Here is a 57,671-nt window from a genome sequence, read left to right as displayed (position 1 = left end):
TTATGCTGCACCTCAGGGTGCTTATAAAGAGAACCTGTTACGCTTTGTGAAAGAAGCCCGGGCAAAAGGTGCCAACCCGGTGCTCATCACGCCGGTGATGCGACGTAAGTTCGACGACAAAGGCGTCTTTGTAGACCAGCATGGCGATTATCCCGGTGTGGTAAGAGCGCTTGCCGCCCAATACAAAGTTCCCCTCATCGACCTGCACAAAAGCAGCGAAGCACTCCTCCTGCAACAGGGGGTGCAGGGATCCGTGAAACTCTTTAAAACTACTCCCGCAGGTCACTACACGACACTCCCTAACGGCGTGACAGACAATACCCACTTCAATACCTACGGCGCAACACTCGTAGCAGGCCTGGTGGCAAAAGAAATACATGAGAAGCATATCGGCCTGGACCAATATCTCCGTAGAACGGTATTTGACGGCAAATACCGCTTTGATCTGCCAGAGATCTACGAACCACACTTCAGGAGAGACACGCTGAATATCCTCGCCTTTGGTGCCAAAGCGGATGGTGTTACGCTCAATAGCCAAAGTATCAACGCTGCCATCGATACCTGTAGCAACAGGGGAGGAGGAGTCGTGATGATCCCTTCGGGCTTATGGCTTACCGGTCCGATCGTATTGAAGAGTAATGTGAATCTTTATCTGGCACCCAATGCGATTTTGCAGTTTACAACGGATTTCTCTCAATACCCACTGATAGAAACAACGTACGAGGGGTTGAAGGCTATGCGCTGCCAGGCTCCTTTATCTGCCGTGGGGGCAGAAAATATTGCGATCACCGGTAAGGGCATACTCGACGGCGGTGGCGATGCATGGCGCATTGTCAAGAAAGATAAGCTGACAGAAAGCCAATGGAAAAAACTGACTACCTCCGGTGGTATTATAGGTGCAGACCAGAGAACATGGTATCCTTCCGAAAAGTCACAAAAAGGTGCCAGCGCACAGCAGCCCGGTGTGATTGCTCCGGGTAAAACGGCCGCTGACTACAACGATATCAAGGATTTCCTGCGTCCCAATATGATTAGTATCACTTCCTGCAAATACGTATTGCTGGAAGGCGTAACTTTCCAGAACTCACCCGCATGGTGCCTGCATCCATTACTGTGTGAACATATTACTTTGAGAAATGTATATGCTAAGAACCCCTGGTATGCGCAGAACGGAGATGGGCTTGACCTGGAATCCTGCCGCTTTGCAAGAATCGAAGGGTGTACATTCGATGTGGGTGACGATGGCATCTGTATCAAATCAGGCAGAGATGAACAGGGTAGAAAAAGAGGTGTACCGACTGCTGATGTGATCGTGAATAACTGTACTGTATACCATGCACATGGTGGTTTTGTAATCGGTAGTGAAATGTCTGGCGGAGCGAACAATCTGTATGTATCCGATTGTTCTTTCTTAGGCACTGATATCGGCCTTCGTTTCAAAACAACCAGGGGGCGCGGCGGTATTGTTGAAAAGATCTACGTGAATAATATCAATATGGAAAACATCCCTGCAGAAGCAATCCTTTTTGATATGTACTATATGGCAAAAGATCCGGTAGTCCTGTTAGGAGAAAAGAGAGAAGCGCCAAAAGTAGAAACAATCCCTGTTACTGAAGCAACACCACGCTTCAGGGATTTTCATATCAACAATGTGGTTTGTAATGGTGCTGCAAAGGCGATCTTCATCCGGGGTTTACCAGAAATGCCGATCAGTGACATTTACCTGAATAATATCACCATCAAGGCAGATAAAGCAGGTGATTGCATAGCGGGTAAAAATATCCAACTGACTAACGTAAAACTGCTCACTACCGACAATGGTAAAATGAATGTGCAGGATAGCAAAGCAATTAAAATGGCAGATTAACATGAAAAGAACAGGTTTAATTTTTCTCTTCTTATTGGCAGCCACCATTCAGAGCCATGCACAATCTGCTAAGATGGCTGCGACCGTTATGCGATTATGGAAAGATTCATTGCAGGAAACTGGTAAAAGAGCACACTGGACTTACGATCAGGGTGTAGTACTGGAAGGCTTTGCAGGTCTCTGGAAGAATACCGGCGATGGAAAGTACTTCCGGTTTATCCAACAGGGAATTGATGCTTACCTGGACAAAGAAGGTAACATCCGTACATACAAACAGGATGATTATAATATAGATAACATTAAAAATGGCCGTGCTTTATTGTTGCTTTATAAAGTAACCAATGAAGAAAAGTACAAACTGGCGGCTGAAAAATTAAGGGAGCAGTTGCGCAAACAGCCTCGCACAAATGCGGGTGGTTTCTGGCACAAGAAGCGCTATCCTTATCAGATGTGGTTAGACGGTTTATATATGGGAGAACCGTTTTATGCAGAATATGCTGCCTTATTTCATGAAGACGAGGCCTTTCAGGATATCACCAGGCAGTTTGTACTCATGGAGACAAACAGCCGGGATGCAAAGACAGGGTTGCTCTACCATGGATATGACGAATCCCGGCAACAGCGGTGGGCCGATAAGACCACAGGACGTTCTCCTAATTTCTGGGGAAGAGCCATGGGGTGGTATGGTATGGCTCTCGTAGATGTGCTGGAATATTATCCGGCAGGTCACCAGGGCAGAGACAGTCTGCTCCGGATCCTGCAACGTTATGCAGCAGCCGTGAAGCGCTACCAGGACCCTGCCAGCGGTGTTTGGTGGCAGATTTTAGATAAGTCAGGTAAAAAAGGTAATTACCTCGAAGCTTCTGCAAGCAGCATGTTTGTATACACACTGGCCAAAGGTATCCGCCTGGGCTACCTGCCCGCCAGTTATTTGCCAACAGCTAAAAAAGGTATGACTGGTATCAATAAGCAATTCATTCGCCCGGCAGCCGAAGGCGGTGTGAACCTCGAAGGTACCGTCATGGTAGGAGGCCTTGGCGGCGATCCTTACAGGGATGGCAGCTATGAATACTACCTCAGTGAAAAAGTCATTCAGAACGATCCCAAAGGTGTTGGCGCCTATATGCAGGCTGCCAATGAAATGGACCAGCTGGCTATTCCCAAAACAGGGAAGGGACTCACCATCACGATTGATAACTTCTTCAATCATGAACTAAAAAGTGATGGTACTATCTGGCACTATGTATGGGATGAAATGGATAATGGCGGTTATTCGCTCTGGGGCGAGATCTTTCGCAACAAAGGTGTACATACTGCTATGCTGCCGGAAGCGCCGACAGCTGCAAATCTTGCAAAGACCAATATCTTCCTGATCGTAGATCCTGATACAGATAAGGAAACGGCCAAACCCAATTATATGACCCCTGCTTATGCAGAAGTAATTTATGATTGGGTAAAAAAAGGAGGCGTATTAGTTATTCTGCAGAATGATAAAGGCAACTCAGAGATAGAAAAGTTTAATACCCTCACAGAGCGGTTTGGTATCCATTTTAACGAAGATAGCCGCAACCATGTGGAAGGCAAACAATTTGAACAGGGAGCATTATACCTGCCTGCGGGAAATCCTGTATTTGCTAACACCAGGAAGATCTATATCAAAGAAATCTCTACCCTCAAACTATCGCCACCTGCTACCTCCATATTCACTGATAAGGGAGATGTGATCATGGCTGTATCCCGGGTAGGAAAGGGTGCTGTATTTGCAGTCGGTGATCCCTGGTTCTACAACGAATACCTGGATGGACGAAGACTTACGCCCGATTTCGAAAACTATCAGGCGGCATCCGATTTGGCAGATTGGTTAATCCGGGAAGCAAAGAAGTAAGTGACAGCCTGCCCGGAAATCTAAAATATCAAACTCATTATATGCAATTGTCTAAAAATCACCTAGCTATTCCGGATCTTCCTGAAAAAGTCCTGCAATTTGGTACCGGCGTGCTTCTCCGTGGTCTCCCTGATTATTTCATAGACAAAGCCAACAAAGCCGGTATTTTCAACGGCCGCATTGTCGTGATCAAATCTACAGATAAAGGCGGTACAGACGCTTTTGCCGCACAGGATAACCTTTATACACAATGCGTACAGGGTATCCATCACGGACAGCGTGTTTCAGATCATATCATCAATAGCTCCATCAGTCGTGTATTGTCTGCCGCTTCACAATGGGAACAGATCCTTGCCTGCGCAGCAAATCCGGAGATGGAAATCATCATATCCAATACAACTGAAGTAGGTATCAGCCTGACTGATGATGATATTCTTGCAATTCCACCCGCTTCCTTTCCCGGAAAACTATTAGCCTTCTTACTGAAACGCTACCAGGTAAACCAGAAAGGAATGGTGATTATTCCAACGGAACTCATTCCTGACAATGGTACAAAACTGAAGACCATCGTTCTTGAACAGGCAAAACGTCATCAGCTACCGCAGCCATTTATTCATTGGCTGGAAACAGAGAACCACTTCTGTAATTCACTGGTAGACCGCATTGTACCAGGTGCCCCTTCAAAAGAAGACCAGGCAGCTACCGAAAAACAACTTGGTTACAGGGACCAGCTCATGATCATGTCTGAAGTCTACCGCCTCTGGGCGATAGAAACCGGCAGTGAAGAAGTGAGAAAAATCCTCTCCTTTGCAAAAGCAGATGAAGGTGTCGTCATTGCAGCAAATATCAACGTATTCCGTGAATTGAAGCTGCGTCTGCTGAACGGCACACACACGCTTACCTGCGGTTTAGCACATCTGGCAGGTTTTGAAACAGTACGAGAAGCAATGGAGGATGGTGCTTTTGAGGCGGTGATCTCTGCCCTCATGCAACATGAAATTGTACCCGCAATTACTGATATCCATATTCGCGAAGATGCAGCACACCGTTTTGCGTTAAGTGTATTGGATCGTTTTCGCAATCCATTCATTCAGCATCGCTGGCTTAGTATTACCATGCAGTATACAAGCAAAATGAAGATGAGAGTAATTCCCATTCTAAGGAAATACTATCAGCATGTGCATGAAGTACCCGCCTTGCTGGCAATGGGGTTTGCCGCGTATTTACTAACAATGAAACAGGATATACAGGATGATCATGCGGCCTATTTCAAAGAAAAATGGCAGCAATTATCTCCTGATGGGCTGGTACAGGAAGTCTTGAAGAATGAAGCCTTATGGGGCGAAGACCTGACAAAATACAAAGGCTTCGCACAGGCAGTTACTGTCATGTTGAATCATTTAATTATAGAAGGTGCAGCTACATTGATCAAAAGAGTATCTGCCGAAACAACCGTGCAATGAAAAGAAGTATCTTAAAAGTCCACCCGCACGATAACGTCGTGGTGGCGCTGACCGACCTGAAGAAAGGTGAATCCGTACAGGAAAACGGCATATTTTACACGCTGTATGACGACATACCAGCCAAACATAAATTCACCGAAGTGGCGCTCCGGGAAGGGGAACCTATTACGATGTATGGCGTACTTGTAGGGCGCGCAAAACAGGACCTGCCCGCCGGTGCAAGGATAGGTACTAATAATGTGCAACATGCAGCCAGTGATTTTCAGCTGGCGCCGCAACGTAAGACTGCCTGGCATCAACCCGATATCACACATTGGAAAGATCGCACCTTCCTCGGATACCATCGTGCAGATGGAAGTGTGGGAACAGGCAATTACTGGCTGGTGATTCCCATGGTCTTCTGTGAAAATAGGAATGTGGAAGTATTGAAGGAAGCCCTCACAGATGCCTTAGGATATGGTCGCCCTAAGAAATATGCGGCCTTCGCAAAACAACTCGCCGCGCAATTTCAGCAGGGTGCAGGCAAAGAGCAGATTATCGAAACTATCTATACCGAAGACGAAACCGCTTATCAGCAACAAAAAGTTTTCCCTAATGTAGATGGTATCAAGTTCCTCACGCATGAAGGTGGTTGCGGCGGCATTCGTCAGGATGCACAAACCCTCTGTGGACTGCTGGCAGGGTATATTACGCATGCAAATGTAGCAGGTGCTACTGTTTTAAGTCTGGGATGCCAGAATGCCCAAATCACCATGTTACAGGAGGAGATCAGCAAACGTTCACCTAATTTCAGTAAACCCTTATACATCCTCGACCAGCAAACAATTGGTACCGAGCAGGAGATGGTGTCGACCGCTATTAAACAAACCTTTGCCGGACTGATAGCAGCCAATACGATCGAAAGAAAACCCGCCCCTTTAAGTAAGCTGACGATAGGTCTTGAATGTGGTGGATCAGATGGCTTCTCCGGCATTTCTGCGAATCCGGCTATAGGTTATACATCTGACCTGCTTGTAGCATTAGGGGGTAGTGTCATCTTATCTGAATTTCCTGAACTGTGTGGTGTTGAACAGGAGATGAGTGACCGTTGTGTACAGGAAGCAGATGCACTGCGTTTTATAGACCTGATGCGTACTTATGAGCGCAGGGCAGAAGATGCCGGCTCTGGTTTTGACATGAACCCTAGTCCTGGCAACATTAAGGATGGCCTCATCACGGATGCCATCAAGAGTGCAGGGGCTGCAAAGAAAGGCGGCACTTCCCCGGTCGTGGAAGTGCTGGATTACCCACAGCAGGTAAAGAAACCGGGTCTTAATCTCTTATGCACCCCGGGTAACGACGTGGAGTCTACCACAGCCGAAGTAGGTGCGGGAGCTACCATCGTTTTGTTCACTACCGGACTGGGTACTCCTACAGGGAATCCCGTAACACCCGTGATCAAGCTGTCGAGCAATACAAAGTTATTTGAAAAAATGCCGGACATTATAGACATCAATACCGGTACGATCATAGATGGGGACGAGACAATTCAACAGGCAGGGGAGCGGATACTGGAACACGTGATCCAGGTAGCCAGTGGAACATTGCCCGCAAAATCAGTCCTGAACGGACAGGATGATTTCATTCCCTGGAAGAGAGGAGTCTCATTGTAAAAACAATTAATCAGCAATAATGAAGCAGTTTTTAGATGAACATTTCCTGTTGAGTACTGCGACATCCAGGAAACTGTATCACGACTATGCAAAGGAGATGCCTGTGATTGATTATCATTGTCACCTGCCGCCGGCGCAGATTGCCGCCGATACCGCGTTTGAAAATATTACCCAGGCATGGCTGTATGGAGATCACTATAAGTGGAGAGCCATGCGTACGAATGGAGTACATGAGAGCTATTGTACCGGCAATCGTTCGGATTGGGAGAAGTTTGAAAAGTGGGCGTCGACAGTTCCTTATACCTTACGCAATCCGCTATACCACTGGACTCATCTCGAATTACAACGTTATTTTGGTATCAATGATATATTAAATGCTTCTTCGGCTGCAGCTATCTACGCGAGCTGTAATGAGCAGTTGCATACGAAGGAATATACCACCCGTAACCTGCTACGCAAAATGAATGTAGCACTTGTGTGTACCACAGATGATCCGGCAGATACATTGGAGTATCATCAGCAATTGAAGAATGAAGGATTCGAAATTCCTATCCTGCCGGCGTTTCGTCCCGATCTGGCCATGAATGTGGATGATCCGGTTAAATATAATGCTTATCTCCGGAAGCTGGAGCAGGCGGCGAATACAAGTATTTCAACTTATCAGGATTTATTGACTGCGCTGAAGAGCAGACATGATTTCTTCGCAGCTATGGGGTGTTCCGTGTCAGATCATGGTATAGAGGAGATTTATGCAGATGATTACACAGATGCAGAGGTGAATAATATTTTTGTGAAAGTGAGAGGGGGAAAGCAATTGACAATTTCCGAAATCCGGCAGATCAAGTCTGCACTGTTATTGCAACTGGCTATCTGGGACTGGGAGAAAGGCTGGGTGCAGCAATATCACCTGGGTGCTTTGCGTAACAACAATTCCCGGATGATGCGGCAGTTAGGGCCAGATACCGGGTGGGACTCAATTGGAGATTTCTCCCAGGCAAGAGCGTTGGCGAAGTTCCTGGACAGGTTGGATAGTCAGGACCAGTTGGCGAAAACGATTCTGTATAATCTGAACCCAGCGGATAATGAGTTGCTGGCGACGATGATCGGGAATTTTAACGATGGATCAGTAGCGGGCAAGGTGCAGTTTGGATCAGCGTGGTGGTTTCTGGATCAGAAAGATGGGATGATTAAGCAGATCAATGCGTTGTCTAATATGGGATTGCTGAGCCGTTTTGTGGGGATGCTGACAGATTCCAGAAGTTTCCTTTCCTATCCGAGACATGAATATTTCCGACGTATTGTATGTGAATTATTTGGTCAGGAGATTGAGAATGGAGAAGTGCCGAATGATGTGGAGTGGGTCGGGAAGGTGATTCAGGATATCTGTTTTTACAATGCACAGCAGTATTTCGGCTGGCAACAGGTTCAATAAAAAACACATCCCGGTGACGACAGGGCGTCACCGGGATTCTCCTCCGCTGCAAGCAATCTCATTTTATGATAAACAATCCGCGTGCTCATATCCGCGGATCGGATAAGTCGCTCCCGCCGCTAACGGCGGGCCAATCAACCCCGCTGCGAATTCATTCTTTCACTGAACCATTTCACGATTTTCTTCCTGATTCGTATTTCATTCTTCCTTCCCGAACTACTGTACAATTACACGCTCTAATTCGCAAGCCATTCTACCGAAATAAACCTGACCAATGATTCTCTCTTTACTTTGTACTTCATTCTTTTCAACTCATGCCATAATCACAATTCCTCTTTCCGGTTCCAATTCCATTCTTCCAAACTAAGCCTAAGCAGCATTTCCGTTCTCTCAACCTAATCCTTCAAACACAAATCCCGTCTTTGCCTTGTAATTCCATTCTCTCAACCTAATCCTTCAAACACAAATCCCGTCTTTACCTTGTAATTCCATTCTCTCAAACTAATCCATCAAACACAAATCCCGTCTTTACCTTGTAATTCCGTTCTCTCAAACTAACCCTTCAAACACAAATCCCGTCTTTACTTTGTAATTCCATTCTCTCAAACTAATCCATCAAACACAAATCCGGTCTTTACTTTGTAATCCCATTCTCTCAAACTAATCCATCAAACACAAATCCCGTCTTTACCTTGTAATTCCATTCTCTCAAACTAATCCTTTAAACACAAATCCCGTCTTTACCTTGTAATTCCATTCTTTCAAACTAATCCTTCAAACACAAATCCCGTCTTTACTTTGTACACTCCACTCTCTCAAACTAATCCTAACCCACAATTCCCCATTCCACATAACTAAACCACTTACTAACCCAATTCACATAAACGCCAACCTATTTATGATAAACAATCCGCAGTCATCCGCGGACCGGACAATTTCACCCCGCTGTTACAAGGCTGTTCAAATGCTACAAAATCTGCCAATCCACTCCGCAAAGTATCCTCTGCTTTCAGTGCATCGAAATTTCCATTTAGTATCAGCGGGCCATTAAACCTTGCTCTGATCCCTGCCAGCAGGATCGCTGGTATCTCCGGTTCTCCCAGACTGTGTCCATCTACAAGGTGTATATAGGAAAGTGAAAACGTATCCAACGCATCCACTAAGTATTCATAAGTCGCATTGATCTGCCCGTGATGCTGCAAGTCATTTACCTTACTATAAGGAGAAAGTCTGATCCCCGTCCTGTCTTTGCCAATCGCTGCACTTACTGCCGCCACTGTCTCCAGTATGAAACGCACCCTGTTCGGAATACTCCCGCCATATTTATCCGTACGCTGATTCGTGTCCGGATGCAGGAACTGCTCCATCAGGTATCCGTTGGCAGCATGCAGCTCTACGCCATCAAAACCCGCTTCAATCGCCTGTTTAGCTGCCTTTACGTGCAACTGTACCATCTCCTGTACTTCTGAGGTAGTCATTGCTTTTGGCATACCATATGGCTGATAGCCGTGTGCCGCCGTCCATATTTGTCCGTTGGCAGCAATTGCCGATGGCGCCACTATCCTTGTTTTTGCCGGCATATTAGCAGGATGGGAGATCCTGCCCGTATGCATAATCTGTAAGAAGATCTTACCTCCGTTTGCATGTACTGCTTCCGTTACTTTTTTCCATCCGGCTACCTGTGCCCTGCTATAAATTCCGGGCATGTGTGCGTGCCCCATACCGCTCTCCACAGGGCTGGTGCCCTCGGCTATAATCAGCCCGGCACCTGCCCGACGGCTGTAATACTCCACCATCAGATCATTCGGAACCCCATCATTGACACGGCGTTTTGTTACAGTCGGTGTCATCACGACTTTGTTGGGAAGGGCATATTTGCCTATGGTTGCTTGTGATAATAATGCTGGATACATATTAGAATGATCGTTCTGAAAATGGTCAAAAAATTTTTATTTCCTGATACTGCTTAAAATATGATCAGTCAACTGATCAATTAACTGTTTATCATTGAATAACACATCCATCATCCACAGGGAGCTGAAGCTGCTATAAAGGAAGCGGGCCATCACACCAGGGTCTTTCTCTGCGGGAATTTCTCCCAGCTGTTTCGCCTTTTCAAGTAACTCCTGCAAGACCTGAATAAGTTCCAGTGCCTGGTTTTTAACAAGGTCTTTGATAGCCTGGTCCATGGATGCCAGTTCAAAGGAGGTCTTCACCATCAGGCAACTCTGGCCTTCTTTCCTGTTCTCAATGGCTTTGCGTACAATGTGTTCAACAGCGGCGATCGGGGAGCAAACCTGACAGCATTGTTTGTAATCTTTCAGCGCCTGCCTGGCGTAGTTAGAGAGACATTGCTGAAAAAGGGCATGCTTGTCGCCATAAGTATCATATATAGAGGCCCTGTTCAATTGCATACCATCCACAAGGTCCTGCATAGATGTAGCATTGTACCCCTTTTGCCAAAAGAGATCTCTTGCTTTTTCCAGCCGTTCTTCAGGATCGAATGCTTTGTTACGTGCCATGATGGTGCAAAAATATAATTATAGAATGAATGTTCCAAAAAAAGAAAAAGGAAGTTTAAATTATTTTGCCATCAGCTAAAAATGCCCTTTCCCGGAATGCCACATACACAGTATAAAAATTAAACGACAAACCGGTCGAAAGGGAACTGTTCCTTTTTTGTAGAAACAGGTCTACAATGTTCTGAAAATCATTACAGTAGAGGTTGATTTGAAGAAATCCTTTCTCCATAAGGCATTCCATCGATTCCAGGATTGGTCATTGGCACAGTGGCCCTTTTTTTGCCTTTCTCCCAGTAATTAATTGTTGAACCTAAAAAAGTTAGAAATGAAAAGACTAAGTTATGTAGCTGCCACGTTGATGACCGTTTGGATGTTACAATCCTGCGGTGGAGGTACCGAAGCAAAGCATGAAGATGCTGTAGACAGCGCTCAGGCTGTTAACAAGGAAACTGCTCCCGTTGATCAGTCTTCCTCTGACTTCGCTGTAAAAGCTGCCGATGCCGGCATGAAAGAAATTGCCCTGGGCAAGATCGCACAGGAGAAAGGTGTAAACCCCCAGGTAAAAGCTTTTGGTGAGCAAATGGTAGCAGACCACTCTAAAGCTGCTGATGAACTGAAAACAATTGCTGCAGCTAAGAACATTACACTGCCCGATAGCGTGGGTGTTGACTACAAGAAAGATATTGAGGATATCAGCAAAAAAACCGGTAAAGATTTCGATAAGGCTTATATAGATGCAATGGTAAAAGATCATAACGATGCAGTGGATCTGTTCCAGAAAGCCAGCAATGATGTAGGTGATCCTGAGCTGAAGGCATTTGCCGCTAAAACCCTGCCTACTTTACAGGCGCATCAGACGCATGTAAAGACGCTGGATAGCTTAATGAAGAAGAATAAATAACAGGTAGTTTTGAAATTTGTGGTTGTTAGTTGCCAGGATGTTTTATGTGAAATGGAATTCGGGAATGTCGACCTGGTGGCTAACAACTCTTTTTTTGTAAATAATGCCCATAAATTGCGTTAGCGCTTACGGTAAATATTCATTTTCGTCAGCGGCTGAACTTCTAACGAAAAGTGCCCCGGACCACCGTAAGACCTCTGCCATTAAAAAAGAATTTTTCCGTCCTCCTACCACCACCTATCTTTGCTGTCGAGGAAGGGAGTTATGTACGCAATCGTCGATATCGAAACCACAGGTGGGCACGCCAGTGCCAATGGCATCACCGAAATAGCCATATTTATTTATGATGGTACTCAAATAGTTCAGCAATATGAATCGCTGATCAATCCTGGTGTACCTATTCCTCGCTACATTAAATCCCTCACCGGTATCACCGACGATATGGTAGCCAATGCTCCTGCATTCGCAGATGTAGCAGGTGAAGTCTTCGCTTTACTAAAAGACAATATCTTCGTCGCTCACAACGTCAACTTCGACTATTCATTTTTACAATACCACCTGTTGCAGGCAGGCTATGACCTCCGCACCAAAAAACTCTGTACCGTACGCCTGGGCCGCAAGATCATCCCAGGCCTACCCAGTTACAGTCTCGGCAACCTTTGCCGTTCTCTGCAAATCTCTGTTGAACAGCGCCATCGCGCAGCAGGCGATGCTGCTGCCACCGTTCGTCTCTTTGGCCTTTACCTGAGCCTGGATACCAACAACGCTATTTCTGCAGCACTCAAAACTACCAGCAAGGAACAATTCCTGCCTGCCAACCTGCCCCCGGATCAGGTGAAGAAACTACCTTCCGGTCCCGGTGTTTATTATTTCCATGATCAGAAGGGTAAAGTTATCTACGTGGGCAAAGCCAGGGATATTAAAAAAAGGGTTAACAGCCATTTCACCGGCAACAATCCCAGCCGGCAGCGCCAGGAATTCCTGCGTAACATCTACAGCATTTCTCACGAAGTGACCGGTACGGAACTAATGGCCAATATCCTCGAAAGCGTGGAGATCAAAAGGCTGTGGCCAAAATACAACAGAAGCCAGAAAAACATAGAATTCAAATACGGCTTTTACACCTTCGAAGACCAGCTGGGGTACCTGCGCCTTGTCATAGAACGCCGCCGCAAGTATACCATGCCGCTTCACTCATTTCCGCTGCTGGTACAGGGCCACCAGATGCTGAAAGGGCTGATCCGCGAATTTGATCTCTGTCCACGCCTCTGCTTCCTCCAGAAGGGAGATGGTGCCTGCAAACCATTGACAGGCCATACATGCAAAGGAGCCTGTGATAAAAGGGAACTACCGGAATATTACAACTTACGGGTACGGGCTGCCATCATCCATATGCAAAAGGCACAACCATCCTTTATAATTGTAGATGCCGGGCGTGATGCCGCAGAACAGAGCTGCATCCTGATGGAAAAAGGCCGGTTTTATGGTATGGGCTACATTCCCCGTGAAACCGCTATTACCGCTGATATGAATGTAAAAGACTGGCTTACCCAGTATCCTGATAATGAATACATTTTAAATCTTATTCATCAATTTGCCGGCGCTAATAATTCCCGGCTTTTAAAGTTTTCTTAGTTAATTAATCCCAGCTAAAGTATTTTTGCGCATCTGAATGCATAAGTGGCAGAAATTGCCCTGTGAATGAAGGAAATTCGTTAATTGTTTTAATAAGGTAAATTTTCATGTTAGAGTCAAAGTTTAAATTTCCCGGGCAAACCGCTTTTTACAAGGGAAAGGTAAGAGACGTATATACCATCAATGATAAAGAGATGGTCATGGTAGCCAGCGATCGTATCTCCGCTTTCGATGTGGTGCTGCCCCGTCCAATTCCTTACAAAGGTCAGGTGCTGAACCAGGTAGCAGCAATCATGCTGAACGCTACCAGGGATATCGTGCCTAACTGGGTGAAGGCTGTCCCCTTACCAAATGTAACCATTGGCTTGAAATGTGAAACTTTCCCGGTAGAAATGGTGGTACGTGGGAACCTCACCGGCCATGCCTGGAGAACTTACAAAAGCGGAAAACGCGAACTTTGCGGCGTAACCATGCCGGAAGGCCTGAAGGAAAATGATTACTTCCCGACACCTATCATCACACCTACCACCAAAGCACACGAAGGGCATGATGAAGACATCTCCCGCGAAGAGATTCTTGCAAAGGGACTGGTGAGCAAAGAAGATTACGAACAGCTGGAAAAATATACACTCGCGCTCTTTGCCCGCGGTAAAGAACTGGCAGCTAAACGTGGGCTGATCCTCGTAGATACCAAGTACGAGTTTGGCAAAATCGGGGGTACTATCTACGTAATCGATGAGATCCACACACCAGACTCTTCCCGGTACTTCTACGCAGAAGGATACGAAGAAAAACAAAAAGCGGGTGAACCCCAGAAACAGCTCTCGAAAGAATTTGTACGCGAATGGCTGATGGCAAATGGATTCCAGGGTAAAGACGGCCAGAAAGTGCCCGAAATGTCCGATGAATTCGTCAACACTGTAAGCGAACGCTATATCGAACTGTTCGAAAATATCACTGGTCAGCCATTCGTGAAGGAAAACGTAAGTGAAGCCGAGAGCGAACAGAAGATCATTGAAGCTTTGAAAAGTTTATAAGTTATCAGAAAAGGGGGAGGGAGACCTCTCCCTTTTGTTTAGCTGAACATACATTCTTAGCAGCACAGCTGCCACAAAAACGGAAATTTGCTTAAAGGACCCTTACGACTGATAGACTAATGAAACACCTAGCCGTACTGAATAAATACTTTCTCCGCTATAAATGGCGCTTCCTGCTCGGACTGATCTGCACAGTAGTTTCTATTGTATTCAGTGTGTTTCAACCTATCATGGTGCGCCAGATCTTCGATTTGCTGGCACAGAACCTCAATAACTATCACCTCATCAGCGATACCAATCTCAAAACTCTCTTCCACTCTGACTTCTCCAAAGTCCTTGCTTTTTATGGCGTAATGCTCCTGGTGTTCGCTTTACTGAGTGGATTCTTTTTATACCTGCAAAGGCAGTCGCTGATTGTGATGAGCCGGCACATTGAATTCGACCTCAAGAACGAAATTTACCAGCACTACCAGCTGCTGGACCTCAACTTCTTTAAGATGCACCGCACGGGGGATCTCATGAGCCGTATCACAGAAGATGTATCACGTGTACGTATGTATGTAGGCCCGGCCATCATGTATGCCACCCGTACCATCTTTATGCTCGTGATTGTAGTGTACCTCATGATTGACGTCAACCCGCTGCTCACGCTATATACCTTATCCCCACTGCCTTTTCTCGCACTCACCATCTATTATGTGAATCACATCATTCACAGGAAGAGTGAAAGAATTCAATCACAGTTATCCAACATCACTTCTATCGCACAGGAGTCTTATTCCGGTATCCGTGTGATCAAATCATACGTACAGGAAGAAGGCATGATAGAACATTTTGAGAAAGCCAGTGAAGATTACAAGATCAGTTCTGTCAGCCTGGCAAAAACCGATGCGCTCTTTCAACCCAGTATGGCACTGATGATCGGGTTGAGTGTACTGCTCACCATTTTTATCGGAGGCATACAGGTGATCCATGGCAACATCACGGTAGGTAACCTGGCCGAATTTGTGATCTATGTAAATATGCTCATGTTCCCATTCCTTTCTATCGGAATGGTAGCCAGCATGGTACAACGTGCGGCGGCCAGCCAACAACGGCTCAATGAGTTCCTTGATATCAGGCCGGAGATTTTTACCAGGCCCGATGCAGTGTCCATAGATGTAAAGGGTGAAGTGACTTTCAGAAACGTTTCCTTCACCTATCCGCATACGGGTATTCAGGCAATCCAGGATTTCAACCTCACCGTAAAACCGGGAGAAAAAGTAGCGGTGATTGGCCGCACCGGTTCAGGGAAATCTACCCTCGCCCAGTTGCTGATCCGTATGTACGATCCGCAGGAAGGGGAGGTGATGCTGGATGGTATGGACCTGCGCACCCTGAAACTGGAGGACTTACGTACCCAGATAAGTTATGTACCACAGGATGTATTCCTGTTCTCAGATACTATTACTAACAATATCCGATTCGGTACACCCGAAGCAAATGAAGAAGCCGTACGCCAGGCTGCCCGGCAGGCCTCCGTTGAAAAGGATATCCTGGGATTCCCCGAAGGCTTCAATACCCTCGTAGGCGAACGTGGGGTAACATTGAGCGGGGGACAGAAACAACGTATTTCAATTGCCCGTGGTCTGATCAAAAATCCGAATCTGTTGGTGTTTGATGACTGTCTGTCGGCTGTAGATGCCCGTACGGAGAAAGAAATCATTGGTAACCTGTATGCTTACCTGAAAGACAAAACCGCTATAATTATTACCCACCGCATATTTGCCCTGTTTGAGTTTGATAAAATCATCGTTTTGGAGGAAGGAAAGATCGTAGAAACAGGCACCCATGACGAATTATTATCATTAAACGGTTACTACGCAGAATTGTACGCCCGACAGCAATCAGGCGACGACGAATCCATAATAGAATAAGGATCAAAATCTTATACATGCCTGAAAACCAGTACCTAAGCTGGGTTTCTATCATTTTTCAAAATCATTTAAAATTATTTTGATATTTGTAAAACAATAGTATATTTGTTGCTTATTGGAAAAAGGATTTGATTCGTTAACAACTTAAATCTATCAACTGTGGCGTACGAAAATACCAATCAGCAGGAAAGAAATAATGACAGTATCTTTTCTAAACGATTGAAAGCGGGTAAAAGAAGAACGTACTTCTTTGATGTAAAGACCACTCGGGGAAATGATTACTTTCTGACCATTACAGAAAGCAAAAAACGCTTTAATGACAATGGTTATGACAGGCACAAAGTGTTCCTGTACAAGGAGGACTTCAACAAGTTCCTGAATGCATTAACAGAGACCATCAACTACGTGAAGACTGAGTTGATGCCCGACTTCGATTTTGATGCCTACAATCACGACTATGTACGTGATGATGAAGATGGAGAAGGCGCAGAAGGTACTTCTGATGCTGTGGAAGCCGCTGTTGAAGCTGCTGCCGCACCTGCCGCTACTGCATCTGCTACTTCACATAGTGAAGATGTAGATAAGTGGTAAGGGAAGGTTAAAATTGACTTCTTAAACTTCTTATACAACCTCCGGATTTTTCCGGAGGTTTTTTTATGCCATTATAAAATCAAAAAAGAGGGTATGCCATAGGCACACCCTCTTTTTTATATTGTTTCCAAATGAAGCTATTACTTCATCTTCTTCCATGCGTTAATCAGTCCATTGGTTGAACTATCATGACTGTTCACTGCCGCATCATTCACCAGCTCAGGAAGGATCTTATTCGCCAGCTGCTTGCCTAACTCCACACCCCACTGATCAAAACTGTAAATATTCCATATTACACCCTGTACAAATATTTTGTGTTCGTACAGTGCTACCAGTGAACCCAGTGTTCTTGGATCGATCTCTTTCACCAGGAAAGAATTCGTAGGTCTGTTACCGGTGAATACTTTATAAGGTGTCAGCGCAGCTATCTCCGCTTCATTCAATCCCTGTTTCACCAGTTCCGCTTTTACCTCTTCGGCACTCTTACCATTCATCAGTGCTTCTGTCTGTGCAAAGAAGTTAGAAAGCAGCTTCACATGATGGTCGCCAATCGGATTATGACTGATTGCCGGTGCAATAAAGTCTGCCGGAATGATACGTGTACCCTGGTGGATCAGCTGATAGAATGCATGCTGCCCGTTTGTACCAGGTTCACCCCACACAATCGGACCTGTTTCGTAAGTCACCGCTTTACCGTTACGGTCTACATACTTACCATTGCTTTCCATATTTCCCTGTTGGAAATAGGCAGCAAAGCGATGCATATATTGATCGTAAGCTAAGATAGCCTCTGTAGCCGTACCAAAGAAGTTGCCATACCACAGTCCTATCAGTGCCATGATAGCCGGAATATTCTTTTCTAACGGCGTGGTCTGGAAATGTTTATCGACTGCATGTGCACCTTCCAGTAATTGTTTGAAATTACCAAAACCCACCGTCAGGGCAATGCTCAATCCGATTGCGGACCAAAGTGAGTAACGGCCACCTACCCAATCCCAGAATTCAAACATGTTTGCAGGATCGATACCAAATTCCTTCACCGCTTTTTCGTTGGTAGACAAAGCGGCAAAGTGCTTCGCAACAAATTTCTCATCCTTCGCATGCTCCAGGAACCATGCACGGGCAGTCAGCGCGTTAGTCATTGTTTCCTGTGTGGTAAAGGTTTTGGAAGCAACCAGGAATAAAGTTTCTTCGGGTGTTACTTTTTTCAGTGTCTCAGCAATGTGAGTACCATCTACGTTTGACACGAAGTAAGGCTGCATACCTTCTTTCCAGTAAGGCTTCAGTGCTTCAGTTACCATCACCGGACCTAAGTCAGAACCACCAATACCAATATTTACGATATAACGTATAGGCTTGCCGGTATAACCCTTCCATTCACCACTGTGAATACGCTCACAGAATTCTTCCATTTTTTTCTGTACAGCCAGTACATCCGGCATCACATCTTTTCCATCCAGCACAACAGGGTTGCCCGAGAAGTTACGCAGTGCGGTATGCAATACCGCTCTGTTCTCAGTAGCATTTATTTTTTCAGCGCTGAACATGGCTTTAATACCTTCTTCCACACCACACTCTTTCGCCAGTGCAAACAGCTTTGTCAGTGTTTCCGCTGTAATAATGTTCTTTGAATAGTCGAACAGGATATTTTCAAAGCGAAGATTGAATTTGTTAAATCTTTCAGCATCTTCCGCAAACAAAGTGCGCATGTGCGTTTGTTTCATCTTGTCTGCGTGTTTCAGCAGCTCCTGCCAGGCTTTTGTTGATTCAGGATTTGTCGTTGGGAACATGAGTTGATTATTTAGTCTCCAAATGTAATAAATTATTTAACGGCCTTTTTATGAAAAACAGCTCTGACACCTGCAATTAACACAATGGCAATGGCTGTAAGGCAACAGATTATTACAGGTAGGGCCATGGTTGTCACTTCGCCCTGCCGTTTAACAATGATACCATAAAATGCCCAGATAGCTACCAGTCCGGCTACTATATTATGCCGTAATACCACCAGCAGTGTGGCCCCCATACATGCCAGCAGGATGAGTATAGCTGTGACAGGCACGCTCATCCCGTCCCAGCCGGAATAGACCATGAGGGCAGCAATATTTGCCACGGTGGCTACACAGATCCAGCCCAGGTACAGGCTGAAAGGAACATAGATAAACCATCGCACAGCACGGCCGGCCCCCGGCACCGCTGTTTTAAAGCCCGGTGCGGCAATATTAAAATTTAAATGGATGGCCAGCAATGATATTAATAAGGTGAGCATGAGTAATAACGCCAGTGGAAGCAATTCGTAATGCCAGGCAAAGAGCCAGCAACTGTTTGCCATGCAACTGATCAGCCACCAGCCACGCATCCTTTCCATGAATCGTTCCAGTGTCACCTCATGTCCGGGAGCAAACGCCAGCCAGAGCTGATAAATGATGAATCCCAGCAAAGCCAGGTAAATGACACCCCAGATAGAAAAGGTAAAACCCGCCGGCACAAAGAGATTGTCGTACTTTTCTGACACCTGCGCAGTCGTATTGCCGTTGATCATACCTAAACCGGCAAGTACATTCACACCTATCACCATCAGATAACCTATTGTATTAAAAATTGCGCTGTTCTTGTAGTAAAGGCTTTCATGGGAGTCGTTCATGGATAGTTAAAATTTTTAATTTAAGGGCGAAGAATAATGTCAATGTGCAACAAATATTGTTCCCCTTTTTCCTTACATTTGCCACCATTATGACAGCAGAACAACTCAAAGCTATGAGGGACCGTCTCCATGTCCTGGGAGGTTTTCTTTAACGTCCAGGACCGCATAGCCAAAATCGAAAATGACAAACAATTATCGTTAGCCCCCGGCTTCTGGGACGACAATGCCCGGGCTACGTCAATTCTGAAAGAGATCAAAGTCAATAAGTTCTGGGTCGATCTTTATGAACAGGTGAAAACCTCTATTGAAGATAGCGCCGTACTGCTGGACTTCCAGAAAGAGGGTGAAGCCTCCGAAGAAGAAGTAGCAGCTGCGTACGAAGGAGCAGTGGCCGCTTTGGATGAATTGGAATTCAAGTCTACCTTGAACGAGCCGGAAGATGAGATGCCGGCAGTACTCACCATCAACTCTGGTGCCGGTGGTACTGAGAGCCAGGATTGGGCAGAGATGCTGTTGCGCATGTATCGTATGTACGGTGAAAAACAAGGCTGGAAAGTATCTGAAATCGACGTGCAATACGGGGATGGCGCTGGTATCAAGTCAGCCTCCCTGGAGTTCGACGGTAGCTTTGCCTATGGATTGCTGAAAGCTGAAAGCGGGGTACACCGACTGGTACGTATCTCTCCGTTCGATGCCAACGCACGCAGGCATACTTCATTTGCTTCAGTCTATGTGTATCCGTTGGTGGATGATACCATTGAAATTGCCGTGAATCCGGCCGACCTGGAATGGGAATTCTACCGTTCAGGAGGTAAAGGCGGACAGAACGTCAACAAGGTGGAAACAGCCGTGCGCCTCAAGCACATTCCTACAGGTATCATCGTGGAATGTCAGCAGGCCCGTACACAGGGTGAAAACCGTGAAAAGGCACTCACTATGCTGAAATCACGCCTGTATGAAGAAGAGCTGCGCAAGCGCGAAGAGCTGAAAAATGCCGCTAACGCTAACAAGCGAAAAATCGAGTGGGGATCGCAGATCCGTTCCTATGTATTCCATCCGTACAAGATGATCAAAGATCACCGTACTGATTTTGAAGTTGGGAACGTAGGCCCCGTAATGGACGGAGAACTGGAAGGCTTTATTAAAGCTTACCTGATGATGTCCAAAGAAAATAATTAAGATGACTTATGTAAAAAAGCCCTTCCAAAAACAGGAGGGGCTTTTTTAATTTGCGCACAATGGGCTCGTCACTGCGATCTGTTTTTATTTTTTTAGCGGGCTGCAGGCTGTACTGCCCCTCAATAATAGCTGCTACCTGACACGCCGGCTATTATTGGTAGCTATCTTTGGAAGGTAACATGCACATTTGAATCACTGATCGATATCAAAGACATCCGTTATTATTCACCCAAAGACACTAATTTTATATTATCTCGTTACAACAAAAACTCTTTGAGAATGCACAACGCTTATTTTCATTTTGCTGCACCGGCAAATGAACCGGTTTACAGCTATGCACCCGGATCACCAGAAAAGGTTGCATTGAAAAAGCAACTGTCTGCCTTTAAGGCGCAACAGGCGGATATTCCTATGTATATCAACAATAAGGAGATCCGCACCGGAAAAACTGTTGACCTGCGCCCTCCTCACGAAATCAAGCACAAACTGGGTCATTTCCATATGGGCGAAGCCGCTCACGTAAATGATGCCATCGCCGCAGCATTGGCCGCTAAAGAACAGTGGGCTGCCACCACCTGGGAACAACGCGCTGGTATCTTCCTGAAAGCAGCTGAGCTGATTGCGACTAAATATCGCTATCACATGAATGCCGCAACCATGCTCGGTCAAAGCAAAAATGCCTACCAGGCAGAGATCGATAGCGCCTGCGAACTGATCGACTTCCTGCGTTATAATGTACATTTCCTGTCCGAAATCTATAAACAACAACCCGTTAGCTCTCCTGGTGTTCACAACCGTACCGAATACCGCCCGCTGGAAGGTTTCGTGCTGGCAGTAACGCCGTTCAACTTTACAGCAATAGCAGGTAACCTGCCTGCCTCTGCTGCCATGTGCGGGAATGTAGTTGTCTGGAAGCCGGCTGATACCCAGGTATTCGCTGCCAACATGTTCATGCAGATCATGATCGAAGCCGGCCTGCCCGCTGGTGTAATCAACCTCATTTACGTGGATGGTCCTCAACTGGGCGATATCTGCTTCAGCCATCCTGAATTTGCAGGCATCCACTTCACCGGCTCTACCGCTGTATTCCAGCATATGTGGCAGACGATCGGTCAGAACATCAACAAATACAAGGCGTACCCACGCATAGTAGGCGAGACCGGTGGTAAAGATTTCGTACTCGCTCACAGCTCTGCAGATGTAGATGTTACTGCCATTGCACTGGCACGTGGCGCATTCGAATACCAGGGCCAGAAATGCTCTGCGGCATCCCGCGCTTACCTGCCTTCCAATATCGCAGAAGCCGTGAAAATCCGCCTGCTGGCAGAATTGAAAACCATGAAAATGGGTACTGTAGAAGATTTCAGCAACTTTATCAATGCCGTGATCGACGAGCGTTCTTTCAATAAGATCACTGCTTACATCGAGAATGCAAAGAAAGATCCTGCTGCGAAGATCATTGCTGGTGGTAACTATAGCAAAACGGAAGGTTATTTTATTGAGCCTACTGTAATCGAAGTGACAGATCCAAAATATATCACCATGTGCGAAGAGATCTTCGGACCCGTGCTGACGATCTACACTTACGAAGCTGATAAATTTGAAGAAATTATGAGCGTGGTAGACAGCAGCTCTGCATATGCATTGACCGGTTCTATCATCGCGCAGGATAGATATGCCATAGACCTGGCTACTAAAAAACTGGTGAATGCTGCCGGTAATTTTTATATCAATGATAAACCGACGGGTGCGGTAGTAGGACAACAGCCTTTTGGGGGTGCCAGAGCTTCCGGTACCAACGATAAGGCCGGCTCTATGCTGAACCTGTACAGGTGGTTAAGTGCCAGGACAATTAAAGAGACCCTGGTACCTCCTACTGAATATGGCTATCCTTTCTTAAAGGAAGCATAATCTCTGACAGCAATAAGCATCGTCTTTCATAAGGGAGGAATAATCCTCAAAGAAAGCAACATATAATTAAAAAGGGCACTTCGGTAGAAGTGCCCTTTTTAATTGCCTGCATGTTTTTTATTGTAACTTTTTCAACGCTTCCAGCGACTCCGTCACATGCTTCTCGCCATCTTTCATGGAATTGAAAGTGTGAACTATCACCCCTTTTTTATCTACTATATAAGTCACCCTGCCCGGAATCACAAACGTCTTTGGCACGCCAAATAATTTTCTCACACTATTAGAGGTATCTGCCAGTAATGTAAAAGGCAAACGATGGTGTTCTGCAAATTTTTTGTGAGAAGTAACCCCATCAGAACTAATTCCAATCACCTTTGCCCCATACTGGGAAAAAGCAGTATAAGAATCACGGAAGGAACAGGCCTCTTTGGTACATACACTGGTCTCGTCCTTTGGATAGAAATATATTACCAATGGCTGTTTGCCTAAAACAGAATTGATATCAAACAAATGGCCGTCCTGGTCCTTCAGTTGAAAAGAAGGTACTTTATCCCCTACTTTCAGCTGGGATTTGGAATTGCTGGCAAAAACAAAGAAGGACAATGAAAACATAAGAAAGTACTTCATATGATGATGATTAAAAGTAAACCGTATGCAATATATACGGATTCGACCAGCGACTCGTCACTGTTTTTTAAAAAAAATTCATTTAAATAGCTTAAACCTCTTATAATCCTTATTTTTACTCCCTAAAACTGCATACTTTGAAGACCATACTGAGTGGTACACAAGTGGCCATCACTGTTGACAGACTTTGTCACCAGCTCATCGAAAATCACGGAGACTTCTCCCAGACTGCGCTGATCGGATTGCAGCCCAGAGGCATTTACCTGGCCGACAGAATTTACGATACCCTGCAGAAGCTGCTGCCAGGAGTGAAGATCCAATATGGAAGAATTGACATCACCTTTTACCGTGATGACTTCAATAAAGGAAAGGCAATCCATGTGCCGAATGAAACCGCTATCGATTTTTCAATTGAAAATAAGAAGGTAGTATTGATTGATGACGTGTTGTATACAGGTCGTACTACCCGTTCAGCATTGGATGCTATGCTGGATTTTGGCAGACCTTCTGTTGTGGAACTACTGGTATTAATAGATCGCCGGTTTACCCGGGAACTACCCATTCAGGCAGATTATACAGGGCGTACGATTGATGCCGTGAATTCGGAAAAGGTGAAGGTGAGATGGAAAGACCGTGATGGACATGATGATGTGATTATTGAATAAATAAACACGCCAGCTCCCATGAGCTTTATTTTTTGATAAAATACGACATCGTCCGGATATTGATTTTGGGTTTTGTATTCAGGTCATTTATATTTGCATCTTAAATGTCATTATCAGTAAATCATCTCCTCGGAATTCGCGGCCTGAAGCGTCAGGATATAGAACTAATCTTTCAAACAGCTGATCAGTTCAAAGAGGTTTTACAGAGACCTATCAAGAAAGTTCCTACGCTCAGGGACACTACCATCGTTAATTTATTTTTTGAAAATTCTACCCGTACCCGCATCTCCTTCGAACTGGCGGAGAAACGTCTCGGTGCCGACGTGGTGAACTTTTCTGCTTCCGGTTCTTCGGTATCAAAAGGTGAAACCCTGATCGATACCGTGAACAACATCCTCTCCATGAAAGTGGACATGGTGGTAATGCGACACTCGGCCAGCGGAGCGCCACACTTCTTATCGAAACACATTCAGGTACCCATCGTAAATGCCGGTGACGGAATCAATGAACACCCGACACAGGCACTGCTCGATGCTTTCTCTATCAGAGAAAAACTTGGAACGGTAACCGGTAAAAAGATTGCCATCTGCGGCGATATCATGCACTCCCGTGTAGCTTTGTCAAATATCTACTGCCTGAAACAACTGGGCGCAGAAGTGACAGTAGTAGGCCCGCCTACACTGATTCCGAAGCATATGCAGGAAGCACTGGGTGTGAACGTCAGTTATGACATCCGCGAAACACTGGAATGGTGCGATGTGGCAAACGTACTGCGTATACAGCTGGAAAGACAAAATACACCACTTTTCTCTTCACTGAGAGAGTACTCACTGGCTTACGGTGTGAACCGCCAGCTGCTGGATAGCCTTAAAAAGGAGATTGTGATTATGCACCCGGGCCCGATCAATCGCGGCGTCGAGCTGAGCTCTGACGTGGCAGATTCCGGACATTCTATCATCCTGAATCAGGTGGAGAATGGGGTAGCAGTTCGTATGGCAGTGCTATATCTGCTCGCCGGTAAAAAGGAAAATTAAGGAATACTAACAACCCAATAAGTCAAAACGCTTCTACCGTTTGGTAAAAGCGTTTTTTGTTTTATATACCTGAAGTCAATCGCTCAAATGGCCAGGTGATTTTCTTAGCGGGTAAACACGAGAGTCGTGTCAATTTATACTAAGCACATCCTATACTTTTAAAATATCGCGTTAATTCCCAGTGTAAACGATCTGAAGAATGGATACTGATACCCTGTATTCGCTGCCTGCTCCGGATCATAATACCTGATCTTCATCCGGTTAATCTCCCACAGATCCTGCCCGGAGAAATAAACCCTCAGGCTACTGATCAATGGCTGTCCATGAATGAACCTGAAAGTATACCCCAACTGCAGATTTTTCAACCTTATATACGCCGCATTCATTACCCAGAACGAAGCTGGTACCAGGTTCTGATTATACCCGTAATACAACCTCGGGAATGCGGCCAACCGGTGATCAGGGGACCAGTGATCAGAATGGATCTGCCAGGGTTGTTGCCATCCTTCTACAAACGGCATACTATACTTTGCCGGCACCATTACTTTCCTTTCTCCAATTCCCTGGAAGAACACGGAGAAATCCAGCCCCTTATAGGAGAACCCTGCATCAAATCCATAAGAATACCTGGGTTGTGAACTGCCGAGATACACTAAATCTCCATGATCAGCTTTCGTATAAGTACCACCGTTGATAATCCCGTCGTTATTCTGATCCACATATTTCAAATCTCCCGCTGCGGTGACTGTGCTCTGGAACGCGTGCGCATTCACCTCGTCATTACTATTAAAATACCCGTTACTCCGATACCCTAAGATCGAATTATACGGCAACCCATCCAACCCCCTGTTATTGCCCGGCAACCACATTGTATTGCCATTGGATCCCATGATCTTATTCTGCCCATCAAAAAGGTTTGCATTTACCCAATAGCTAAATGCCCCCCTGTTATCCCGCCAGCCAATGTTCAACTCCCATCCCCATGAATGCATACCGGCAATAAAAAATGAAGGAAACGCATAATTATATGGAGGTAAGGTTTGTGTGGCTATCTGGATCCGTGGATTGTGCTTTACAAAGTAGTCTGCTGTCACCGTAAGGCGTCCTTTCAGGAAAGCCATATCCAATCCTGCATTCGTTGTGTTGATCGTCTCCCAGTTATTATTCCCCGGCATATACCTGTCACTGTAATCCTCGTTCAATAACGGATATGCCTGCGGGTACGCCAACTGATCACGGTAATTGTAATCATTCAGTCCCGCACGCCAGTTGAAGTTGCCCAGCAAGCCCCAGGATGCCCGTAGTTTAAATTCATCAAAGAACCCGAAGGCATGCGCGAACCATTTTTCATTGTTTAATCGCCAGCCACCGGAGAAAGAGGGGAAGATGTGCTGACGGGTAAGTGCTCCCGATTCAGAACTGTTGTAAAACAGCCTGGCACCCACTACATTCGCTTCCAGCAGATAACGATCGTTGAAGTTATAATTAAGTCGCGCAAACAGCGATCCCTGTGAACCGCTCGCTTTGAACCAGCGCATATCTGAGGTAAGGGGATCATTGAAGGCAAGATTCGCAATTTCATTGTCAGTCACATTAAAGAGGGTCGAAATCTTCTGGCGCTGATAATGACTTTCATACGCATAACCACCCAAAATATGAATGGTATTCAGTTTGCCCGCCGGAATATCATAATCCGCCAGTAATTGCAGGCTATGTTGTACTTCCAGCAGATCGCCTCTCTTCAGCGAATTCGGCGAATTAATACTGCTGACATAACCATTCCCGTTATAGTAGTTGATTGTCTGCTTCCCAAGCCCATCGTAGTAATGGGTGATTTGCGGACTATATACGGCTTTCAGTGTGAGTCCTTTCACCGGATTCTCCGCCTTCAGACTAAAAGTAGCATCTGCAAAGGAAGTCTGCTCATCCCGTTTACCACCATCCTCTAATAACGAAACCGGATTATACCCCGCTGCGAAATGATCGGTATTCGGCACGTAGGTCGGGAGATTGCCGGGTGCCTGGTAGAGATAATTCAATAAACCATTGTAACCATCAACACGGTATCCCGGTGACTGTGTATGACTCCGGGCATACTGCAAGCTGGTCTCCAGGCTGATCATGTCACTGAAACGATTATTGAAATTGAGTTGTGCATTATTCCTGTTTGTATTATCAGGACCTGTATTAAACAGGCCCTGGCGGGCAAACTGTCCTAATGACAATATGTATTGATGATCTATATTCCCCCCGCGTGCACTGATGTTAAAATTAGAAACAGAACTATTCTGACGGGTCACACTTTTCAGCGGATCATTGTCGAAATAATATTTGTAATCTCCATTCAGGTCAGGCACCGCGCCGACACGGGGATCTTTCAGGTATCCAATTTCCTGATCAGACCAGATAGGGCTCATACCTGCATTGATAGCGGCTTCATTTTGCAGGGTGGCTGCCTGCCAGGAGTGCATACGTTTGGGTAGATTGATGGGATGCTCCAGGCCAAAGAGACTATTGTACTCCACATTCAGCTTCCCGGCTTTTCCACGCTTGGTGGTAACGAGTACCACCCCGCCACCGCCTTGTGGGCTATAGATACTGGCTGCAGCAGCATCTTTCAGAACAGAAATGGATTCAATATCGTTTGGGTTGAGTAAGTTAATAGAACCAGGGGCACCATCTACAAGTACCAGTGGTTCACTGCTATTCCCGGAAGATAAACCCCGGATCTGCAGGTTAAAACCCTCTTTGCCTGGTTGTCCATTCAGGCGTGTAACGAGCAGACCAGGCGCGGTACCTTGCAGGGCAGCCATTACATTGGTAACCGGGCGGCTTTTGAGGCGGCGTCCTTCTACCTTGGTGATAGCCCCATTGATGTTAGCCCTGGTCTGAATGCCATAGCCAATGATGACGAGGTCATTCAGGATTTTTGTATCACCCGTGAGCAGTATATCGAGGTTTTTTCTTTGTTTGAGGGGTATTTCCTGTGGCTCGTAGCCAATAAGGGAGATCTGTAAAACAGCATCCCCATTATTGACGGTTATCCTGAAACGACCGGTTTCGTTGGTACTGCCGCCATTCCGGGTACCTTTTTCTCTGATGGAAACACCAGCCAGTGGTTTTTCGCCATCCGATATCACGCCGGTTACAGTATATACCTCGGGTTCAGGTTTGACAGGTGTCCTGGGAACACCACTTGCCGGAGTAGATTGCAGGATCGGGAATACAATGATCTGTTTATTCCTTACTTCAAATGCATATTTAGTTCCAGAGAACAACTGTTGTAGCACAGTATTCAATGGCTGATGATCAGCAGCAATAGATACGCTTCGGGAATTTTCCAGGACGGTGGAGGAAATAGCGAAGGTAAGGCCGGTTTGTTTTTCAATGAGGCGGAGTACCTGGCGAAGGGGGGTGCGGGTTACTTTGAGAGAGACATGTATGGTGTCTGTATCCTGGGCCTTCACTAATGGGCATGCCAAAAGAAGCCCTATACATGCACAAAAAAGTGCTATGTACCAGCGCTTGTATAAAGCGGCCTTCCGGAGTGCCATATGAGTTTCCTGCATTTTTTCTCCGGAAGTACTTAATAAATTTCTACGAGGCTATCTTTCTGTACGGTATGTACCTGCAGTGTTTTTGACAGGATGTCCAGTACTTCAGAAAGGGATTCCGTATGGAAGGTAGCAATCAGCTTTTTATCGGCCACCTCGTCACCTTTGAGTACAATATGCACTTTATAATAATCTTCAAGAATGTCAGCTACTTCAGACAATGGGGTATCGTCGAAGGTAAGCTGACCTGTTTTCCAGGCAATGGGATTATTATTTCTATGATGACGGGTTGTGATACTTTCTGCGGCAAGTAGCATATCTGCTTCCTGGCCGGGTGTGAGGATCACTGACTTGTTCCTGTTCTTATAAATGGCCCTTACTTTACCACTTTGTACGAAGACTTTAACCCCCTGTCTGGTTTCTTTCACATCAAAGGAGGTGCCGAGCACTTCGATGTCCACATTTTTCAGGTGAACGGTGAATGGTTTTTCGGGCATATGTTTTACATCTACAAATACTTCCCCTTGCTGTACATATACTTCGCGGGTATCACCTTTGAATTTACGGGGGTATTTAACAGAGGTATGTGCATTGAGATAGAGCCTGGTACCATCTGGCAGCAGGAGGCTATCTTTATTTTGTGCAGTTTGTTGGGTCGTATACATTGGCTGGCGGACCAGGAAGTAGGTGCCGGCCATCAGGAGTACAGAAGCGGCAGCTGCCCACCAATAGCGGTGTACAGGTTTGCGCATCTTAATTACGGGAGTTGACGTGGAAGTGGCAGGAGAGAGGAGGGTATTGCCGGAGAGAATTTCTTCCGTAGCGAACATTGTTTCCAGTCTTTGCCATTGTTGCGTGGTATTATAGGTAGCTGCTGTAGGTAACAGATCGTCACCTTGCCATAAGGCTTTGGTTTCTAAAAAGATATCCAAATTGGCAGCATCCTGCTGCAACCATTCATCCAGTGAACGTTTGTACTCCTCATTCCCTGGTTCTTCCAGGTAGTGGATAACGACATCGATATCAGGTTGCTGTAGTTTCATCTCTTACTATTAATACAATCAAAAATAAACTTACCATTAGTCCCCGTGGAAAAATTTTAACATTTTCTTGGGCGTCTGTATATATTATATATGTATGCCCCTCTACTGCTGATTAAGCAGTCCCAACCTGATTTTTTTGAGTGCGGTGGTAAGGTGTGTGTATACTGTATTGATGGATATATTTAACTGCTGCGAGATTTCTGTGGGCGACAATCCTTTGATGCGGCTCATCTCGAAAACCCGTCTGCACTGTTCGGGCAGTTTCTCCAATATCGAGAGATACTGGGCTTCCAGTTCTTTATGTTCCAGCAGGAGGTGCTCAATGGTACCGGGCTCCTGTGTCTGTTGCTGTTCTTTCGCATAGGCCTGCTGCCTTTGGGTCTTTTTAATACGGTTGAGGCAGGTGTTGACAGTGGCGCGGGCCAGGTAATGCTGGATCGGTGCGCGCTCATCCAGGTTCTCTGCCGTCCTCCACAGGTTCAGAAATACATCCTGTACAATATCCTGCGCCTCCTCCTGATCTTTCAGGTAGCGCAAGGCAATGCTGAACATGGATGGTGAAAACTGATTGAATATAATTTCAAATACTTGTTTATCCCTGTTCCGGACCCCGGTGACTATATCTGTGTTGTTGAGCGGCAGCATCCTGTAACTATCTTTTCATTCTACTTTTTAAAAACTAAAGTCGGCTTCCGAAAGTAGAATATAGCAAAATTATGCTTATTCTATCAATTATCCGGCTAATTGGCTGATTAGCAGCCAGGCAAAAAAAGTAAATAATTTTTTTATACTTTGAAATGAGCCACCATGGCTTGTCTTTGCTTTTTTAGCGGCCTTTTTTAAAAAAAAGACAAGTTTTTTTTAAAACGGACTAATGGTAAAGATAATAACGATTGTATTGTATATGTAGACAGTGAATAAGAAGCCGGCATTTAGCAGGCGCCTGCTAAAAATATTGAAAGAGTAACCATTCTTTATTTAGAAAAACGGAGTGGTATTGACACGTTGGGGAAGGAGACCACTGCCTGAGGGCAAGGGGGCAGCTGGAAGGCATGGATTTGCCAGTGACGAAAGAGCAGCTCTTACATATTATATATGTAGAAATGCAGTCAAGCCACATTACCTGCAAAAGGCAGGTGCCTATACCTTAGATTATTACCAGAGATCATTATATATGAAGCGAAAAAGGGTGTACAAGTCCCCTTTGAGCACTCTGAAAACTTACAACTCCTAAGCATGATAGGAAAGTTGAGACCTGTAACAACCGGCCGGCTCTTTTGGGCCGGTTTATTTTTTTATCTATTTTGCTCAAGGTAAAGATACCATACCCCCCCGCTACGCTTGCCAATTTTTAACGGGTGGGGTATATGGCCTCCTGATAACCTTCTATTTACAAACTGGATCCGTTCATTTTAGGGGTACGACTCTGAGATGGGCGGATTTTCTTTTATACCAGTCCCATATCTCCGATCATTCATTTCCCTGACGTTCGGCGTTCACTGCCTGTGTACCACTATCCTTCCCAATTTCTCCAACATATACCAGACCCTCACCCGGTAGGGACCGCTCCAATTTCCCAGCCGTTGTACCACTTTGCCGTCGTTCTGCCAAATGTATCCCTGAGGTGAAACTAACAGGCTTCTTTGGTCTTTATCATCCACACCGTTTATTGTATAAAATAAGTTCAAAACCGTTCACTGACAATAGCTTGGCTATGGTTCGGCAATGTCCTGGCTATACTACCAACCTATCACTAAAAGTCTACCAATAGTACACCAATATATCACCTCAATATCTCCGGGATATTGAGGTGATATATTGGTGCCCTTTTAGTGACCTTATAATGTACTTGTAATGCTATGGCTATACTATAGCCGGGATAAAGCTCACCCGTACCTTCCACGCTCATTTCCTTTTATCACATTTTCCTCAACACCTCCTTATAATCACTATTTTTGAGCCTGTTTTAAATCCTCGAAAGAAATGGTAAAGAGCATCTGTTTAGCATTCGCAACAGGTATGCTGGCAGCCATTACGGCTATGGGACAACCCTCGCCCGTGAACAATTCTGCCAGCATTGCCCTGAAGTTGAAAAAGTTGGATACGCTGGGAAGTGTTTTATATATGGCCGCTCATCCTGATGATGAAAATACCCGCCTGTTAGGCTACCTGGCAAATGAGAAATTATATCGCACTGGCTACCTTTCCCTTACCCGTGGTGATGGCGGACAAAACCTGATTGGTAATGAACAGGGTGAACTCCTGGGACTGATCCGTACACAGGAATTGCTCGCAGCCCGCCGGACCGATGGCGCCGAACAATTTTTTACCCGCGCGCTGGACTTCGGGTTTTCCAAAAATCCCACCGAGACCTTCACTATCTGGAATCGCGAACAGATCCTGGCAGATGCTGTATGGATCATCCGAAAATTCCAGCCTGATGTGATTGTTTGTCGATTCCCTGCTGATAGCCGTGCCGGTCACGGTCACCATACCGTCTCCGCTATGATCGCCGCTGAAGCATTCGATGCCGCTGCCGATCCCAAACGTTTTCCTGAACAATTGCAATACGTGAAGCCCTGGAAGGTGAAACGCCTGCTCTGGAATACCTTCAACTTCGGCGGCTTCAATACCACCAGTGAAGATCAGTTCAAACTGGATGTAGGTGCTTTCAATTACCTCCTCGGTAAAGGCTACGGCGAAATTGCCGCCGAAAGCCGTTCGCAGCACAAAAGCCAGGGCTTTGGTGTGGCTGCTGCCCGTGGTAGCTCCTTTGAATACTTTTCCACTATCAAAGGCGATGCGCCCCGGAAAAGTCTGCTCGACGGTATCAATACCACCTGGTCTCGTATAGAAGGCGGTAAAGCCATCGGTGAAATGATCGACAAAGCGAGAGCTGCCTATAAATTAGAAGATCCTGCCGCTACCGTGCCTGCCCTCTTGCAGATCAGAAAGGCTATCAAAGCCCTTCCTGATGGTTACTGGCGCAACCAGAAGCTCCAGGAAACCGAGCAATTGATCCTGACCTGCTCCGGTATCTGGGCGGAGGCATATAGTAATAATGAAGTAGTCGTACCAGGACAAACCATGCAGGGAAGTGTACAGGTCATCTGCAACAGCAATGTGCCTGTGCAGGTGAAGTCTCTCACCTTTGGCAGCAAGGATACCTCCTTCTCTCAGAACCAACTCGACTTCAATCAACTGAAAAATATCCCTGTCACGATGCTGGTACCAGACAATACGCCCATCTCTGAACCGTATTGGCTGCGTGCACCGCATGGTGTAGGTGAATACACTATCCAGGACCCGCTGCTTGTGGGGAATCCTGAAAATATCCCGGCTATCCAGGCTACGATTCGTTTAACAATCAATGGAGAAGAACTGACTATTGCCCGCCCGGTACAATACAAACACACCGACCCTGTAAAAGGAGAGGTATATGCTCCCCTCATCATTGCCCCTCCTGTAGTCGCCAATCTGGCTAACAGTGTATTTGTATTTACCAGTACGACTGCTCAACCTGTACAGGTTAAACTGCGCAACATGGGCAATGCCACCAAAGGCAATGTGAAGCTGCAACTGCCCGCCGGGTTCTCCAGCCAGGAAGCCTCCCTGCCTTTTGAGTTGGCCGGCAGAGGCGACGAAGCGACTTTGCTGTTTCACATCGCGCCAGCCAAAGTACAGGGTAGCAACCGTACAGATACTTTTAAAGTGATCATTGAAGATGACGGACATGCTTATGCGCAGGGGATACAGACTATCAGCTACGATCATATTCCTACCATTACTTTATTCCCGGATGCTGCTGGCCGTCTGGTGACGGTAGACCTGCAGCACAATGGCCGTAAACTGGGATATATCGATGGTGCCGGCGACATGGTTGCTGCCAGCCTGCAGCAGGTAGGATATGAAGTAACACACCTTACTGAAAAAGACATCATGAACGGAGACCTGAGCCAGTACGATGCTATTATCACCGGTGTGAGGGTATACAATATTAATCCACGTATCAAATACTGGCAGCCTCACCTCATGGAGTACGTTAAGAATGGAGGTACATTGCTGGTACAGTATAATGTAAACGGACCCCTACAGATCACCGACCTTGGACCTTATCCGTTTTCGCTGAGCCGTGACCGGGTCACCGACGAAAAAGCGGAAGTCACCTTCCTTCGCCCTGACGATGCCATTATGAACTACCCGAACAAGCTCTCCCAGCAGGACTTTGAAGGATGGATACAGGAGCGTGGCCTGTACTTTACAAGCAATGCTGACGCAAAGTACGAGTCGCTGTTCTCCATGCATGACAAAGGAGAGGAGCCATTGAAGGGCTCTACCATTGTGGCAAAGTATGGCAAAGGCAGGTATGTATACACCTCACTGGCTTTCTTCAGAGAATTGCCAGCAGGTGTACCTGGTGCTTACCGCATATTTGTGAACCTGATTTCAACGAAGAAATAAATGGCAGCGCAGAAACAGCCACCCAGGTCCAGACTAACCATGACTGCGATTCTCTGTATCGTCATTGGCCTGGCCATTGGTTTTGAAATCAAGCGCCTGCATATAGGCTTGCTGATCGGGCTCGCGCTGGGCTTACTAAGCGGAAATATGTTGGCAAAAAGAAAATAGTAAAGCTAAAGGAAGTAGTTATGAAGGAAGATAAACCGCCATTACTGCCGCAATGGTGGCAGTGGTATGCACTTGTAATTGGTTGGCTCCTGCTGCTGATCGGCGCGTTTTATTTATTCACTAAAGTTTATTCATGAGTGTAGCAGATTGGATTGTACTGGGGGGTACATTAATCGGAATTATATTATACGGTATCTGGAAGAGCCGCGGGCAGAAAGATATGGCCAGCTACTTCCTGGATAACCAGTCTATGCCATGGTATATTGTACTGTTGTCTATCATCGGCACACAGGCAAGTGCGATTACGTTTCTTTCTGCACCAGGTCAGGCGTATACCGACGGAATGCGTTTTGTACAGTATTATTTTGGCCTGCCACTGGCCATGGTGGTGATCTGTATGGCCTTTGTACCGATCTACCACAAGCTAAAAGTGTTCACCGCATATGAATACCTCGAAGGACGGTTCGATTGTAAGACACGTACTTTTACGGCTATATTATTCCTGGTACAGCGGGCGTTATCTACCGGCATCAGTATTTATGCGCCGGCTATCATCCTCTCCTCCTTACTGGGCTGGAATATTTACTGGACCAATGTAATTATGGGAGGACTGCTGATCATCTATACGGTATCCGGCGGTACCAGGGCAGTGAGTTATACGCAGACCTTACAGCTGGTGATCATCTTTGTAGGTATGTTCCTGGCAGGCTGGATGGTAGTTCATCTGCTACCGGCCGGCATTGGGTTCAATGACGCCCTGAAGGTAGCCGGCAAGATGAATAAGCTGAATGTGATCGTGACGGATTTTGACTGGAAAGATAAATACAACATCTGGAGTGGGGTAATCGGGGGATTCTTCCTGGCACTCTCTTACTTTGGAACGGACCAGTCGCAGGTGGGCCGATACCTGACGGCCCGGAGTGTAACGGAATCGCGGTTAGGTTTGCTGATGAATGGATTGGTAAAGGTGCCGATGCAGTTCCTGATCCTATTGTTAGGATCGATGGTATTTGTATTTTACCTGTATTTCAGGGCGCCGATCTTCTTTAATGAAGCACAGCTGAACAAGGTAGACGGGCCTACCTTACAGCACCTCCAAAGTGAGTACAACGGCTTTAATCAGATCAAGCAGCAACAGGTAAGGGCATTGTCAGGTGCGATAAAAGCAAATGACCCTGCCGGCATTGTCAGTGCACGGGAAAAGCTGGAGAAAGCGGAAGCTGCTGCATTGAAAGTACGTACTACCGCTATTGACTATATTAAAAAAGCCGATCCCGCAGCAGATACAAATGATACCAACTATATCTTCCTGCACTTTGTCGTCAATAACCTGCCGAAAGGATTAGTAGGCTTGCTCATAGCGATCATATTCCTGGCCGCGTGGGGAAGTATTGCTGCTGCATTGAACTCACTGGCATCTACGACCGTGATCGATATTTATAAAAGACAGTTTAAACCAACAGCCCCGGATGAACATTACTTTAAAGCTTCCCGCTGGTGGACGTTCATCTGGGGACTGTTCTGTATAGTGGTAGCACAGTTTGCCAGCAAACTGGGTAGCCTGATAGAAGCGGTGAATGTACTGGGATCGCTGTTTTATGGCGTTATCCTTGGTATCTTCCTCGTTGCATTTTATTGTAAACGGATAGGTGGCACAGCCGTATTCTGGGCCGCAATAGTGGCGGAGATCTTAGTGATCATCGTCTTTATCAGCAATATTGTCTCATTCCTATGGCTGAATGCGATCGGATGTATACTGGTGATCGTACTGGCCTGGATGATACAATTACTGCAACCTTCACATGACAAAGTAAGGCCTGCTCAATCAGGCAGTTCTCAATAAAGGGCGGCCGTCAGCTGACGGCCTGGTGTTTTTATTGTAGGTCGTTACGAACAAATTGCTGCCGTCACACTATCAAAGAGGAGAAGCAGCTATTCGATCAGGCCGTTTCTGAAAGCGTACATGACAAGGCCTACAATGTTTTTGGCGCCTGTTTTTTCCAGTAGTTTCTGGCGCAGTCCTTCTACGGTTCTTGGACTGAGGAAGATCTTTTCAGAGATCTGCTGCGTGGTCAGCTCTTCACAGATCAGGCGGAGTACTTCCAGTTCCCGGTCGGTGAGGGGCACCTCGCTGCGGAAGGTTGGCCTGAACTGTTGCTTGGTTTTGTGCATGACCTTCTTGAGGAGGGCCAGGTTCACATTTTCATTGAAATAAAAACCTTTTTCGTAGGTAGTACAAATCGCTTCGTAAATCTCACCTGGTTCTGCGTTTTTGAGCAGGTAGGCATTTGCGCCGTTTTCGATGAGATGTACAATGAAGTTATCATCTTCGTACATGGTGAGCACGATCACTTTTACATGCTCATATTTTTCCCTAACTTTTTTGGTAGCTTCTATGCCATCCATGTTGGGCATCTTTAAGTCCATGAGAATCACATCTGGTTGTTGTTCTTCCATGATCTGTAATAAATGCACCCCATCTTCAGCTTCAAACACCACATTGATGTTTTCATAGGGCGTGAGGGTATTGATCACCCCACTCCGGAAGATTTTATGGTCATCGGCAATAGCTACCTTAATGTTGTTTGTCATAGAGGGAGCCGTTTATATTGGTTGCGTTAATTGTCCCGATTCGTCTCACGTATCATTGCTCAGGAACAAAGCTAGAATAAAATACTATTATTACTCAGCACGCTGGTAATTTTCTACCTTGATTTCGGCAATTGTACCTGCGGGTTGGCCAGGTTTATAGCTAATAGTACCTCCAATGATGTTGAGGCGGCTTTCGATGTTCCTGAGCCCCAGGCTACCTGTTTTATGGCGGGCGTTTTCCAGGGAATCCAGCAGGAGGCCATTTCCGTTGTCCGCTACCTGTATGCTGAGCAGGGTAGGTGTGGAGCGGTAGTGAATCTGCACTTGTGTAGCCTGTGCGTGTTTCAGAATATTGTTGATGAGCTCCTGTACAACGCGGTAAATATTCAGGGCTTTTTCGGGTTCTACATCATGATGGTTACTTTCTTCCGTGAAATTGATCTGTACCTGTTTATTCCGGTTCATCATGTTACAGAAAGAATCCAGCGCCCGGCTCAGGCCCAGGTTTTCCAGTGCCTGTGGGTGCAGGCTCTGGGAGATGAAGCGCAGGTGCTGGATAATTGTATCTGTAAATTCTTTGGTTTCTTTTAGCTGTTCCTGTTCACCGTTGCCTGTTTTGAGCAAGGGTTGAAGCTGGTTCAGATTGAGTTTGAGTACCGACAGCTGGGCACCTACTTCATCATGCAGGTCTTCTGCGATGCGTTTGCGTTCCAGTTCCTGTCCCTGAAGAATTGCTACCAGTCTTTCTTTCTGCAGTTGCAGATCTTTGTCCCTGATAACGAGTTTGTGCTGGATAACCTGTTTTTGTTGAAATATAACCAGTACGATGACGAGTATCGCCATTGTGAGCATGACTGCCGTACCTATGATAACTACTTCGTAACTGTTCATGACCTGAATGTTTTGGCTTTAAGGAGACCTATATAGATAAGGACTACTTCGGCAAAGCCGCCAATAAAGGTAATGGAAAGCGTAGCATGTTGTATGCTTCTGTCAATTGGAGTACCCTGATAAATATTGTATGCCAGCGATAGCATGAAGTTGGAGCAATGAAAAATAAACAAGCCACTATTATACCAGAAGTTAGGTAAACTATTTACAAAAATGGATTGTTTGACCAGGTCTTCATCCCGCAGCAGTTCCCAAAAGAAGATGACGCTGTACAATAACAGGAAAAAGTTTTGCAACGTCAGGGAGTAAGAATTATAGGTCAGGGGGCCTTCTAACCATATAAAGTCAACAACGGCAAAGCCAAAAACAAGAAAAGCTGCAGCAAGTGCTAATTTTTTGAGGAGTTGGTTTTTAATTACATGATAAAAAAACATGGTAAGAATGAGGAATTGAATAACAGACATGGGGGTAAAAAACCACATGTTATTTCTCGAGAAGAAGGTGATCAGGTGCGTACCTGCTGCAAAAAACACACTGCTGATAAGATAATAAAAAATCCATCTGCCGGTCTTATCGAGAATATTGAAGTTCATGATAAAGGGGATCAAAAGTAAAAATTCGACCCCCTCCATGATGTAAAATGTAATCAGATATGAAATCACCTGTCTATTGGTTTAAGCGGTTCCCTGATCAGGGCAATTTGTTGGGCATGGTAACCCTCTGTCGAGTGCTGCGAATTCGATGGGAGCAGCAGCGCCAGTCTGGAGGTTCTGCAGATTCTGCATCTTGGCAGCTTTTGAATCTTTGTAATGTACGTTGTGACCTTCGTGATTAACTGCATAAATGACCATCTTCTTCAATTCTTTTTCAGGATGATCATGGTCGTCACCGAAGTAAATGCGCAGGCCGATGATGTCTTCCTGGCAATCAAGTAATTGTTGTAGTTTTTCTTTACCGAAGAAGTAGGCCTGAATGAAGTCAGGGTCGTGTGGATCTTTCTGACGCTTTTTGTTGCAATAGTTGTCCCTTAAACGTTTTGCTTCGTCATGGTGAATGAATCCACCTGCATCGGGTGTGAAATTTGGTTTAGTTGTACTCATACGACTGCTGTTGTTTTAATTGGCGGTAAAATTATTACAAATAATCACTTTTCAAAGCTGTGTCTGGTATCCCATTTTAGTAGCATGAGTATGTGTACTTTGCAACTATCTGGTTTATAATCATTTTGTTACGTGTTAAAAAATGGTTGTGTTTATATCTCATCTAGCGTAGGCTTCCCAAAAAATGCGTAGAACTACGTATTCTAAAAACAGCGTATTACAACGCTTGACTGTAAAATGACACTTTTTAATCTTTGCATTGTGGGTAATGGCTATCCCCACAATGCGAGCAAGCATCGACGGGCCTTTCTTCCCAAAGTTTGTTCATTCCTAGTAAACATGCAGAGAGACCAAAACATGATTTGAGTTTGAGGTATACCGGGTTGACCCCAATTTTTTAAATTTACAACTATGTGTTACCTTCTAATCGGAAACATTTCTGCATTGATCTCGGCTGAAAGTACTGAACCTTTAGTAAACGCCCGGATCAGGGTGTATTTGCCTGATGGGCATGATTCAAATAGGTACCCCCATAAAAATATATTTAGTGGCCCCAGGCAGTTAACCCTATCAGAGGTGTTGAATAAGCAGGATCGGTTATTGGCAGAAACGGCCCTGGATCGTTATGGCAATTTCAGTCTTAGCTGGGAACAACTGCATTTATTCACGGAACCTTTAGAGTTGGACATCTGCCTGCAGGGGATGCCTGAGGAAGCGGGTGAAAAGATGGTAACACATTACCATCTGAGTACGCTGGTACCTCAATGGAAGCATTCATTGCAGCGGTATGTAGCCGCTTATGCTTATGTTATACCGGTTGAAAGCTGGGCACAGATCCGAGCCAGCTATGGTACGTGGGTGATTGCCGGAATAGTAAGGCGCCCACATGATAAAGAGGGACAATCACAATTGAGAGTAGAAGCGTACAATGCAGGTAACCACCGAATGCTGGCTTATAGCAGCACAGATGATCGGGGGCGTTACCAGATCAGATTCAGCAGAAAGCAACTGTCCGGTGGGCAGTTGCTTGGCCCCGATGTGTATTTTAAAGTGTATAGAGATAAGCGGCTGGTGTGGGAAGAACAGGCGGAAGTGGCGGCGATGCCAGGAAGGAGAGCAATTGATGCCTGTAGCGTGATTAATATCACCATGCAGGTGGGAAGTGTGAAAAAGGCAGTGCGGTGGCTGGAGCGGTTGGTAGGATAAAAAAGACTAAGATAAAAAGCCTGTATCAGCAAGATACAGGCTTTTCTATTTGTATACGTTATGGAAAAAGTAATCTTTTAATACTATCCTCCGGACGTAATTTTATTGCTGATACTTCGTCTTTACAATCAGAAGTTCGTGTTCAGGATCGCAGATGACCGGGTAGCATTCGCAAAGTCCATCGGCACAATGCCATACCGGCCGGATGTATGGGTAGAAAAATAAGTTTCAATCTGGGGGTTGATTGAACCGGATACGGAGGTGATACTAGGGATACCAAAGATCAAAGGTTTATACCCGCTGGTATAATTAATATACAATATACTGTTGCTGTTTGTACTTGACTCAGTCCACATGGCCGTGACATTGCTCCACTTGGAAGAGTTATCATTTACGATATAGTTGTCCTGGATCTTCAAACTTGCGTTACCGTTATTGATAGTAAAAGTCGTGTTGTCTGCCCAGCTGGTAGCATCAATCCCTTTTGGTGTAGTGCTGGCCGAAAAGCGACGGAGTAATACGATCTTACCTCTTACATCTCCTAACTTAGGTACAGTTGCGCCCAGGACGATATTACCGTATTTCGAGACATAAGTATCAAAGGTCTGTTCGAAGGTACGTGTGTTGTTGCTCGCGTCATATTCTTCCTTTACACTCATTACAATGACTTCTTTCGGGTGATTGGTGAGGAAAGTTTTGCAGGCAGTCAGTACATCATCGAAGTTCAGGTTCTGATAGATCGCTCCGTGATGAATGGCAAAAGCATTGTCGATGTGCCTGCAGCGAATATCCAGGTAGCGGATACCTGCTTCCAGTTGATCTGCGATAGAGAGATCCTGGCATTTTGCAGTACCGGATACCGGCTCTACGCGTGCACCGCTGTCGTGGGTACCGGGAATTGAGATCGCTGCAATGTTGGTATTGTCTGCTAACGCCGACATCCAGCTATTGGATGCTACAGTGGCAGCAGCAGCGGTATTTGTAGCCGCTACAGTGTTTTCCAATTTAGGCGCAGGGAGATCCTGTTTAGAACAGCTGAACAGGACGAGGGATAACAGCATGGTTACAGGTACATGCAGAAGGTTTGATGCTTTCATTTCGATTTGTGCGTTAATTTCAGGCAATAGGAGTGCTAACGCATGCATTGTACAGATCTGTGGAGACTGACAGTGTAAACGTATAACAGTTTGTAGGTTTTGAATTACAGCTGCAAAATAACGAGCTTATTGATATGTTGTTTATGAGAGTTGTATCATTAACAAAAGGGTAATGTGTTTATTAAAAAACAGCGTCGGAAATAAGGTGTTTTCTAAAACAAAAGGGGTATGTTTCTCATAAAAAAAGTGGGGAAGAGGTCTTTTTGGGATAACAAAAGTGTGATACTCTTTTTGAAAATTTAAGCGGAATTTAATCGGCCTTTCATATAGTGTGATACCCTTATGCGCTACCTGTAACCTAAAACCTTGGATGGAACCGTTGCAATGTATCTCTCAAAAATTCCCGGTCCAGGTGTGTATAGATCTCCGTCGTCGTAATACTTTCATGGCCCAGCATTTCCTGTACTGCACGCAGATCAGCACCACCTTCTACCAGGTGTGTGGCAAATGAATGGCGGAATGTATGTGGCGACACCTGTTTTTCTATACCCGCTTGAGCTGCCAGTTCTTTAATTACCAGAAATATCATCACCCTTGTGAGTGCACTACCCCGTCGGTTCAGGAAAAGGATATCTTCCTGTCCGGGTTTACAAGGCATATGCACCCGTACTTCGTCCTTATAGATATTGATGTATTTAATTGCATCGCGACCAATAGGCACCAGTCTTTCCTTATCTCCTTTACCTACCACGCGTATAAAACCTGCATCGAAATGTAACCTGGAAATCTGTAAGCCTGTTACCTCACTTACGCGTAGCCCACAGCTGTACATCGTTTCCAGGATGGCGCGGTTACGCGCACCTTCAGGCGTACCCGTTTTAATCTGTGCGATGATCAGTTCTATTTCTTCGAAGCTGAGTACATCGGGGAGCTGCCGTTTTGTTTTAGGCGCTTCCAGTAATTGCGTAGGATCCTGCCTGACGATGTCTTCCAGGAGTAAGTATTTATAAAAGGCTTTGATACCGGAGATGATACGTGCCTGTGAAGTAGCTGTCATACCTAATGTAGCGATCCACTGTACACAGGCCTGCAGGTGCGAACGCTCAATCTGATCGGGTGGGAGGGGGGTATTGGCGCATTGCAGGTACTGCACCAGTTTCTCTACATCGCGGAGATAGGCTTCAATAGAGTTACCGGAGAGGGAGCGTTCGAGTTGCAAATAAGCTTTAAATCCTTTCAGATAGATATCCCACATACCTGCAAGTTAAATAAAACTATCAAAGCGGGCAGCCGACCATTTTTTAAGCCGGTAGCCGCTAAAAAAAGAGCGCCCTGTATCGGATACAGGACGCTCTTTTGGAATATCTGAATTAGCTTAGAATTTTTCCAGGCCAGAGAAGAAGAAGTTACCTTCGATCTCAGCATTCTCGTCGGAGTCAGAACCGTGAACCGCGTTACGGCCGATAGACTCAGCATAAATTTTACGGATAGTACCTTCTTCAGCGTTTGCCGGGTTAGTAGCACCGATCAGTTTGCGGAATTCTTCAACAGCGTTATCCTTTTCCAGGATAGCTGCTACGATATGACCACTGCTCATGAAATCAACCAGTTCACCATAGAAAGGTCTTTCTTTGTGTACTGCGTAGAATTCGCCTGCTTTCTGAGCAGACAGTCTGGTCATCTTCATCGCTACGATGCGGAAGCCAGCTTCGTTGATTTTGTTCAGGATACCACCGATATGACCGTTTTCTACGGCATCCGGCTTGATCATTGTAAAGGTTCTGTTGTTAGCCATAATATATTGAGTAACTAATTAGCGGATTTTGCGCGCAAATGTAACCAGATTTTGGGCAATCAGAAAAAAAAAGCGCCTGATAGTGCTCACAGACAGAAAAAAAGAGCGGTTTCAGCTGCTAAAACAGGCATTTAGCCTGAAATTTTACCCTTCAGTAGGGAATTTTAAATCCTCCTCCCAAAAATTTTGAAATTCTGCGCTAATTAGAGAACTTCGCACTTCATTTTTCGGTAAAAACAGTTACATTATATTATTAATATAAAATGAAGAGGATCGAGGAAATTAAGCCTTTGCTGGAAGCCCCTAAAAGAGTGGTAATCACGATGCATCAGAAACCCGATGCAGATGCAATGGGAAGTTCTCTGGCCTTGTACCATTATCTGAAGCAGAAAGGGCACAACGTAACTGTTATTTCACCTACCAATTTTCCGGACTTCCTGAATTGGATGCCGGGTTCACAGGAAGTGCTGGATTTCGAATCTTCGCAGGATAAGGCAATGAAGGCATTGGAGGGCGTGGAATTGCTGTTTTGCCTGGATTTCAATGCTTTGTATAGAACCAAAAACATGGAGCCGTACCTGGCTGCCCTGAACTGTGCAAAAATACTGATCGACCATCATCTGGAGCCTCAGCCTGTGTTTGACTATGGTGTGAGCGACACGACCGCAGCTTCTACCGCATTGTTAGTGTATGAAACTATACATAAAATGGGAGAAGAGCGTTATATTAACGATGCCATGGCACAGTGTATCTATGCAGGTACCATGACAGACACCGGTTCGTTCCGTTTTGCCTCCACATCATCCCGCGTTCACCGTATGGTGGCTGATTTGCTGGATCATGGTCTGAATCATGAGCTCATTCACCAGGCGATTTATGACAATTTCCTTGAAAACCGTCTCCGCTTCCTGGGCCATAGCCTGCTGAACCGGATGGAGGTATACTATGAGTACAACACCGCAATGATAGCAATACCGTATACTGATCTGAAGCGTTTTGACCTGCAAACGGGCGATACGGAAGGTGTGGTGAACTTTCTGCTCTCCATCCAGGGCATTAAGATGGCTGCACTGATCATTGACCGTCACCAGGAAGTAAAGCTGTCGTTCCGTTCCAAAGGCGACTTTGACGTGAATACCTTTGCGCGTAAATATTTTGACGGTGGCGGCCATTTCCATGCAGCCGGTGGTCATAGTTCTGATACCCTCGATGTAACCGTACAGCGTTTCGTTGATGCGATCGCTGAAAATGAAGAAGCATTACAATAAGTCATTCAATCCTACTAATACAGTCAAATGAAAAAGAACAATCAGTTGTTAGTTGCAGCATTGGGCCTGTTGCTGGCCTCCTGCGGTGGCGGTGGTCATAAGAAGACAGCCGGTGGCGTAGATTATATCGTTCATAAATCAGGCAGTGGTGCGCAGCTTAAAGAAGGTGACACCGTACTGATGAACATTATCCAGAAACTGAACGATTCCACGCTGGCTACTTCCCGTGAAAGAAGCGGTGGTGCGCCGGTTCCGGTGCTGATCCAGAAATCTTCTCAGAAATGGGACCTGATGGACGGTCTGGCATCTCTGCACGAAGGCGATAGCGCTACCTTTGTGATTCCTGTGGATTCCCTGCCTCAGCCACGTCCTCCTTTTGCTAAGAAGGGTGACAAGCTGAACGTTACTTTCGTAGTAGTGAGCAAATTCTCCTCTGCTAAACAATTGGCAGAAGATCAGAAACTGATCAAGGAGTATACTACTAAGAACAACATCCAGGCTACTCCTAACGCTGAAGGTGTTTTTGTTGCAACTCAGGTAGCTGGTACAGGCGAACAGCCTCAGCCAGGTGATACCGTTGTGGTGAACTACACTGGTAAACTGCTGAACGGTAAAGTTTTCGATTCCTCCGTTGATTCTACTATCAACCCAGGTAGAAAGCTGGAACCTATCCGTTTCCCAATTGGTAAAGGTTATGTAATTAAAGGCTGGGATGCTGGTATCGCTTCTCTGAAGAAAGGAACCAAAGCGACCCTGATCCTGCCTTCCGGTCTGGGTTATGGCCTGCAGCCTACTCCGATGATCCCTTCTAACTCCGTACTGGTGTTTGATGTGGAACTGCTGGATATTAAGAAACCAACAGCTGCGCCAGCTGCTCCGGCTGCACCAACAGCTGCTCCGGCTAAGAAGAAATAATTAATGACTTCTTATAGTAAAAAAGCCTGTATCGACAGATACAGGCTTTTTTTGTTGGGGAAGTACCTGATAAGGACACGCATCGTTTTTATCAGATTCCCATAAGTTATTTGATGAATCATACATCCTCCTGATGGAAATACAACAGGAGCCTGCTCTCTTCTATCCTGTATAGCCATCTACCAGCACTTCGTACAACTTACTCTTCAGGTCTTCCAGTGATACATCCTGTATCAAATGCCCGTCTTCAGCGTAGGAGATCGTGCCTCTTTCCTCCGAAACGACAATGGCAAGATTATCGCTGTGCTCTGTGATACCTACAGCGGAGCGGTGCCGGAGGCCAACCTGCAATGGAAGATTAGGATTTTCTGATACGGGAAGAATTACCTTGGCCGCCAGGATCTTATTTCCTACGATGATGAGTGCGCCATCATGCAGCGGGCTGCCTTTGCAGAATATACTTTCCAGCAGTTTAGCATTGATATTACTATCTAAAGAGATACTGGAAGCAGTATCGAATTTTACACGATAAGAATTGGACAATACGATGAGCGCACCTGTAGACGTTGCTGCCATGCGGCTTACAGCGGTAACAACTTCGTCGATGATATTTTCTTCTTCTTTATAGCTTTTAAATTTATCAGGTAAGAAGAGCTTCGTAAAGAAGCTATCCTTGCTGAGGGGGGCTTTTTTGCCTAATACCAGCAGGAACTTGCGGATCTCAGGCTGAAAGATGATAATAATTGCGATCAGGCCAATATTGATAAAGTTCTGAAGGATCAGGGTAAGGATGGGCATGTGCAGCAGCTCAACCATGAAGTAGGCAAAATATACCATGAGCAGGCCAACAAATATATTGAATGCCAGGCTGCCTTTGAGCAGGCGGTAGAGCTGTATCACCAGGAAAATTACAATCGCCAGGTCAAGAACGTTTAACCAGTTGTAACGGTATCCGTAAAATTGAAACAAGTCATCCATAGATTGTAAAAATAATGAATATTAATAGATATGGTTTAAATAGGATGCTGCCATCTTGCATGGAACAGGCAGCACGAATTGGTATTGTAGTAAGCAGAGATATTAGAGACCTTTCATATACTGATGGATTGTTACTGCTTCCATTGCAGCCTTTACATCGTGGACCCGTAAGATGTGTGCGCCGGCCTGTAAAGAGAGTGTATTCAACACCGTTGTACCATTCAGCGCCTCTGCTGGTGTATTTCCCAGCAATCGGTAAATCATCGATTTTCTTGAAATGCCAATCAGTAAAGGACAATCCAATATATGAAAAGCATTCATATTTTTCAAAAGGGTGTAATTGTGGGTCAGGGTCTTCCCAAAACCGAATCCCGGGTCAATAATAAGATCTTTAATGCCTGCCTGTAAGCAGGCCGCCTTTTTCTGAATAAAATAGTCCAGTACCTCGCGGGTTACATCGTTGTAGTGTGGTTGGTGTTGCATACTTGCAGGAGTTCCCTGCATATGCATGGCAATATACGGCGCTTTTGTAGCGGCAGCTACAGCAATCATATCCGGGTCCATGTCGCCGGCACTGATATCGTTGATGATGGCGGCTCCGGCTTTCATACATTGCTCCGCTACCTTTGCATAGAAGGTATCGACAGAGATGATGACCTCCGGAAACCGATCCAATAGTGCCGTGATAGCCGGTATCAGCCTGTCAGTTTCCGTGTCCTCGCCTACCATTTCAGCGCCGGGCCGGGTGCTTTGTGCCCCTATATCCAGTATCTGCGCACCTTCTGCCAGGTGCTGCGCTGCCTTATCAAGTATCGCATCCAGCTGTTTTGTGCGACTATCAGCAAAAAAAGAGTCATCAGTGATATTGATGATCCCCATCACCACCGGGGTGGCTGACAGATCCAGTAATTTGCCTTTACAGTTAATAGTACTCATAATTGCCATTCCTCCTTTCCATTTATCCTGTTTGCGTATTATTGATTATTTTGCCATGCAAATTTAGCTATAAAGTGGTGATGTGCCGGCAGGTAACTTCGCACAATTAAATTTAATTATTCATGAAATTTCTCCTTAACCTATTAAGAATCATAGTGGGGGTGTTGTTTATCTTTTCCGGGTTGATCAAAGCAAACGATCCTTTAGGCCTGAGTTATAAGATGGACGAGTTTTTTGAAGTACTGCACCTGGGTTTTATGTCGCACTACTCGCTGGTATATTCAGTGGCCATGAATACATTCGAGATCGTGTGCGGGGTGGCTATCCTGATCGGGTACCGGATGCGCCTGTTCTCCTGGCTCATCTTACTCCTCATTGCGTTCTTTACTTTCCTGACAGCTTATGCACTGTTCAGTGGCAGTGTACGTGAGTGCGGCTGTTTTGGTGATTGCATCAAGCTTTCTCCTGCAGAAACTTTCTGGAAGGATGTGGCATTACTGGTAATGATCCTGGTGATCTTCGCCTATAGAAATAAAATTCAACCCTTATTCGGAACGACGGCCAATGGTGGTTTGATGTTGTTGTCACTGGTGCTCTCACTGGGCATTCAGTGGTATACACTGGCGCACCTGCCTATCGTTGATTGCCTGGGGTATAAAATAGGTAATAATATTCCGGAGAAGATGAAAATGCCGCCGGGCTCACATCCCGACGTGTTCGAAACAGTGTTGATCTATAAAAAAGATGGTAAAGAGAAGGAGTTCACAACAGAGAATTTCCCATGGAATGACAGTACCTGGGTGTATGTAGACAGAAAGGACAAGTTGATAAAGGAAGGCGATGGAGAGCCGCCGATCAAAGATTTCTCCCTGACAGACTTTGATGGTGGCAATCAGACCGAAGCGATATTGTCAGAGACAAAGCCGGTGTACCTGTTCCTGGTCAGGTATGTGAATGAAGCAGGTAAAGGCTGGGATGATAAAATACATGCGTTGCAACAGCAACAGGCAGCCGGTAAATGTTATATTTATGGAGTGACAGCTTCTACAAAAGAAGAGGTGGATAGTTTTGTGAAAGCCCACGGATTACAGTTCCAGTTCCTGAATATGGATGGTACAGCCATCAAGACGGCCGGTAGAAGCAACCCTTGTTTGATCCTTTTAGAAAAAGGAACGATTAAAGGGAAGTGGCATTACCATGATATACCATAAGTATGTTGAGATTTCTTCTACGGAAAATAAGTTACGGAATACTGGTGCTACTCGGTGTAGTGGCACTGGTATTTTTTTTATTTAATGTACTGCCAGGCGATCCGGCGCGGTTAACGCTGGGACAACGGGCGGACGTAGCTTCGCTGGAGAATGTGCGGAAGGAGTTGCACCTGGATAAACCGGTGGCCGTACAGTTTCTCCTGTACCTGAATGACCTGTCGCCGGTTGCCGTACATGACAGGGTAGAGGCAGAAAGTTCATTGCATTACCTGTCTTTGCTGCATTTAAGTGGGGATCGGTTGCTCGTGCTGAAGACCCCTTATTTAAGAAGGTCGTATCAGGGGAAAAAAGATGTGTGGGAAATGCTGACAGAGGCATTGCCCGGTACATTGGTCCTGGCAGTAGCAGCTATTTTGTTTGCTACCGTAGCGGGGATTGGATTAGGGATCTTATCAGCAGTAAAGAAAGATACGTGGATGGATACCGGTGCTGTGTTTGCAAGTGTGGTAGGTATTTCAGCGCCATCGTTCTTTATGGGAATTGTATTGGCCTATATGTTTGGATTTGTATTGAGTGATTATACGGGACTGCATATGACGGGGAGTTTGTTCGATTATGATGCTTTTTCGGGCAGAACGCTCACCCTGCGAAACCTGATTTTGCCCGCGATCACATTGGGTATCAGGCCACTGGCAATCATTGTGCAGTTGACCAGGGGAGCCATGCTGGATGTATTGCACCAGGATTATATCAGAACTGCGTATGCCAAAGGGGTGCAGAAGCGGACGGTGATTTTCAGGCATGCCTTGCGGAATGCACTGAACCCGGTGGTGACAGCGATTACGGGATGGTTTGCGGAGTTACTGGCAGGGGCATTCTTCGTGGAGTATATCTTTGGTTGGAAGGGAATCGGTAAGATGACGGTAGATGCCCTGGAGAAGTTTGATTTCCCGGTGTTAATGGGCGCCGTCTTGTTTACGGCAGGTATTTTCGTGGTCATTAACCTGTTAGCAGACTTATTATATAGTGTCATTGATCCGAGGATTAAGTTGTAAATCAAAGCCCTATAGGGCTTTTTTTGTTTTAGGGCAGTTTGTGCATCCAAAGGGCCCCGCAAAGGGGTGACACGCGAGAAAAAATTTTTTGAAACTTTTGTAACAAACTATTCCGCGAGTCGTCTTCCTTATATAAACGCCCTGGTATAATATATGTCTCTTGCACTATTTGAATCACAAGTCGTCCCGGTCAGGCAAAAGCTCTATCGCTTTGCTTACCACCTGCTGGGAAACGAAGAAGACGCAAGAGATATCACCCAGGATGCGATGATGAAGGTTTGGCAGCAAAAAGACCGCATGGCGGAGCTGCAGAACATGGAGGCATGGTGTATGCGGATTGTACGCAATCTGGCTTTGGATAGGCTAAAATCCAAAAAGCACCGCAGATCTGAAGATTTGGATAAGGCTGTCGAAATAGCTGTCACACACCAGGATAATCCTCACGAGGCGGCAGCCAGGCAGGATGTCATGAACAGTGTCCACCGGATCATGCGGGCATTGCCGGAAAAATACCGTACTATTATGCAATTGCGTGATATAGACGGTCACACTTACCAGGAGATCGCAGAGATCCTGGAGATAGACCTGAACGAGGTGAAGGTGAATCTGCACCGTGCCCGTAAATCAGTACGTGAACAATTACAAAAACTGCAAGTGTATGGAGTATAATGAGATCAGAGAATTGCTGACCCGCTATTGGGAAGGGGAAACTTCGCTGGAAGAAGAGGCATTGCTACGCAGTTTTTTTGCTGAGCATCAGCAGGGTTTACCTGTAGATTTGCAGGAGGCTGCGGGGCTGTTCGGATATTTTGTGGCGGAGACCGGGAGAGCGGTGCCCGCATTGGAGGAGATACAGGATATGCCGGGATTTGAGGCGCAGCGGACAGTTGTTGTCAGGATGCATGCCCGCCCTTATCAACACTGGATGAAATATGCGGCAGTATTGCTTCTGGGAGCAGGACTGGTGTACAGTGGCCACCAGTTTAAGATGAAGCAGGAGCAGGGAAATGAGAACAATATGGCAGCTGCGCTGAACAAGGTAGACACGTACGAAGATCCGAAAGAAGCGTATACGGCCACAAAGAAGGCATTGGAGCTGTTGGCGAAGAACCTGAATAAGGGAACGGCGCAGGCGAAGAAGATATCTTACTTCAATGAGGCGACAGAGATTATCAAAGCGGATTAACAGCGCATCAGAACTGTCAAAGAAAGCGTGTTAAATTTTAATAGCCCAAAGCGATTGAAATTTTAAACACAAACAAAATGTAACAAGCCAAATCCGGCCATTCTAATTCCTTAAAAATAAAACTTAGACAATGAAACGCTTATGTTTATTGCTGTTGCTATTAACAGCAGGTACGGGCCTGTTTGCCCAACAGGTAAGTGTGATCGACCGTTTTTTTCAGAAGTATGAAAACGACCAAAGCTTTACGCTGGTCAGTGTCACACCAAAGATGTTCTCCATGTTCAGCAAGTTTGATACGAATTCTGCTGAGGGGAAGAGCTTCATGACAATAGTTAAGAAGCTGAAAGGACTGCGGGTCCTTGTAAAAGAGAATACAAAAGAGGGTAGCAAGCTGTATCAGGAAGCGGCCTCCCAGTTGACGAGAGAGTACGAAGAGCTCATGACTGTACGCAGTGAAGGAGAGCTTGTAAAATTTATGGTCAAGGAAAACAGCAAAGGGAATATCGCAGAACTGGTAATGCTGGTAGGAGGAAAAGATGAATTTGTGGCGATGAGTCTCCTGGGTGATATCGACCTGAATGAGATCAGCCAGATAGCCAATGATATGAATATTGGCGGGATGGACAGGCTGAAATCTTTGAATAAGAAAAGCACTATGTAATTGATTTTTAAAACAACCCTTTATGAAACATTGCCTTGTATTGTCTCTCGTAGCATTTCTATTTCTTAGCGGTAGTACACAAGCGCAGGATCGTCTGCTCAAGCAGTTCTACCATGCTCACCGGGGTGTAGCCGTAACATTTAAAATGGGGGTAGGCAGGATACCGATGCGTTTTGTCGCCAACCTCATACCCAATGATAAGAATAATGGAGCGGCAGATGCAAAGATGCTTTTTTCCAGGATTCAAAAGATCAGGATCTATGCCATGGAAGGACATGATGGACCTATACCCACCGAAGACCTGCTCAAACTAAAAAAGAAACTGATTGAAAAAGAGCACTTTGATGTACTGATGGAAGTAAGGGATCAGGGAAATTTCGTACATGTATTGAATAAGGGAAGTGATGATGAACTGGGGAATGTGGTGATATTGGTACAGGACGAGAAGGATATTGTGATGGTGCATTTGCATACCAGTCTGAAGGTAAATGATATCAATATGCTGATCAATGAATTTAATACGAAAACAAAGACAACGGCAAGTTTATAAGTCCATTTAACCCGGTTAGAGAACATTAGTTGACAGCTAATGTTTTCGCCGTTTTGAGCAACTTTCGTGGCGTTAAGGGAGCTTCGAAATAATTGTCCCTCTTTCTCAAAATATAAGACAAAAAAAATGATCCTCATCGGATCATCACGTCAAGTTAAACAGATAGCGGGAAATTTTACCGGATCACCACTTCTCTTACGACAGGTTCACCCAGCATTTCGTTCACCAGCTTGATAATCTTATCTTTTGAATAGGAGAGTTCCTGCTTCAGCGGTGCTACATTGGTAGAAATCAGCAACTTCCCATCTATCAGCTGAATACCTTCGGTATACCTGGAGATTGTCTTACCCATGATTTGTTCCCAGTTCTCTCTGATCCGTACTTCTGTAAGCCGGGGTTTCATTCGGCTTTTATCCATAAAATCTCTGAGGGCATCTCCCATTGTCGTAATACCGTAGCGCATGATGCAAAGATACGGATTACTCCATCTCTACCAATTGAAAACCTGCTTCTTTTTCTTTAAATGCATCCATTAATCTTGTTGCGTGTGTATCAGTGATAAATACCTGCCCGTAATCAGTGCTGCTTACAAGCTGTATCAGTCTTGAAACCCGCTCCTGGTCAAGTTTTTCAAACACATCGTCGAGCAAAAGCAGGGGTGCAAAGCCTTTATGTTTTCTAATCACTTCATACTGCGCAAGTTTCAGTGCAAACAAAAAACTTTTGCGCTGACCCTGCGATGCGCTTGTTTTCATAGCATGGTCATCCAGCAGGAATAGCAGATCATCTTTGTGTATGCCACCGGTAGTGCGTTGCATGACAGTGTCCTTATAGCGATTGGCATGGAGCAGTTGTGCAAAAGATTGCTCATGGAGGCCACAGAGGTATTGTATGTTCACGACTTCATGCTGGCCGGCGATATAATCATATAATGATTGTACCTGTTGTATAAATCCCGGTAAGAATTTTTTGCGCCATTCATAGATCGGCGTACCATGCTGAATGAGCTGATCGTCGAAAACGTCGAGGAGCATATCCTGTCCTGCGGCAGGGGGGGCTTTGAGCAGGCTGTTGCGCTGCTGTAAGATTTTCTGATAGGTAATGAGGTGATCGAGGTAGCCGGGGTGTAGCTGGCAAAGCAGGGCATCGAGCCATTTGCGGCGTTCCTCGCTACCGCCCAGAATGATCTCAGCATCGTCAGGGGCGATCATAACAGCCGGAAATTTGCCGATATGCTGGGAAAAGCGTTCGTAAGGCTCATCGTTGAGGGCAATATCTTTTTTGCCGTCTTTGACGGTGCATACGATATGTTCTTCGTGCCCATCTTTATCGAGAAATGCGTCGATCCGGAAACCATTGGTGTGATACTGGGTATTTTGGGCTTCGCTGCTGGTAAAGTAGCTTTTGGTGAAGCAGAGGTAGTAGATGGCATCCAGGAGGTTGGTTTTACCCGAGCCGTTGCGTCCGGTAATGCCGACGATCCGTTGTGAGAACCGGTGATCTGCCCGGGTATAGTTCTTAAATTGTACTAATGTTATCTTTTTGAGCGACAGCAAATTATATTTTTTTTAACCCCTGTATAGCAGGTGCCTATTATATTATTATGGTATGTATTTCCAGCAAAGTTGCAAAGTATTTAGTTTTTAGGATTTTCCTGTTATATTTGCGGACAAATTAAGAAACAGTGGCTACAAAAACAGACGTAAAGACGAAGTTCACCAAAGAGACGTATTTGTACTGGTATGAATTGATGCTCTTGCTGCGCCGCTTTGAGGAAAAAGCCGGCCAATTATATGGAATGCAGAAGATTCGTGGTTTTTGCCACCTGTACATTGGACAGGAAGCGATTGCTGCGGGTTGTATAACTGCAACTAAACCGGAGGATAAATTCATCACTGCTTACCGTGATCACGCGCTGGCGATTGCTAAGGGTATGTCTGCGGATGCTTGTATGGCTGAACTGTATGGTAAAGCTACAGGTTGTTCCAAGGGTAAGGGTGGTAGTATGCACTTTTTCTCTTTAGAGCACAACTTTTTCGGCGGTCATGGTATCGTGGGCGCTCAGATTGGTACCGGTGCGGGCCTGGCATTTGCTGAGAAATACAAAGGTACTGACAACGTAGCAGTTGTCTTCTTCGGAGATGGTGCTGCCCGTCAGGGTATGCTGCATGAGACCTTTAACATGGCCATGCTGTGGAAACTGCCAGTAATTTTCATTTGCGAAAATAACATGTACGCGATGGGTACTTCCGTAGAACGTACTTCCAACGTACTGGATATCTATAAGTTAGCTAACGCTTACGACATGCCGAGCGATACGATCGACGGTATGAGCTGTGAAGCGGTGCATGAAGGTATGGAAAGAGCTGTAAAGCGTGCGCGCACCGGCGAAGGTCCTACCTTACTGGAAATCAAGACTTACCGCTACCGCGGTCACTCCATGAGTGATCCTGCTAAGTATCGTACTAAAGAAGAGGTAGAAGAATACAAAGAAAGAGATCCGCTGAACGTGGTACTGAAGACCATTCAGAAAAACAAATGGGCTACAGATGCAGAGATCGAAGCTATCACAGAGAAGGTTAAACAACAGGTTGAGCATTGCGTAGAATTTGCAGAAAATTCTCCATGGCCTTCTGATGATGAGCTGCTGAAGGATGTATACACCCAGGAAGATTATCCTTTCATTGTTGACTAAGTGATATTTAATAGGTTAGCGGTCCCGTCCGTGCATGAATTGGCGCGGCAGATTCGCTAACCTTTTTTATATTTGCGGGAATATGGCGATCAGGCCGTACCTGTACCCTAACAAGAAATAACAATTTAACGATCACAATTACAATGACCGAAACAAAAAATAAGGCCGCTGAATCTGCTTCTGCTCCTGTAACTAAGGACTTCGACTTGCAAAACTCTGTACACAAGGCTGAAGACTTTTATTTCAAGAACAAGAATGTCATCAACATTGCCCTCCTCGTTATCGTTGTGGTGATAGGCGGTACATTTGCCTACAACAAATTCATCAAGGCGCCGAATGAGAAGAAAGCAGCGGATATGGTATTCCACGCACAGAAAGCTTTTGAAAAAGATTCATTTAACCTGGCTCTGAACGGAGACGGAAACAATGATGGCTTCTTACAGGTAATCAACAAATACGGCAGCACTAAAACCGGTCAATTGTCAAAATATTATGCTGGTCTTTGCTACGTGAAAATGGGCAAATTCCAGGAAGGCATCAACATGCTGAAAGACTTCAATGCAGGTGATCAGCTGGTACAGGCTATGGCTTATGGCGTAACCGGTGATGCTTATATGGAACTGAAGAATACTGAAGAAGGGATCAAATATTACAAGAAAGCTGGTCAGTACAGCAACAACGATTTTACTGGTCCAACCTACCTGTTCCGTGCAGGTGTAGCGCTGGAATTAGCCGGTAAGAACGACGAAGCGATCTCCATCTACAAAGAGATCCGCGAAAAATATCCTCAGTCAAACGAAGGCCGCGAGATGGATAAGTATCTGGCCAGACTGGGTGTAGTTAGAGAATAATTTCGGAAAAGGGGCAAACTACATATTGTGGAATATTTTCGTAATGGTGTATGCACCCTCCCGGTAGAATATATTCAATATGTCAATACATAATCAAAGTTTATTGGACGATACTGGCATTCTCGGAATTGAGGATGCCAGTGTTGTTATAGTGTATACCGAATGGAATGATACTGTCATCAACGAGTTGGTGGCTGGCTGTGACAAGACACTTGCACAGTACAATATATCCAAGGTGGCTAAAGTAAAAGTACCGGGGGCATTTGAACTGCCTTTCGCTGCGAAACAATATTGGGAGCATACCCAGGGTACAGGTGCACAGCCTGGCGCCATTATTGCATTTGGTTGCGTGATCCGTGGGGAGACCCCACATTTCGACTACGTTTGTAAGGGTGTTACGGAAGGGTTGATGCAACTGAACCTGGAACTACCGGTACCCGTTATCTTCGGAATTCTGACGGTAGATAATATGGAACAGGCGGAAGAAAGGCTGGGTGGTAAACACGGACATAAAGGTGAAGAAGGTGCACTGACCGCGCTGAAAATGATCAGCATGATGCGGAAGTTGCAGCAGAGCAAGTAAATTTCCCGTAGCTTAGTGCTACTTATAAAGACAAAATCGATGAACGTTCAGCTTTTTATCCCCTGCTTTGTAGATCAGTTATTTCCCGAAACAGCCTTCAATATGGTCAAAGTATTGGAGAAACTGGGTTGTAATGTAAGTTACAATGCAAATCAAACCTGCTGTGGGCAACCTGCTTTTAATGCAGGGTATTGGGATGAATCAAGGGCTGTGGCGACCAAATTTCTAAAGGACTTTCACACTTTTGATTATATCGTAGCACCCAGTGGTTCCTGCACGGGGTTTGTACGCAATTATTACGGAAAGCTGTTCGACAACTCTGCTGCTCACAATGATGTAAAACTGTTGCGCAAGCAACTGTATGAGTTTACAGAATTCCTGACAGAAGTACTGCATGTAACCGACCTGGGAGCCACGCTGAATGGCCTGGCCACCTATCATGATTCCTGTGCAGCACTGAGAGAATGTCATATCAAACAGGGGCCAAGGAATCTCTTGAACAAGGTGAAAGGACTGGAACTGACAGAGATGAACGAGTGTGAAACCTGCTGTGGTTTCGGGGGTACTTTTGCAGTGAAATATGAACCTATTTCTATTGGAATGGGTGAGCAGAAAGTGCACAATGCAATTGCCACAGGAGCAGATTATCTGATATCTACCGATCTTTCCTGCCTGATGCACCTTGATGGGTATATCAAAAAGCACAACCTGAATATTAAAACCATGCATATTGCCGATGTACTGGCGAGTGGCTGGTAATTAAATAAAAACGGTGTCTGAATTTTGATGCTACGCCCTCTGTGGAAGAGAGGCGGGTAATTTTAAAATTTTCTTTTGATGAATTATTGGTTAGTTAAGTCAGAGCCATTTAAATATTCCTGGGAACAGTTCGTGAAGGATGGAAAAACCTTTTGGGACGGGGTAAGAAATTACCAGGCCAGGAATAATATGAAGGCGATGAAGAAAGGGGACCAGGTGTTGTTTTACCATAGTAATGAAGGATTGGCAGTAGTGGGGATCGCAAGGGTGGCGAAGGAATCGTATCAGGATCCAACCACGCCTGATCCGAATTGGGTAGTAGTAGACCTGCAACCCGTGAAGGCTTTCAAGGAGCATGTAACACTGGCGCAAATGAAAGCAGAGAAGCGATTGGAGAATTTCCAGTTGATCAGGCAGGGGAGGCTTTCAGTATGTGCGGTGACGGAAGAAGAGTATAATACCATCCTGGAAATGGGGGGTATGAAGAAATAAAGAAAAAAGGGCTTTTGCGAATAGCAAAAGCCCTTTTTCTTTACATGGCTGCGGCCCTTGCCGCCAATGCCTTTTTATGTTCCATTTCCCGTTGATGCCGGAATACACTTTTTGTAACAAAATATCCCAGCGAAGCACCTACCCATACGTCACTACTCCAGTGCCTGATCTGGTACATTCTCGTTGCACCTGTGGCTATTGCAATACCATAGGTCACCCAGGGTACCCAGGGATGTTTCTCTCCATAGATCTCTGCCAGTGCTGTTGCCACTGTAGTCACCGTATTCATATGCCCGGATGGGAAAGAAGTATGTTCCTTGTTCATGGTGAAGGGCCGGTTGTACTCAAATGGAGAATCGAAGTAAGTAGGACGACCACGACGAATCACAGATTTGGCAGTTGTGTACAGCAATGTTGAAATGAGTAATGACTTTGCCGACATCAGTCCTGCATTTTCCAGTTTACGATCTTTCGCTATTACACCGGCGAGGTACATACCTCCAATCAGATAGGGAGAATACGCATTACCGAAAGGTTCGATCTGTTTTGTGACCGCATTCCATCCGCTGGTATGGTTGCGGAGCAGGAACTGCTTTACTTCATAGTCTGCTGTTGTCATCAGGATACCCGCTCCACCTACTACGATACCCAGGCGCTCCCCCC

51 protein-coding genes (1 of these 51 running past the window's edge) are annotated in these 57,671 nt (G+C 45.6%); 31 read left to right on the top strand and 20 right to left on the bottom strand.

Annotated elements, in window-relative coordinates; genetic code table 11:
* The 5 genes in view from ABDW33_RS27660 to uxaC are tightly spaced (at most 41 nt apart) and all read left to right on the top strand, a layout consistent with a single transcriptional unit that may run on beyond the window.
* On the top strand, positions 1-1,867 hold the 3' portion of the coding sequence (locus ABDW33_RS27660) for a glycosyl hydrolase family 28 protein (RefSeq protein ID WP_343693348.1). It extends 314 nt beyond the left edge of the window; 1,867 of the gene's 2,181 nt are visible here — the last part of the coding sequence; its start codon lies beyond the left edge, outside the window; its stop codon occupies positions 1,865-1,867.
* Between the two features lies 1 nt (position 1,868).
* Positions 1,869-3,752: a DUF4350 domain-containing protein gene (locus tag ABDW33_RS27655; RefSeq protein ID WP_343693347.1), complete on the top strand. Its 1,884-nt coding sequence runs from the start codon at positions 1,869-1,871 to the stop codon at positions 3,750-3,752.
* A gap of 41 nt (positions 3,753-3,793) precedes the next feature.
* Complete coding sequence (locus ABDW33_RS27650; RefSeq protein WP_343693346.1) at positions 3,794-5,215, top strand: tagaturonate reductase; 1,422 nt, start codon at positions 3,794-3,796, stop codon at positions 5,213-5,215.
* Positions 5,212-6,867 carry an altronate dehydratase family protein gene (locus ABDW33_RS27645; RefSeq protein ID WP_343693345.1) on the top strand — a complete coding sequence of 552 codons (1,656 nt, stop codon included), beginning with the start codon at positions 5,212-5,214 and terminating at the stop codon, positions 6,865-6,867. Before ABDW33_RS27650 ends, ABDW33_RS27645 begins: the two co-directional genes overlap by 4 nt.
* Positions 6,868-6,886: 19 nt before the next feature.
* A complete protein-coding gene (gene uxaC / locus ABDW33_RS27640; protein WP_343693344.1) occupies positions 6,887-8,299 on the top strand; it encodes a glucuronate isomerase in 1,413 nt (470 codons plus the stop codon).
* Between the two features lie 896 nt (positions 8,300-9,195).
* Here uxaC and ABDW33_RS27635 read toward each other — a convergent pair.
* On the bottom strand, positions 9,196-10,212 hold the full coding sequence (locus ABDW33_RS27635; RefSeq protein ID WP_343693343.1) for an alkene reductase: 1,017 nt from the start codon (positions 10,210-10,212) through the stop codon (positions 9,196-9,198).
* A 36-nt stretch (positions 10,213-10,248) separates the two neighbouring features.
* Positions 10,249-10,821 (bottom strand): TetR/AcrR family transcriptional regulator, encoded by a 573-nt coding sequence (locus tag ABDW33_RS27630; RefSeq protein ID WP_343693342.1) that lies wholly within the window; start codon positions 10,819-10,821, stop codon positions 10,249-10,251.
* 325 nt (positions 10,822-11,146) lie between these two features.
* Here ABDW33_RS27630 and ABDW33_RS27625 point away from each other — a divergent pair, with 325 nt between their 5' ends.
* From ABDW33_RS27625 to ABDW33_RS27605, 5 genes are all read left to right on the top strand, one after another.
* Positions 11,147-11,722 (top strand): DUF4142 domain-containing protein, encoded by a 576-nt coding sequence (locus ABDW33_RS27625; protein WP_343693341.1) that lies wholly within the window; start codon positions 11,147-11,149, stop codon positions 11,720-11,722.
* Between the two features lie 264 nt (positions 11,723-11,986).
* A complete protein-coding gene (locus tag ABDW33_RS27620; RefSeq protein ID WP_343693340.1) occupies positions 11,987-13,357 on the top strand; it encodes an exonuclease domain-containing protein in 1,371 nt (456 codons plus the stop codon).
* Between the two features lie 107 nt (positions 13,358-13,464).
* Positions 13,465-14,394, top strand: coding sequence for a phosphoribosylaminoimidazolesuccinocarboxamide synthase (locus ABDW33_RS27615; RefSeq protein ID WP_343693339.1), 930 nt, complete (start codon positions 13,465-13,467; stop codon positions 14,392-14,394).
* A gap of 119 nt (positions 14,395-14,513) precedes the next feature.
* Positions 14,514-16,310 (top strand): ABC transporter ATP-binding protein, encoded by a 1,797-nt coding sequence (locus ABDW33_RS27610; protein ID WP_343693338.1) that lies wholly within the window; start codon positions 14,514-14,516, stop codon positions 16,308-16,310.
* Between the two features lie 159 nt (positions 16,311-16,469).
* Complete coding sequence (locus tag ABDW33_RS27605) at positions 16,470-16,901, top strand: DUF3276 family protein (RefSeq protein ID WP_146969096.1); 432 nt, start codon at positions 16,470-16,472, stop codon at positions 16,899-16,901.
* A gap of 140 nt (positions 16,902-17,041) precedes the next feature.
* Here ABDW33_RS27605 and pgi read toward each other — a convergent pair whose 3' ends face one another.
* The gene (pgi, locus tag ABDW33_RS27600) at positions 17,042-18,691 is read right to left on the bottom strand and encodes a glucose-6-phosphate isomerase (RefSeq protein ID WP_343693337.1); all 1,650 of its coding nucleotides are present in this window, start codon (positions 18,689-18,691) and stop codon (positions 17,042-17,044) included.
* A 32-nt stretch (positions 18,692-18,723) separates the two neighbouring features.
* Entirely contained in the window at positions 18,724-19,545 is an 822-nt protein-coding gene (locus tag ABDW33_RS27595; RefSeq protein WP_343693336.1) for a hypothetical protein, read from the bottom strand.
* An 89-nt stretch (positions 19,546-19,634) separates the two neighbouring features.
* On the opposite strand from ABDW33_RS27595, the gene prfB reads away from it, so the two are divergent.
* Together prfB and pruA are read left to right on the top strand one after the other, a co-directional pair.
* Positions 19,635-20,724, top strand: a protein-coding gene (prfB, locus tag ABDW33_RS27590; RefSeq protein WP_146969099.1) for a peptide chain release factor 2 whose coding sequence is annotated in 2 segments (ribosomal slippage) — positions 19,635-19,694 and positions 19,696-20,724 — 1,089 coding nt in all. Because the reading frame shifts where the segments join, the coding sequence is not laid out codon by codon here.
* 279 nt (positions 20,725-21,003) lie between these two features.
* Complete coding sequence (pruA, locus tag ABDW33_RS27585) at positions 21,004-22,635, top strand: L-glutamate gamma-semialdehyde dehydrogenase (RefSeq protein WP_343693335.1); 1,632 nt, start codon at positions 21,004-21,006, stop codon at positions 22,633-22,635.
* A 117-nt stretch (positions 22,636-22,752) separates the two neighbouring features.
* On the opposite strand, the gene ABDW33_RS27580 is transcribed toward pruA, so the two are convergent.
* Complete coding sequence (locus ABDW33_RS27580) at positions 22,753-23,262, bottom strand: peroxiredoxin (RefSeq protein ID WP_343693334.1); 510 nt, start codon at positions 23,260-23,262, stop codon at positions 22,753-22,755.
* 137 nt (positions 23,263-23,399) lie between these two features.
* On the opposite strand from ABDW33_RS27580, the gene pyrR reads away from it, so the two are divergent.
* Both pyrR and ABDW33_RS27570 read left to right on the top strand, forming a co-directional pair.
* Positions 23,400-23,927, top strand: a complete 528-nt coding sequence (gene pyrR, locus ABDW33_RS27575; RefSeq protein WP_343693333.1) for a bifunctional pyr operon transcriptional regulator/uracil phosphoribosyltransferase PyrR — start codon at positions 23,400-23,402, stop codon at positions 23,925-23,927.
* A 104-nt stretch (positions 23,928-24,031) separates the two neighbouring features.
* Positions 24,032-24,961 carry an aspartate carbamoyltransferase catalytic subunit gene (locus ABDW33_RS27570; protein WP_343693332.1) on the top strand — a complete coding sequence of 310 codons (930 nt, stop codon included), beginning with the start codon at positions 24,032-24,034 and terminating at the stop codon, positions 24,959-24,961.
* A gap of 158 nt (positions 24,962-25,119) precedes the next feature.
* On the opposite strand, the gene ABDW33_RS27565 is transcribed toward ABDW33_RS27570, so the two are convergent.
* The 3 genes from ABDW33_RS27565 to ABDW33_RS27555 all read right to left on the bottom strand — a co-directional run bounded on the left by ABDW33_RS27565 (position 25,120) and on the right by ABDW33_RS27555 (position 30,203).
* On the bottom strand, positions 25,120-28,443 hold the full coding sequence (locus ABDW33_RS27565; RefSeq protein ID WP_343693331.1) for a SusC/RagA family TonB-linked outer membrane protein: 3,324 nt from the start codon (positions 28,441-28,443) through the stop codon (positions 25,120-25,122).
* Positions 28,444-28,547: 104 nt separating this feature from the next.
* The gene (locus ABDW33_RS27560) at positions 28,548-29,558 is read right to left on the bottom strand and encodes a FecR domain-containing protein (RefSeq protein ID WP_343693330.1); all 1,011 of its coding nucleotides are present in this window, start codon (positions 29,556-29,558) and stop codon (positions 28,548-28,550) included.
* Between the two features lie 102 nt (positions 29,559-29,660).
* Positions 29,661-30,203, bottom strand: a complete 543-nt coding sequence (locus tag ABDW33_RS27555; RefSeq protein ID WP_343693329.1) for an RNA polymerase sigma-70 factor — start codon at positions 30,201-30,203, stop codon at positions 29,661-29,663.
* Between the two features lie 1,338 nt (positions 30,204-31,541).
* On the opposite strand from ABDW33_RS27555, the gene ABDW33_RS27550 reads away from it, so the two are divergent.
* The 3 genes from ABDW33_RS27550 (at position 31,542) to ABDW33_RS27540 (ending at position 36,030) form a co-directional block, all read left to right on the top strand.
* Complete coding sequence (locus tag ABDW33_RS27550) at positions 31,542-34,019, top strand: PIG-L family deacetylase (RefSeq protein ID WP_343693328.1); 2,478 nt, start codon at positions 31,542-31,544, stop codon at positions 34,017-34,019.
* Entirely contained in the window at positions 34,020-34,187 is a 168-nt protein-coding gene (locus tag ABDW33_RS27545; protein WP_343693327.1) for a hypothetical protein, read from the top strand.
* A gap of 133 nt (positions 34,188-34,320) precedes the next feature.
* Positions 34,321-36,030, top strand: a complete 1,710-nt coding sequence (locus ABDW33_RS27540; RefSeq protein ID WP_343693326.1) for a sodium:solute symporter — start codon at positions 34,321-34,323, stop codon at positions 36,028-36,030.
* Between the two features lie 89 nt (positions 36,031-36,119).
* Here ABDW33_RS27540 and ABDW33_RS27535 read toward each other — a convergent pair whose 3' ends face one another.
* The 4 genes from ABDW33_RS27535 to ABDW33_RS27520 form a co-directional block, all read right to left on the bottom strand.
* Complete coding sequence (locus ABDW33_RS27535; protein ID WP_343693325.1) at positions 36,120-36,779, bottom strand: response regulator transcription factor; 660 nt, start codon at positions 36,777-36,779, stop codon at positions 36,120-36,122.
* 90 nt (positions 36,780-36,869) lie between these two features.
* Complete coding sequence (locus ABDW33_RS27530; protein ID WP_343693324.1) at positions 36,870-37,670, bottom strand: histidine kinase; 801 nt, start codon at positions 37,668-37,670, stop codon at positions 36,870-36,872.
* On the bottom strand, positions 37,667-38,263 hold the full coding sequence (locus ABDW33_RS27525; protein ID WP_343693323.1) for a hypothetical protein: 597 nt from the start codon (positions 38,261-38,263) through the stop codon (positions 37,667-37,669). The genes ABDW33_RS27530 and ABDW33_RS27525 overlap by 4 nt, the downstream gene beginning before the upstream one ends.
* An 81-nt stretch (positions 38,264-38,344) precedes the next feature.
* Positions 38,345-38,770, bottom strand: a complete 426-nt coding sequence (locus ABDW33_RS27520; protein WP_343693322.1) for a hypothetical protein — start codon at positions 38,768-38,770, stop codon at positions 38,345-38,347.
* A gap of 576 nt (positions 38,771-39,346) precedes the next feature.
* Here ABDW33_RS27520 and ABDW33_RS27515 point away from each other — a divergent pair.
* Positions 39,347-39,976, top strand: coding sequence for a hypothetical protein (locus ABDW33_RS27515; protein WP_343693321.1), 630 nt, complete (start codon positions 39,347-39,349; stop codon positions 39,974-39,976).
* A 128-nt stretch (positions 39,977-40,104) separates the two neighbouring features.
* On the opposite strand, the gene ABDW33_RS27510 is transcribed toward ABDW33_RS27515, so the two are convergent.
* From ABDW33_RS27510 to ABDW33_RS27500, 3 genes are all read right to left on the bottom strand, one after another.
* The gene (locus ABDW33_RS27510; RefSeq protein ID WP_343693320.1) at positions 40,105-41,073 is read right to left on the bottom strand and encodes a phosphatidylinositol-specific phospholipase C; all 969 of its coding nucleotides are present in this window, start codon (positions 41,071-41,073) and stop codon (positions 40,105-40,107) included.
* 358 nt (positions 41,074-41,431) lie between these two features.
* Complete coding sequence (gene xerD / locus ABDW33_RS27505; protein WP_343693319.1) at positions 41,432-42,328, bottom strand: site-specific tyrosine recombinase XerD; 897 nt, start codon at positions 42,326-42,328, stop codon at positions 41,432-41,434.
* Positions 42,329-42,448: 120 nt separating this feature from the next.
* Positions 42,449-42,868 (bottom strand): nucleoside-diphosphate kinase, encoded by a 420-nt coding sequence (locus tag ABDW33_RS27500; RefSeq protein ID WP_083729068.1) that lies wholly within the window; start codon positions 42,866-42,868, stop codon positions 42,449-42,451.
* A gap of 263 nt (positions 42,869-43,131) precedes the next feature.
* Between ABDW33_RS27500 and ABDW33_RS27495 the strand changes: the two genes are divergently transcribed.
* Both ABDW33_RS27495 and ABDW33_RS27490 read left to right on the top strand, forming a co-directional pair.
* On the top strand, positions 43,132-44,136 hold the full coding sequence (locus tag ABDW33_RS27495) for a DHH family phosphoesterase (RefSeq protein WP_343693318.1): 1,005 nt from the start codon (positions 43,132-43,134) through the stop codon (positions 44,134-44,136).
* A 27-nt stretch (positions 44,137-44,163) separates the two neighbouring features.
* A complete protein-coding gene (locus ABDW33_RS27490) occupies positions 44,164-45,051 on the top strand; it encodes an FKBP-type peptidyl-prolyl cis-trans isomerase (RefSeq protein ID WP_343693317.1) in 888 nt (295 codons plus the stop codon).
* A 162-nt stretch (positions 45,052-45,213) separates the two neighbouring features.
* On the opposite strand, the gene cdaA is transcribed toward ABDW33_RS27490, so the two are convergent.
* Both cdaA and folP read right to left on the bottom strand, forming a co-directional pair.
* Positions 45,214-46,029 carry a diadenylate cyclase CdaA gene (cdaA, locus tag ABDW33_RS27485; RefSeq protein WP_343693316.1) on the bottom strand — a complete coding sequence of 272 codons (816 nt, stop codon included), beginning with the start codon at positions 46,027-46,029 and terminating at the stop codon, positions 45,214-45,216.
* Positions 46,030-46,131: 102 nt separating this feature from the next.
* Positions 46,132-46,965, bottom strand: coding sequence for a dihydropteroate synthase (gene folP / locus ABDW33_RS27480; RefSeq protein WP_343693315.1), 834 nt, complete (start codon positions 46,963-46,965; stop codon positions 46,132-46,134).
* Between the two features lie 122 nt (positions 46,966-47,087).
* Here folP and ABDW33_RS27475 point away from each other — a divergent pair, with 122 nt between their 5' ends.
* From ABDW33_RS27475 to ABDW33_RS27450, 6 genes are all read left to right on the top strand, one after another.
* Entirely contained in the window at positions 47,088-48,176 is a 1,089-nt protein-coding gene (locus ABDW33_RS27475; protein WP_343693314.1) for a BT_3928 family protein, read from the top strand.
* A 2-nt stretch (positions 48,177-48,178) separates the two neighbouring features.
* Positions 48,179-49,231, top strand: a complete 1,053-nt coding sequence (locus ABDW33_RS27470; protein WP_343693313.1) for an ABC transporter permease — start codon at positions 48,179-48,181, stop codon at positions 49,229-49,231.
* A 153-nt stretch (positions 49,232-49,384) separates the two neighbouring features.
* A complete protein-coding gene (locus ABDW33_RS27465; protein WP_343693312.1) occupies positions 49,385-49,900 on the top strand; it encodes an RNA polymerase sigma factor in 516 nt (171 codons plus the stop codon).
* A complete protein-coding gene (locus ABDW33_RS27460; RefSeq protein ID WP_343693311.1) occupies positions 49,890-50,417 on the top strand; it encodes a hypothetical protein in 528 nt (175 codons plus the stop codon). Before ABDW33_RS27465 ends, ABDW33_RS27460 begins: the two co-directional genes overlap by 11 nt.
* A gap of 130 nt (positions 50,418-50,547) precedes the next feature.
* Positions 50,548-51,078, top strand: coding sequence for a DUF4252 domain-containing protein (locus tag ABDW33_RS27455; protein ID WP_343693310.1), 531 nt, complete (start codon positions 50,548-50,550; stop codon positions 51,076-51,078).
* Between the two features lie 22 nt (positions 51,079-51,100).
* Positions 51,101-51,628 carry a DUF4252 domain-containing protein gene (locus ABDW33_RS27450; protein WP_343693309.1) on the top strand — a complete coding sequence of 176 codons (528 nt, stop codon included), beginning with the start codon at positions 51,101-51,103 and terminating at the stop codon, positions 51,626-51,628.
* 175 nt (positions 51,629-51,803) lie between these two features.
* On the opposite strand, the gene ABDW33_RS27445 is transcribed toward ABDW33_RS27450, so the two are convergent.
* Together ABDW33_RS27445 and recF are read right to left on the bottom strand one after the other, a co-directional pair.
* Entirely contained in the window at positions 51,804-52,091 is a 288-nt protein-coding gene (locus ABDW33_RS27445) for a DUF721 domain-containing protein (RefSeq protein ID WP_146969126.1), read from the bottom strand.
* A 16-nt stretch (positions 52,092-52,107) separates the two neighbouring features.
* Positions 52,108-53,184 carry a DNA replication and repair protein RecF gene (gene recF / locus ABDW33_RS27440; RefSeq protein WP_343693308.1) on the bottom strand — a complete coding sequence of 359 codons (1,077 nt, stop codon included), beginning with the start codon at positions 53,182-53,184 and terminating at the stop codon, positions 52,108-52,110.
* 128 nt (positions 53,185-53,312) lie between these two features.
* Between recF and pdhA the strand changes: the two genes are divergently transcribed.
* The 5 genes from pdhA to ABDW33_RS27415 all read left to right on the top strand — a co-directional run bounded on the left by pdhA (position 53,313) and on the right by ABDW33_RS27415 (position 57,008).
* Complete coding sequence (gene pdhA, locus ABDW33_RS27435; RefSeq protein WP_343693307.1) at positions 53,313-54,323, top strand: pyruvate dehydrogenase (acetyl-transferring) E1 component subunit alpha; 1,011 nt, start codon at positions 53,313-53,315, stop codon at positions 54,321-54,323.
* 143 nt (positions 54,324-54,466) lie between these two features.
* A complete protein-coding gene (locus ABDW33_RS27430) occupies positions 54,467-55,174 on the top strand; it encodes a tetratricopeptide repeat protein (RefSeq protein WP_343693306.1) in 708 nt (235 codons plus the stop codon).
* Positions 55,175-55,253: 79 nt separating this feature from the next.
* On the top strand, positions 55,254-55,757 hold the full coding sequence (gene ribH, locus ABDW33_RS27425; RefSeq protein ID WP_343693305.1) for a 6,7-dimethyl-8-ribityllumazine synthase: 504 nt from the start codon (positions 55,254-55,256) through the stop codon (positions 55,755-55,757).
* Positions 55,758-55,796: 39 nt separating this feature from the next.
* Positions 55,797-56,516: a (Fe-S)-binding protein gene (locus ABDW33_RS27420; protein ID WP_343693304.1), complete on the top strand. Its 720-nt coding sequence runs from the start codon at positions 55,797-55,799 to the stop codon at positions 56,514-56,516.
* 78 nt (positions 56,517-56,594) lie between these two features.
* Positions 56,595-57,008 carry an EVE domain-containing protein gene (locus ABDW33_RS27415; RefSeq protein WP_343693303.1) on the top strand — a complete coding sequence of 138 codons (414 nt, stop codon included), beginning with the start codon at positions 56,595-56,597 and terminating at the stop codon, positions 57,006-57,008.
* A 40-nt stretch (positions 57,009-57,048) separates the two neighbouring features.
* Here the strand turns inward: ABDW33_RS27415 and ABDW33_RS27410 are convergent.
* Positions 57,049-57,671, bottom strand: a 623-nt coding sequence (locus ABDW33_RS27410) for a phosphatase PAP2 family protein (protein ID WP_343693302.1), incomplete at its 5' end; no start/stop codon positions are given.

The organism is Chitinophaga sp., assembly GCF_039596155.1.
Classification (GTDB): domain Bacteria; phylum Bacteroidota; class Bacteroidia; order Chitinophagales; family Chitinophagaceae; genus Chitinophaga.
The sequence above is the reverse complement of the archived record's forward strand: the minus strand, read 5'-3'. Positions and strand labels throughout refer to the sequence as shown.

Bases quoted from the DNA above. Each gene is read 5' to 3' on its own strand.
- ABDW33_RS27655 (WP_343693347.1), top strand. From the start codon at position 1,869: ATGAAAAGAACAGGTTTAATTTTTCTCTTCTTATTGGCAGCCACCATT.
- ABDW33_RS27650 (WP_343693346.1), top strand. From the start codon at position 3,794: ATGCAATTGTCTAAAAATCACCTAGCTATTCCGGATCTTCCTGAAAAA.
- ABDW33_RS27645 (WP_343693345.1), top strand. From the start codon at position 5,212: ATGAAAAGAAGTATCTTAAAAGTCCACCCGCACGATAACGTCGTGGTG.
- uxaC (WP_343693344.1), top strand. From the start codon at position 6,887: ATGAAGCAGTTTTTAGATGAACATTTCCTGTTGAGTACTGCGACATCC.
- ABDW33_RS27635 (WP_343693343.1), bottom strand. From the start codon at position 10,212: ATGTATCCAGCATTATTATCACAAGCAACCATAGGCAAATATGCCCTT.
- ABDW33_RS27630 (WP_343693342.1), bottom strand. From the start codon at position 10,821: ATGGCACGTAACAAAGCATTCGATCCTGAAGAACGGCTGGAAAAAGCA.
- ABDW33_RS27625 (WP_343693341.1), top strand. From the start codon at position 11,147: ATGAAAAGACTAAGTTATGTAGCTGCCACGTTGATGACCGTTTGGATG.
- ABDW33_RS27620 (WP_343693340.1), top strand. From the start codon at position 11,987: ATGTACGCAATCGTCGATATCGAAACCACAGGTGGGCACGCCAGTGCC.
- ABDW33_RS27615 (WP_343693339.1), top strand. From the start codon at position 13,465: ATGTTAGAGTCAAAGTTTAAATTTCCCGGGCAAACCGCTTTTTACAAG.
- ABDW33_RS27610 (WP_343693338.1), top strand. From the start codon at position 14,514: ATGAAACACCTAGCCGTACTGAATAAATACTTTCTCCGCTATAAATGG.
- pgi (WP_343693337.1), bottom strand. From the start codon at position 18,691: ATGTTCCCAACGACAAATCCTGAATCAACAAAAGCCTGGCAGGAGCTG.
- ABDW33_RS27595 (WP_343693336.1), bottom strand. From the start codon at position 19,545: ATGAACGACTCCCATGAAAGCCTTTACTACAAGAACAGCGCAATTTTT.
- pruA (WP_343693335.1), top strand. From the start codon at position 21,004: ATGCACAACGCTTATTTTCATTTTGCTGCACCGGCAAATGAACCGGTT.
- ABDW33_RS27580 (WP_343693334.1), bottom strand. From the start codon at position 23,262: ATGAAGTACTTTCTTATGTTTTCATTGTCCTTCTTTGTTTTTGCCAGC.
- ABDW33_RS27570 (WP_343693332.1), top strand. From the start codon at position 24,032: ATGTCATTATCAGTAAATCATCTCCTCGGAATTCGCGGCCTGAAGCGT.
- ABDW33_RS27560 (WP_343693330.1), bottom strand. From the start codon at position 29,558: ATGAAACTACAGCAACCTGATATCGATGTCGTTATCCACTACCTGGAA.
- ABDW33_RS27555 (WP_343693329.1), bottom strand. From the start codon at position 30,203: ATGCTGCCGCTCAACAACACAGATATAGTCACCGGGGTCCGGAACAGG.
- ABDW33_RS27550 (WP_343693328.1), top strand. From the start codon at position 31,542: ATGGTAAAGAGCATCTGTTTAGCATTCGCAACAGGTATGCTGGCAGCC.
- ABDW33_RS27545 (WP_343693327.1), top strand. From the start codon at position 34,020: ATGGCAGCGCAGAAACAGCCACCCAGGTCCAGACTAACCATGACTGCG.
- ABDW33_RS27540 (WP_343693326.1), top strand. From the start codon at position 34,321: ATGAGTGTAGCAGATTGGATTGTACTGGGGGGTACATTAATCGGAATT.
- ABDW33_RS27535 (WP_343693325.1), bottom strand. From the start codon at position 36,779: ATGACAAACAACATTAAGGTAGCTATTGCCGATGACCATAAAATCTTC.
- ABDW33_RS27530 (WP_343693324.1), bottom strand. From the start codon at position 37,670: ATGAACAGTTACGAAGTAGTTATCATAGGTACGGCAGTCATGCTCACA.
- ABDW33_RS27525 (WP_343693323.1), bottom strand. From the start codon at position 38,263: ATGAACTTCAATATTCTCGATAAGACCGGCAGATGGATTTTTTATTAT.
- ABDW33_RS27520 (WP_343693322.1), bottom strand. From the start codon at position 38,770: ATGAGTACAACTAAACCAAATTTCACACCCGATGCAGGTGGATTCATT.
- ABDW33_RS27510 (WP_343693320.1), bottom strand. From the start codon at position 41,073: ATGAAAGCATCAAACCTTCTGCATGTACCTGTAACCATGCTGTTATCC.
- xerD (WP_343693319.1), bottom strand. From the start codon at position 42,328: ATGTGGGATATCTATCTGAAAGGATTTAAAGCTTATTTGCAACTCGAA.
- ABDW33_RS27500 (WP_083729068.1), bottom strand. From the start codon at position 42,868: ATGGCTAACAACAGAACCTTTACAATGATCAAGCCGGATGCCGTAGAA.
- ABDW33_RS27495 (WP_343693318.1), top strand. From the start codon at position 43,132: ATGAAGAGGATCGAGGAAATTAAGCCTTTGCTGGAAGCCCCTAAAAGA.
- ABDW33_RS27490 (WP_343693317.1), top strand. From the start codon at position 44,164: ATGAAAAAGAACAATCAGTTGTTAGTTGCAGCATTGGGCCTGTTGCTG.
- cdaA (WP_343693316.1), bottom strand. From the start codon at position 46,029: ATGGATGACTTGTTTCAATTTTACGGATACCGTTACAACTGGTTAAAC.
- folP (WP_343693315.1), bottom strand. From the start codon at position 46,965: ATGAGTACTATTAACTGTAAAGGCAAATTACTGGATCTGTCAGCCACC.
- ABDW33_RS27475 (WP_343693314.1), top strand. From the start codon at position 47,088: ATGAAATTTCTCCTTAACCTATTAAGAATCATAGTGGGGGTGTTGTTT.
- ABDW33_RS27470 (WP_343693313.1), top strand. From the start codon at position 48,179: ATGTTGAGATTTCTTCTACGGAAAATAAGTTACGGAATACTGGTGCTA.
- ABDW33_RS27465 (WP_343693312.1), top strand. From the start codon at position 49,385: ATGTCTCTTGCACTATTTGAATCACAAGTCGTCCCGGTCAGGCAAAAG.
- ABDW33_RS27460 (WP_343693311.1), top strand. From the start codon at position 49,890: ATGGAGTATAATGAGATCAGAGAATTGCTGACCCGCTATTGGGAAGGG.
- ABDW33_RS27455 (WP_343693310.1), top strand. From the start codon at position 50,548: ATGAAACGCTTATGTTTATTGCTGTTGCTATTAACAGCAGGTACGGGC.
- ABDW33_RS27450 (WP_343693309.1), top strand. From the start codon at position 51,101: ATGAAACATTGCCTTGTATTGTCTCTCGTAGCATTTCTATTTCTTAGC.
- ABDW33_RS27445 (WP_146969126.1), bottom strand. From the start codon at position 52,091: ATGCGCTACGGTATTACGACAATGGGAGATGCCCTCAGAGATTTTATG.
- ABDW33_RS27430 (WP_343693306.1), top strand. From the start codon at position 54,467: ATGACCGAAACAAAAAATAAGGCCGCTGAATCTGCTTCTGCTCCTGTA.
- ribH (WP_343693305.1), top strand. From the start codon at position 55,254: ATGTCAATACATAATCAAAGTTTATTGGACGATACTGGCATTCTCGGA.
- ABDW33_RS27420 (WP_343693304.1), top strand. From the start codon at position 55,797: ATGAACGTTCAGCTTTTTATCCCCTGCTTTGTAGATCAGTTATTTCCC.
- ABDW33_RS27415 (WP_343693303.1), top strand. From the start codon at position 56,595: ATGAATTATTGGTTAGTTAAGTCAGAGCCATTTAAATATTCCTGGGAA.